The sequence below is a fragment of the Burkholderia sp. 28_3 genome (genome assembly GCF_003253915.1).
Taxonomy (GTDB): Bacteria; Pseudomonadota; Gammaproteobacteria; order Burkholderiales; family Burkholderiaceae; genus Burkholderia; species Burkholderia cenocepacia.
Map to the genome: position 1 here is coordinate 57,133 of NZ_QKZF01000014.1, position 57,671 is coordinate 114,803.

A 57,671-nucleotide genomic window follows, 5' to 3' on the forward strand; every position below is an offset into this window, starting at 1 on the left:
ACGCGCTGCTTCGACTTCAGGTCGTACACCCACACCTGCGTGCCGGGATCCTTGTGCGACCCGTCGGTGCCCTTGTGCATCAGCACGTAGTAACGGTTCTGCTTCGCCTGCACGGCCGTCTGCTGCATGCCGCCCGGCCGCCAGCCTTCGGCGCGCTCGGCGTCCGTCAGCAGCGACCACGGCTTGCCGAATGCCGGCTTGTCGCCGCTGAAATCGGCGCTGCGCACGTTGCCGCCGTAGGTGGTGAACAGGTAGTCGCCCTTGTACCGCGACGCGTTCACGAACGCCGGATCCTTGTCGACGTCGATGAACGCGTCCGACATCGTGCGCTTCGCCTCCTTGCCGTTCGCGTCGAGCGTGACGGTCAGCGCCTTGCCGCTTTCGCACAGCGCGGTGAAGCGGTCGTTATCGCCCGGATACGCGAGCACGCATGCGGCCGTGTCGATCTCCGACAGCACCTTCTTCGATACGGCGTCGATCACGGTCACCGAGGCGGCCGGCGTGATGTTCGCGACGTACAACCGCTTGCCGTCGGCGCTGAACGCGGTGTTGTACGGCGACGGCACGTGCTGCGCATGCTTCGCCGGAATCACGATCTCGCCCGCATGATCGAGCGTCGTGTTGTCGATGATTTCGACGACGTCGGTGCGCGTGCTGTGCGAGCCGCGCGAGAAGTAGGTCGTCGCGACGACACTCGCTTTGCGGTCGGGCGCGATCGCGAAGCCGGGACCGAAGCCGCCGTCGATCTGGCCGAGCAGCTTCTTCGCGTCGGCGTCGTAGACGTAGATGCGCCCGTCCGTCATCGACGGCATCGAGATGTCGACGATATAGATCTCGTGCGGATGCCACGGCGGCATCTTCTGCACGACCAGTTCCTCGGGTTTTTCCGTCGCGTTCGCGCTGCCGGCCCATGCCGCCGCCAACGCCAGCGTCGCCGCGAGCGCCGCGGTTCGTCGCCTTGTCCTCATGCCGCCTCCAGTGGGAATTCACGTTATGTGGGGCGACTGTAGTTCGACAATAAATGCCGTCAGCACCCGGACCGGCAACGTGTGCGTGCCGATTCGGGATATTGGAAATGCGTGTGAAAGCCGCGCGGCCGCGTGCCTTCCGACCCTCTGAAACACCCGCGCGGAATAGCGCTCGCCCTGATTGCGCCGACCGCTCGGTCGGTTTAATCTTGCGCGGTCCGAACGATCGCCGGAGGCACCGTGCTCGTGTTACATCAGAGGTTCGACGACGCAGACCGGCATGCCGAGGCGCTGCGCGGCTGGAACCAGCGTTACGACCAGATCGGTTCCGGCGCGTATCGCAGCGCGGTCAAACACGCGGTGCTCGACGGCGTGCAGCTGTTCCAGGAAACGGCAAACGTGCGCATCATCCAGCGCGGATGTCTGCCACACGGCCATACGGTGTTCGGGATGCCGCTCACCGGCTCGGGCGCCTTCGCGTTCGGCGGCGCGCGCGTCGAGCGCGGCACGATCGTGATGGCGCGTGGCGGCACACCGTTCGAACTCCATTCACCGGACGAGATGTCGCTGATCGGGGTGGTCGTCCACCCCGAACTGATGCAGCAGATCGAAGATGCCGCCGACGTCCGGCTGGACGCACGCACGCTGCGGCACGGCGTCGTGGAGGTGCCGGTCGCCGCGCGCGAACGTGCGAGCATGCAACTCGCGACGCTGCTCGAGCGCGTGCTGTCGGCGCCCGATACGTTCGACGCGGCACGCGCGCAGTGCGCGATCCGCGCCGAGGTCGGCAATGTGCTGGTCGATCTCCTCACGTACCGGATGCCCGAGCCGCCGAACCGGCTCACGCACGCATGCCACGCCGACATCGTGCGCCGCGTGCATGACTACGTGATCGAGCACCCGGAAGCGCCCGTCGACATCCTGAGCCTGTGCACGCAACTGCGCGTCAGCCGGCGCACGATGCAGAACAGCTTCCAGTCGGTCGTGCAGACGGGCCCGCTCAACTACACACGCTCGCTGCGCCTCGCGCAAGTCCGACGCCTGCTGCTCGACACGCGGCAATCCGACCTGCCGATCAGCGAGGCGGCCGCACGCTGGGGCTTCATTCATCTCGGGCATTTCGCGAAAGCGTACAAGGCCCAGTTCGGCGAACTGCCGTCGGCAACGGCGCGCCGCACGATGCGCGACGCAAAAACGCGCTGAGCACCGGCAAAACCCGCGATAATCCCGGCTTGACCGTTCTGCGCCTGCGAACCGGGCGCGGCCCGCGCCGGCTCGCTCGGCGCGTCGCGCGATACGCGACGACCACCGGATTCGATCCCCTGCCCCGATGCCCGAGGATTTCCATTTCCTGCTGCTGCCCGGCTTTTCCGCGCTCGGCTTCATGTCCGCGGTCGAGCCGCTGCGCGTCGCGAACCGCTTTCGCACCGAACTGTATCGCTGGCACGTGATCAGCGCGGACGGCGCGCCCGTCACCGCGAGCAACGGCATTCCGGTCGCCGCCGAGGCCGCGTGCGCGGACGTCCCGCAGGTCGATACGGTGTTCGTCGTCGCGGGCTTCGATCCGCTCGTGTGCTACACGCGCACGCTCGGCGACTGGCTGCGCCGCCAGCACCGGCATGGTGCAACGCTCGGCGGCATCGATACGGGCAGCTTCGTGCTCGCGGAAGCCGGGCTGTTCGACGCGTCGCAGCCGCTCACGCTGCACTGGGAAGCGCTGGCCGCATTCCGCGAGCGCTATCCCGGCCTGAATGCGACGCAGGAGCTGTTCGAGATCGACGACCGGCGCATCACCTGTGCGGGCGGCACCGCGTCGATCGACATGATGCTCGACCTGATCGGTCGCCGGCACGGCGCCGACCTCGCGGCGGCGATCTCCGAGCAGTTCGTCGTGAGCCGCATCCGGCAACGCTCGGACAGCCAGCGGCTCGAGATCGCCGCGCGCTACGGCGTGCACAACCGCAAGCTGATCCAGGTGATCGGCACGATGCAGCGGCACATGGACAACCCGCTCGGCTCCGACGCGCTCGCGCGGGAAGTCTCGATCACGCGGCGCCAGCTCGAGCGGCTGTTCAGCGCGACGCTGAACGACACGCCGACGCACTTCTACCTGAACCTGCGTCTCGATCGCGCCCGCGAACTGCTGCAGCAGACCGACATGAGCATCACGTCGGTGTGCGTCGCGTGCGGCTTCGAATCGCCGTCGCATTTTTCGCGTACCTATCGCGCGCGATTCGGGATGAGCCCGCGCAGCGACCGGCGGGCGACACGCTGATCGTCGCAGCTTTTAATCACAATCCGGCGCGGTATTGCGCGTTCCGGCAGCGTTTCCCGCCGCCCGCTGAACAATACCGGCGATTGATCGACCGACCGAAGCGATCGTCGAAAATAATTTGGAATGTCGCTGAAAATATTCTGTAACATACCAAAAAAAGTTAGATAGGCAGCCTAACGGACCGGCACGCCGCGTCTCGACGCGCATCGCGCCACGCAGGCTGCCAACCGATATCGATCCGATCCGAGGGGTATGACATGACGATGCTCGCTTCGCCGTCGCCGCACCTGCCTGCCGTTCGCATCCCTTCACGCGCGTCCCCCGCTTCGCCTGCCCGCTTCTTTTCGACCTGACATTTAGGTTTCCTTAGTCAGTCGAGACTCTCCACACCGCTTCGCCGCACCGGTTCCATCGAACCGGCGCGCGGGCCGTGTCGTGCCTGTTCGCCACGAGCGTGCGGGCGTGTCCAACCGTTGAGATGAGGATCACGTATGCAGACATCACGCAAAGCATTGCCGTTCGCCCTGGGTCTCGCGCTCGGTTTCGGCATCGTCGGCGGCACCGTGGCCGATACGAAAGTATCGAACCCGCAGGCCGCGAGCCTGCGCGAAAGCCTGACGCGCGGCGTCGCGCCGCCGGCCGCGAAGGCCGACACGGCCGCCGGGCAATTCCGCGCGGACGGCGTCGCCGTCACGCTGTACAACCCGGCCTACCGCGCCAGGAAGGCCGCCGCGACGCCTGCCGCCACCGCACGCGACTTCGTCGCGTCGCAGGCGGCGCAACTCGGGCTCGACGCGGCCGCGCTCGCGAGCCTCGTCGTCACGTCGGAACGCAACGACGCCGACTTCACCGTCGTGCGCCTGCAGCAGCAAGCCGCCGGATTGCCCGTGTACGGCAGCGAGATCGCGGTGACCGTCGCGAAGGACGGCCGCATCCTGTACGTCGCGAGCAACACGATCAACGGCGTGGTCGCGACGACGCGCAAGTCGCAGGCCGTCGACCAGCAGCAGGCGCTCGACCGCGCCCGTGCGTATCTCGGCGTGAGCGGCTTCACGCATCTCGATGCGCAACTCGTCGCGTTCGTCGACAAGGCCGGCACGCATACCGCGTGGAAGGTGCGCGGCCGCCCGCAGGACGGCCCGAAGGGCGATTGGGAACTGCTGATCGATTCGGGCAGCGGCGAAGTGCTGCGCGCCGAGGACAAGGCGTTCTACGCGACCGACGGCACCGGCTTCGTGTTCCGCCCCGATCCGCTGTCGCCGACGAAAAGCAGCTACGGCAGCACGGGCTACAAGGACGGCAACGACGCCGACTCGACGCAACTCACGGCCGCCCGCGTGCGCGTGACGCTGAAGGATCTCGCGCAGTCGGGCACCCGCTACACGCTGACGGGCCCGTACGCGGCGTGCGTCGATTTCGATGCGCCGCTCGACAAGGCGTGCCCGTCGCAGTCGACGCCCGCGTTCGAATTCACGCGCGGCAACCTGTATTTCGAGGCCGTGAACGTGTACTACCACATCGACACGTTCCTGCGCTACGTGAACCAGACCCTCGGCATCAAGGCGTTGCCGTACCAGTACACGGGCGGCGTGCAGTACGACCCGCACGGCGAATCGGGCGACGACAACTCGTCGTATTCGTCGAGCAGCGGCCGGCTGACCTTCGGGCAAGGCGGCGTCGACGACGCGGAAGACGCGGACGTCGTGATCCACGAGCTCGGCCACGGTATCCACGACTGGATCACCAACGGCGGCCTGTCGCAACAGGAAGGCTTGTCGGAAGGCACCGGCGACTATCTCGCCGCCGCGTACAGCCGCGACTTCAACCAGTGGAGCCCGTCGGATGCGCAGTATCACTGGGTCTACAACTGGGACGGCCACAACGAGTTCTGGGGCGGCCGCGTGACCAACTGGAACGTCGGGCGCACCTATGCGCAGGCGCGCGGCGCGGAGATCCACACGGCCGGCCAGTACTGGGCGTCGTGCAACCTCGTCGCGCGCGACGCGATCGGCGCGCAGGCGATGGACAAGGCGTTCCTGAAGGGGCTGTCGATGACCAACGGCTCGACCAACCAGAAGGCCGCCGCGCAGGCCGTGCTGACGGCCGCGTCCGCGCTCGGCTACAGCAGCGCGCAGCTCACCGCGATCGGCAACGCGTACAACAAGAGCTGCACGTACGGCGTGACCGTCCCGCAGAAGTCGTAATACCGCAGCAGGCGGGAGCGCCTCGCACGATCTGCGGCGCGTTCCCTTCATCGACATCGCCATCCTCACGAGATCGACCATGCCCACTCTTAAACCGACCCGCCTGAGCGCCGCGCTGGGCGGCATGCTGCTGACCGCCGCCGCGCACGCGACACCCGTCTGGATCACGCTCGGCGACACCGCGTTCCGCCAGCTTCAACGCATCGATGCAAGCGCAACCACGCAATACAGCACGACAGTCGACGTCGGCAAGGCGGCCGACGGCGCCGCGCGTCGCGAGACCGTTCACGTCGTCGAGATCGACGATTCCCGCCTCGGCGAACTGGCCCGCGCCGTCCAGCGCACGCGCGGCCACGGGCCCGGCTACGTCGTGCACGATTCGTTCGACGACGCACGCCAGGCGCTGCAACCATTGCCGGCGACGCTCGCGAAACAGGCCACCGCCGCGTACACGGTGTCGAACGTGCCGCAGATCGGTACGTGGGTCCAGCAACTGCAGGCCAGCAACCTCGTCGGCACGATCACGTCGCTGTCCGGCTTCACGAACCGCTACTACACGACGTCGCACGGCGTCGCCGCGTCCGACTGGCTCGCGCTGCAGTGGAAGCAGCTGGCGGGGGCGCGCGCCGACATCACCGTCGAACAGGTCGCGCACACGGGCTTTCCGCAGAAATCCGTGATCCTGACGATCCGCGGCAGCGACCCGGCCGCGGGCACCGTCGTGCTCGGCGGCCACCTCGATTCGACCGTGGGCCGCACGACGGAGAACACGCGCTCGCCCGGCGCGGACGACGATGCGTCGGGCATCGCCAGCCTGACCGAGGCGCTGCGCGTGCTGCTCGCGAACAACTACCGGCCGAAACGGACGATCAAGTTCGTCGGGTATGCGGCCGAGGAAGCCGGGTTGCTCGGTTCGAAGGCGATCGCGAAGCAGTTCCGCACGCAGAATGCGAACGTGGTCGGCGTGCTGCAGCTCGACATGACGAACTACAAGGGCGATCCGAAGGATATCTACCTGATCACCGACTACACGAACGCGGCGCAGAACACCTACGTGAAGAACCTCGCGGCGACCTACCTGCCGGAGCTCGCGGTCGGCACGTCGCAATGCGGCTATGCGTGCTCGGATCACGCGTCGTGGAATGCGCAGGGGTATCCGGCGTCATTCCCGTTCGAGGCCGACCAGAACGACAGCCCGTACATTCACACGGTGAACGACACGCTGGAGAACTCGGATCGCCAGGCCAACCATGCGCTGAAGTTCGGCAAGCTGGCGCTCGCGTACGCGGTCGATCTCGGCGGCCTTGCCGGCGCGACGGTCAAGCGCTGAGCGCTCTTCATCGAGCGGTTGTCGCGTTCGGCGACGAAACGGGCGTTCACCCGCACGGGTGCGCCCGTTCGAATACGTTGTCTCCGGCCGGCTAGAATCGTCGTTCGACCACTCGCTACACGCTTTCGCACCATGACCGAATCCAACCGCTCCCTCGACGACCTGTCGCCCGCCCGCGTCACGACCGCATTCGACTTGCCCGGCCATACGACCGTCCGCTCGCTCGGCGTCGCCCAGGGCATCGTCGTGCGCTCGCGCTCGATCGTCGGTTCGTTCGGCGCGTCGCTGCAAACGATCTTCGGCGGCAACATCACGCTCTATACGTCGCTGTGCGAAAAGGCGCGCGAGCAGGCGTTCGACAAGATGCTCGCCGAGGCGCGCAAGCTCGGCGCGAATGCGATCGTCGCGATGCGCTACGACTCGACCGAGATCGGCTCGGGCGTAACCGAAGTCATCTGCTACGGCACGGCCGTGCAGGTCGCACGCGCCGCCGGCGCCTGACCGTCCGCCGCGACGCGCTGGCCGCACACACTGCCATTCGACCGAACCGGGTGCCAAAAAACCGTTTTGTCGGATGATTGTCCGGCACGGCCGTCGTTTGGCATGTGACTGAAACGAGAAAGCAATTTGAAATGAACTGCAGTGAACGAGAAGCCGGCTTCCCCTGAAAGCATCGGCCTCTCGCGTCGGCTCAATGATCGCGCTCCAGCGACGCCATGTTCCGCAAGCTCGGGAACAGCCGCATCCACGTCAGCGCGACGGCGATCGTCGCCGCGCCGCCGACGACGATCGCCGCGGGCGCGCCCCACCACGCAGCCGTCACGCCCGATTCGAATTCGCCGAGTTGATTCGACGTGCCGATGAACAGCGAATTGACCGCGCTCACGCGACCGAGCATGTCGTCGGGCGTACGCAGTTGCACGAGCGACAGTCGCACGACGACGCTCACGACATCCGACGCGCCGAGCGCCGCCAGCGCGACGAGCGACAGCGCGAAATGCGTCGACAGCCCGAACACGATCGTCGCGACGCCGAACGCGATCACGCCGCCGAACATCGCGCGGCCCGGCCGCCCCTTCAATGGAAAACGCGTGAGCCACAGCGTGCCCGCGAGCGCGCCGACTGCCGGCGCCGCGCGCAACGCGCCGAGCCCCCACGGGCCGACCTGCAGGATGTCGCGCGCATAGATCGGCAACAACGCGGTCGCGCCGCCGAACAGCACGGCGAACAGGTCGAGCGACAGCGCGCCGAGAATCGCGGGTTCGCGCCGGATGAACGCGATGCCGGAAAACACCGAGCGCAGCGTGACCGGCTCGCGGGCGGGCGGCGCGCCGCGCAGCGGAATCGTGCCGCTCAGCATCGCCGCGATCGCGAATGCCGCGACGCTCGTGCCGAACGCGACGGGCGCGCCGACACCGTAGAGCAGCCCGCCGAACGCGGGCCCGAGAATCTGCGCGGCCTGGTTCGCGGACGTCGACAACGCGGTCGCGCGCGGCAGGTCGCTGCGCGGCACGACGGCCGGCAACAGCGACGACACCGACGGCGACTCGAACGCGCGGGCCGTGCCGACGATCGCCGCGAGCGCGTACACGGCCGGCGCGGCGAGCCATCCTTGCATCGCGCCGAGCAGGAACACGCCGGCGGCCAGCGCCTCGACGCTCTGGCAGATCGTCGCGATGCGCCGACGGTCGTAGCGGTCGGCCACCTGCCCGACGACGAGCGTCAGCGCGAACATCGGCACGAACTGTGCGAGGCCGACGAGACCGAGCGCGAATGCGCTGTGCGTGAGTGCATACACGTACCAGCCGATGGCCACCGACAGGATCTGGAAGGCCAGCGACGACATCACGCGCGTGCCCCAGAAACGCTGGAACGGCGCGTGGCGGAACAGGTTGGCGGGTAACGGGGACAACGGACTGGAATCGGGCACGGGGGTAGTCATCGGGGTCTCGGCGGTTGGCGGTGCGCACTGCAACCGTTCGGGAACAGCGACGCCGCACGCGAGTGGGCGTGCGGTAACGGTGCGGACGCGGCCAAATCGCGATGATATGCCAACGGCTGAAAACCGGCCGGCCGCCGGCACGCGCGCCGTCGAGCCGGCACACCGCACAAAAAAAAAAGCGCGAACCGCGGTTCGCGCCAAAGAGAGACCTCGCTGAAGACGTCACACCACCCCACCACCCCGCTTAGAACGAATGCCGCATCCCGATCCGCACGTCGGCCTGCGTTTGCGTCGTCGACGGCGTGAAGCTGTAGCCGATCACCGCATCGACACCCTGCGACGCGCGCAGATAGTCGCCGGAGATGTACACGTCGGTGCGCTTCGACAGCAGGTAATGCAGGCCGGCCGTGCCCTGGTTCCAGTGATGGCCTTCGAAGCGCGTGTGCTGGTAGCCCGCGATGAAGCTCAGCGCCGGCGTGAACTGGTACAGGCCGCCGCCTTCGTACACCTGCATGTGCGACGACTGGCCGAAGCCCTTGATCGTCGTATACGAGTAGTTGGCGTCGAGCGTCAGCTTGCCGATCGTGTAGCTCGTGCCGATGCCGAACGTGCCCTGGCTGTCGACGTCCATCGGCGTGTTCGCGAACAGGTCGGTGCGCGCGCCGGTCGCGGGATCGACGGTGACGGTCTGCTGGCCGAGGAACGTGTGCGTGCCGATCATCGCGTACGGATCGAACGCGTAGATGCCGTTCGGGTTGTTCAGGCGCGTGTACGCGGCGCCGATCGAGAAGTCGCCCTTCGTGAAGCTCGCGCCCGCGCTCCATGCGCTGTTGCGATGGAAGTTGCCCGCGACGTTGCCGAACGAGTACATCGCGCCGACCTTGAAGCCGCTCATGTCGTTCGACAGGAACTTCACCGAATTCGGCAGGCGGTCGCCGTTGAAGCGGTCGAAGTCGCCCTGGTGGATCGCATAGCCGCTGCCCCACGCCGAGATGTTGTAGATCGACACCAGTTCGTTCGTGATGTCGAGCTGGTTACCGAACGACAGCGTGCCCCAGTCGTTCTGCAGGCCGACATACGCCTGCCGTCCGAATTCGGCGCCGCCGAAGCCGAGTTGCCCGTTGCCGAGACGGAAGCCGCTCTCGAGCGCGAACACGGCCTTCAGGCCGCCGCCCAGGTCTTCGGTGCCCTTGAGGCCGAAGCGGTTTCCGTATGCGACGCCGTCGTCGAACTTGACCACGTGCGAACCGCCCGTGTTGTTCACGTAGGTGATCCCGGCGTCGAGAATCCCGTACAGCGTCACGCTGCTTTGCGCATGCCCGATGGCGGGAATACAGGCCGCGCATGCAAGCGCGGCGGCTACGGCAACTTTCGTGTGCTTCATTGTCGACCACCCTCCCTGAACCGTTCGATGGATAGAATCGCTTCCCGACGCGTGCCGCGATGCGCCGGTGGATTCGAATTCAGACCGCCCCGCTGGCTTCGGCATTTCGTTTTCCGCAATAACGCAGCCATTGGCGAAAAATACAAACCCATATTTCGCGTCACCCGTCTGAAGGCGACACTAAATGGTCACGATGCGACGGATCGGGAAAACACGTAGACAGGCGGCACGGTGAAAACCGGCCGCCCGAAGAGAGGGAATCAGCGCGCGTCGAGGGCCGCGCGCACGGCCGGCAGGCCCGGTGCGCCGGCCGCCGTCGTCACGCCGTCGAGCCAGGCGGCAACCAACGCGGGCTCGGCCTTCAGCGCATGCTGCGCCGCGAGCGCGGGCGACGTCTTGTTGTCGAGCATGTCGGCGATCATCCGGTTCTCGACGTCGACCGAGAACGTCATCTGCCGGAACAGCCGCGCGAGATTCGCGCACTGGCCGGCGAACCCGGAACGCGTGACCGTGTTGACCGTCGCGCCGCCGTAGTTCGGGCCGAAATACGCATCGCCGCCCGACAGATACGTCAGATGGAACTTCGTGTTCATCAGATGCGGCTCCCACGCGAGAAACACGATCCAGCGCTTGTCGCGCACCGCGCGCTCGACCTGCGTGAGCATGCCGGTCTCGCTCGATTCGACGAGCGACCAGTTCGCGGACCCGAGCGCGTGGTCGGACAGCATCCGCTTGATGTTCTGGTTCGCGGGCGCGCCGGGCTCGATCCCGTAGATCTTGCCGCCGAAGCGGTCCGCGTAGCGCGCGAGATCGGCGAACGTATGCACGCCGGCGGCGGCCACATAGTCGGGCACCGCGAGCGTGAACTTCGCGCCGCTCAAGTTCGCATGCAGCACGTCGATCGATTTCTCGTCGACGAACGGCTTCACGAGCGGCGCCTGGGCGGGCATCCAGTTGCCGAGGAACACGTCCACCTGCCCCTTCTTCAACCCCTGGTACGTGATCGGCACCGACAGGTTCGCCACGTCCTGCCGATAGCCGAGCGCCTTCAGCACGACGCCCGCCATCGCGTTCGTCGCGTCGATGTCGGTCCAGCCGGGCGCCGCCATCTTCACGTCGCTGCACGTCTGCGGATCGGCGGCAGACGCAGGCTGCATCGCCACCACGCACGCGGCGGCGGCGAACGCCGCGCCGATCCTTCGGATTGCTGCATTGCCTTGCCGTTTCATGGTTCGCTTCCTCCGTCGTTTTTCAATGACCGCGATGCCGGACGCTCAGCGCCCGACGCGCGGAAAACGCGCCATCGCCTCGAGCGTGTCGAGTTCGATGTGATTGCGCATGTAGCGCTGGCTCGCGTCGGTGAACGGCTGCCAGTCCCACGCCTGGATGCGGCCCTGCGTCGTCGCCGCGTAATGGAAACGCCGGCGCCGCTGGCTCGCGCGCACCTGCCTGTCCAGCTCGGGCAGGTTCCAGCGCTGCGCGGCGTGCGCGCGGAACGCGGCGAGCACGTCGGCGGCTTCCGGCCGGCCGGCCAGGTTCGTCAGTTCGCGCGGGTCGTCGGACAGGTTGTAGAGCTGATCGGGATCGGCCGGGCAATGCACGTATTTCCAGTCGCCGCGGCGGATCATCACGACCGGCGCGAGCGCGCCTTCCGCGAGGTATTCGCCGAGCGCGACATCGTGCGCGGGCGTGCCGTGCAGATGCGGCACGAGGCTCGCGCCGTCGACCGGGTCCGGCCAGCCGCCGGCGGGCGCGGCGCCGGCCAGCTCGACGAGCGTCGGCAGCAGGTCGACGTGCGACACGGGCCCGCGCACGCGCGCGGCGTCGAAGCGGCCCGGCGCATGCACGATCAGCGGCACGCGGCAGCCGCCTTCGAAGAACGTCATCTTGTACCAGAGGCCGCGCTCGCCGAGCATGTCGCCGTGGTCGGACGTGACGATCACGATCGTGTCGTCGGCGAACCCGCATTGCTCGAGCGCGGCCAGCACGCTGCCGAACTGCGTATCGACGTAGGACGTCGCGCCGTAATACGCGCGGCGTGCGGCGCGGATCTGCGCGTCGGTCGGCGGCGTGCGGTCGTTCTCGCAGACGAAGCGCAGCCGCTGCGAATGCGGATCGCTGTCGGCCGCATCGAGCCGCACGGCCGGCATGTCGATCTCGTCATCGTCGTAGCGATCCCAGTATTCGCGCGTGATCGCGTACGGGTCGTGCGGATGGGTCAGCGACACGACCATGCAGAACGGCCGCGCATCGTGCCCGGCCGCGCGCTCGCGCGCGACGTCGTACAGCTTCTGCTTCGCGGCGAACGTGACCTCGTCGTCGAAGTCGAGCTGGTTCGTGCGCACGCACGGGCCGGCGTCGAGCACCGAACTCATGTTGTGATACCAGCTCGGCCGCTCGGTCGGGCTGTCCCAGTCGGGCACCCAGCCGAAATCGGCCGGATAGATGTCGGTCGTGAGGCGTTCCTCGAAGCCGTGCAACTGGTCGGGCCCGCAGAAATGCATCTTGCCGGACAGCATCGTCCGGTAGCCGCCCGCGCGCAGGTAGTGCGCGAACGTCAGCGTTTGCGCCGGCAATTCGGCGGCGTTATCGTAGGCGCCGATCCCCGACGGCAGCTTGCCGGTCAGCAGCGAGAAGCGCGACGGCGCGCACAGCGGGCTCGCGCAGTAAGCGGCGTCGAACACCACGCCTTCGGCGGCGAGCCGGTCGAGCGTCGGCGTGCGGGCGACGCGGTTACCGTAGGCCGGCAGCGCGAACGGCGTGAGCTGGTCGGCCATCAGGATCAGGATGTTGGGTGTCGGGTTCGTCATCGGCGGTCGTGGGGAAAGCGGTGTTCGAATGGAACGGCTCGCCGTTCGGGCAGCGAGACGTCCGGCATGACGGAGGCGGCCTGAAGAAACTGCCGCGCGGGCGGGCCGCGCTGGCTAGAATCGCGGGAGGCCTGTCGGCCGCCACGGAGCGCGTGTGCCGCACCGTCCGCCGCACTATCGCCCGCCCGAATTCGCGCGGGTAGGCGTCCGGCCCTTATGGGGCCATTAGAGGGACTTATGTCGAAACCCGAACCGTTACCGTCGATGCAGGCGCTGCGCGCGTTCGAATCGGCCGCCCGGCTCGCGAGCTTCACGGCCGCCGCGCGCGAGCTCGGCTCGACGCAACCGGCCGTGAGCCAGCAGGTGTATCAACTCGAAGCCGAACTCGGCGTGCCGCTGTTCGAACGCAGCCCGCGCGGCGTCACGCTGACCGCCGATGGCGAGTGCCTGTACGAAGCCGTGCGCCTGAGCCTCGACACGCTGCGCGGCGCGACCGCGACGCTGCGCGCGCGCCGCGAGCACGGCGCGCTCACGATCGTCACCGACTTCGGTTTCGCGACCTACTGGCTGATGCCGCGTCTGGCCGGGTTGAAGCGCGTGATGCCGGACGTCGACGTACGCGTCGTCACGTCACAGGATTACGACGCGCAGCGTGACCACGGCGACATCGCGATCCTGTTCGGCGACGGCCACTGGCCGTCGTGCACGGCCGCGCGGCTGTTTCCGGAATCCGTGACGCCCGTCTGCGCGCCCGCGTTCCGCGACGCGCACCCGGGCGTCACGCGGCCCGACCATCTGCTCGCGCTACCGCTGCTGCACGTGCAGCCGACGCGCCCCGAGCGCTGGCTGTCGTGGTCGGGCTGGTTCGACGCGCACGGCCTGGAACCGCCACCCGCCGCCCGCGGCGTGACCTTCAACAGCTATGCGCTCGTGATCCATGCGGCGCTGCTCGGCGAAGGCGTGGCGCTCGGCTGGTCGCCGCTCGTCGACGAACTCGTCGCGTGCGGCCAGCTCGTGAAACTGGTCGATGCGCCCGTCGTCACGTCGCGCGGCTACTTCCTGGTGCGGCCGCCGCAGCGGCCCGAGCCGGACGCGACGCACGTGTTCCGGCGCTGGCTGCTCGACGCGTGCGCGGGGGCCTGACGCAGCGCCCGTCCCGCCGGCCCCGCTGGCGCACCGATACCAGCCACACGGCGGGTTGGTTCTATCCCGCCCGAAATCGTCCTGATTTACTTGAGTCTCCCGCTACCCGCGCGGCGCGGCGCTGTCGTGCGCCGCCGCGCGGCCGTGCGCCCCTGCCATCCGAGGAGTCTCATGACCGCCGAGCACCGCCCCGATCAATTCGTCCTGACACTGTCGTGCCCGAGCGCGGCCGGCCAGGTCGCCGCCGTCGTCGGCTTTCTCGATCGCCATCGCTGCTATGTCGATGCGCTGAACGTGTTCGACGACGATCTCAGCAACCGCTTCTTCGTGCGCTGCGTGTTTCATCCGACGGATGAAACGCTGCAGATCGACGCGCTGCGCCAGGAATTCGCCCCGATCGCGGCCGGACTCGGCGGCCACGCGGGCGACATGCAATGGGCGATCCACGACGTCAATGCGCGGCCGAAGGTGCTGATCATGGTGTCGAAGCTCGAGCACTGCCTCGCGGACCTGCTGTTCCGCTGGCGGATGGGCGAGCTGAAGATGGACATCGTCGGCATCGTGTCGAACCACCCCGACTTCGAGCCGCTCGCCGCGCAGCACGGACTGCCGTTCCGGCACTTCCCGATCACGGCCGAGACCAAGGCGCAGCAGGAAGCGCAATGGCTCGACTTCTTCGAATCGAGCGGCGCCGAGCTCGTGATCCTCGCACGCTACATGCAGGTGCTGTCGCAGGAGACGAGCGCGAAGCTCGCGAATCGCGCGATCAACATCCACCACTCGTTCCTGCCCGGCTTCAAGGGCGCGAAGCCGTATCACCAGGCGCATGCGCGCGGCGTGAAGCTGATCGGCGCGACCGCGCACTTCGTCACCGACGATCTCGACGAAGGCCCGATCATCGAGCAGGTCGTCGAGCGTGTCGATCATGCATTGCGTCCCGAGCAACTGCTCGCGGTGGGACGCGACGTCGAAAGTCTCACGCTCGCGCGTGCGGTGAAGGCGTTCATCGAGCGGCGGGTGTTTTTGAACGGCGACCGGACGGTGGTGTTTCCGTAAGCAGACCGCCGTCGCGTTCGAAGGCGGCAGAAACGAACAAGGCCCGACCGGCGTGTTCCGTTCGGGCCTTTTTTTGCCGTCGTGTTGCGCCGGCGCTTCTCGCGATGGCCCCGTGTGCGGTTTGCGGAGCCATCGCGTGCTGCCACACGCACGCATCGGCATGCATTACCGCATCACTTCACCCACGCGAAGTAATACGACAGCCAGATCGTCAGCCCCGCACCGATCAGCGCCGCATACGGCATCAGGCTCAGCCACATCGCGCGCTGCGGCACTTCGAGCTCCATGTCGCGCTGCATCTGCGCGGGGAAACGGCCGCGATCCTGCCAGTAGTGGCGGAACAGGAACACCGGCACGATCAGCAGCATCGCGATCAGCCCGTTGCGCAGCGTGCCTTCACCCTGCAGGTTCGCGCCCGCGCCGACGTAGACGAGGTTCGCATAGCCGCAGATCGAGCCCGCGACGAGCAGCCAGGTCGGGCAGCGGAACGGCCGGTCCCAGTTGCCGCGATCCATCCGGTGGATCCAGCCGGACTGGAGATTCAGGAATACGAACAGCATGTAGCAGACGTTCGAGATCGACAGCACCGTCATGTAGTCCGACATCATCAGCAACACGAGGTTGAAGCCGAGATCGGTCCACATCGCGCGCGTGGGCGAGCCGTGCTCGTTCACGTGCGACAGGTACTTCGGCAGCCAGCCGTCGACCGATGCCTGGTACAGCGTGCGCGACGAGCCCATCATCGACGTCATCACGATCAGCAGGATCGACAGCATCAGCATCACGACGACCGCGTTCGCGACCCACGCGCCGCCGCCGACGATCTTCGCCATCGCGGCCGCGACGCCGGTGCCGTCGCCAATCGCCGGATCGAGCATCGCCTGCGTGCCGAGCGCGCCCTGGAACGCCATCGGTACGAGCGTCATCACGACGAGACACAACGCACCCGACCAGAAAATCGCCTTGGCGGTATCGCGCCGCGGATCGCGGAATTCGCGCGTATAGCAGACGGCCGTCTCGAAGCCGTACGAGGCCCAGCCGGCCATGAACATCGCGCCGAGCGCCATCGTCACGCCCTGCCCGTTCCACGAGCCGAAGGTCGCGGCCGTGAGGTTGCCCTGCGCGTCGTGACCGAGCGGCAGCAACGGGAGCAGGTTCGACATCGGCACGTCGCCGGTGACGAACGGCACGATGCCGACGATCAGGAGCGGCGTGAGCGATGCAATCCCGAGAATGCGCTGCGTACGCGCAGCCTTCGATGCGCCGCTATGCTGAAGCTTGAACGTGATGAGAAGCAGAATCGTCGCGATGATGAACGTCGCGTTGATTCGCAGAGACAGACCCGGCTTGATGAAACCGAGATCCGCAACCTTGAGTTGCCAGTGCAGCACCGCCGCATCGGCGGGAAAGAGGCTCGTGAGCGCATAGCTCGCCGCGAGGCCACAGCCGAGCGCAAGCATCGGCGACCACGCGAGCCAGTTGCACCACACGGACACCGGGGCAATCAGCTTGCTGTAACGGACCCAGCCAATCGCGCCGTACACCGACGCGCCGCCCGATTTATGGGGAAATAGCCCCGATATTTCCGCATAAGTCGCGCTTTGAATCAGCCCCATCGTGATCGCGGCGATCCAGATCGCCCACGCGGGCTGGCCGATCGTCGCGCATACGCCGCCGATCGTGAACAGCACGCCTGCCGGCACGCCGCTCGTCACCCAAAAAGCGTCTTTCCAGGTCAGGCCACGATGCAGCGTGTGGCCCGTCGAATCATGTGAGATGGGTGTTCCAACATCACTGGTGCGGTTCGCACGCAGTCCTGCCTGACTCATCCAGTTCCTCCTGTGATGATTCTGCACAAGCGCCGTAGTGTAACAACTTACGGGCTTTTTTGCAGAATCTGAAAAAGAATTCCGGGATATGGCCGCATTACATCCTGATTGTTTCGGATTCCTGCATGCCATTCCCGGCGTGTTTTTATGATGATTCGTACGACGTATGTCGAGGTGCTTACTGCGCGCCTTCCGTCCACGAATTCACGCGGTCCGCATGGGCTGCGATCCACGCGTCGGCGGCTGCTTCCGGCTTCGAGCCGTTCTGGATCGCCAGCATCACGCTGTCGATTTCACCCGGCTTCCACTGGAATTTCTTCAGGAATGCGACGACCGGCTTCGCCTTGGTTTCGAGGCCCGGATTCACGACGCTGTCGACGTGCTCGGCGCCGCCGAACACCTTCTTCGGATCCTCGAGGAAGCGCAGCTTCCATTTCGCGAACATCCAGTGCGGCGCCCAGCCCGTCACGATCACCGGCTTGTTCGCGCCCACCGAACGCGACAACTCGGCCGTCATCGCGCTGCCCGAGCTCGGCATCAGCGTGTAGTTCAGCCCGTAGCTCTTGATCGCGTCGTCGGTCTTGCGCATCACGCCGGCGCCCGCATCGATGCCGACGATCCGGCCGCCGAAGCTGCCCTTCTCGGCGTTCAGGTCGTCGATGCTCTTCGCCTTCACGTACGCGGGCACGATCAGGCCGATCTTCGCATCGGGGAAATTCGCGCCGAGGTCGACGACCTTGGCCTTGTACTCGTCCCAGTACGAGCCGTGCGTGACCGGCAGCCACGCGGACAGCGTCGCATCGAGATCGCCGCGCGCAACGCCCTGCCACATGATGCCGGCCGCGACCGGCACGAGCTTCACTTCGTAGCCGAGCTTCTTCTCGATCACGCGGGCCGCGACGTTCGACGTCGCGACGCTGTCGTCCCAGCCTTCGACGTAGCCGATTTTCAGCGTCGGCTTCGTATCGGCGAGCGCCGATGCGCTCAATGCCACCATCGCCGACAGAGCGCCGGTCCACAACAGCTTTCCGAACAGTTTCATGGTCGATCTCCTTGGTCTGCGCACCGTGCGCGTTGTCTCTCTAGGTTCTTCAACCACAAATCCGCGGTATCGTTGTTTTCCGACGGAAGCTTGTCCGGACGCGACGCGCCCGGACAGCCGATGGCCTGTTTCGACTACTTGTCGATCACGAGATCCGACAGCGGCTTGCTGCAGCACAGCAGCACCATCCCCTGATCGATCTCGCGCTGGCGGATGCCGCCGTTGTGCTTCATCTCGACCTGCCCCGACACCAGCTTCACCTTGCAGGTGCCGCACATGCCCTGCGTGCACGAGGCCGGCAGCCGCACGCCCGACTGGCGCGCCGCGTCGAGCACGTGCTGCTCCGAGCCGCACGCGATCTCGCGGTTGCTCTTCGCGAAGCTGACCGTGTACTGCTTCGTCGCGGCGTCGACACCGTCGGCGGCCGGCACGAGTTCGGCGAGCACTTCGTCGCTCGCGGTCTGCGCGAGCGTCTCGAACGAGAAGCTTTCCTCGTGATACTGCTTGCGATCGAAGCCGGCTTCGTCGAGCAGGTCGCGCACCGCCTTCATGTACGGCGCGGGGCCGCACGTGAAGATCTCGCGTTCCATGAAATCCGGCGCGATCAGCTTCAGCAGCGGCAGCGTCAGGAAGCCCGTGACGCCCGGCCAGTTGGTACGTGCGCCGACGCGCTCGACGACGAACGACGTGCGGAAATTCGTGTGGTTCGACGCGATCAGGTCGAGCTCGCGCGCGAAGATGATGTCGTCCGGCGTACGCGCGCTGTGCACGAACAGGATGTCGCGATCCTCGGCGAGATCATGGTGCGCGCGGCTCATCGACATCAGCGGCGTGACGCCCGAGCCGGCCGACAGGAACAGGTACTTGCGCGCCGGATGCCGTGCGCACGTGAATTCGCCGGCCGGGCCGAGCACGCGTACCGCCGCGCCCGGCTGCAGGTTGTCGTGCAGCCAGTTCGACACCTTGCCGCCCGGCACGCGCTTGACCGTGATCGAGATCGTGTGCGGCCGCGCCGGCGACGACGAGATCGTGTAGCAGCGATTGATCGTCTCGCCGTCGATGTCGAGCTCGAGCGTGATGAACTGCCCGGGCTCGAACGAAAACGTGCGGCCCTGCGGCGAACGGAAGAAGAAGCTCTTCACGTCGTGGGTTTCCTGCCGCACGTGGCAGCACACCAGCGTTTCCTCGACGTCGCTCGTCCAGCGCTCGGGCAGCGCGTTCCAGAACGCCGGGTGCGTCACCCGGCTGTCCGCCGGCTCGAAATTGGCCGCATCTCGCATCATGTCTTGCTCCGCATATACGCTGCTAAGTACTACGCGCCGGTTTTTTCGGCGAGCCGGCCGATGTACCAGGCCGAGAATTTTTCGACGAGACCTTCCGTGTACGGCGAATACGGGCCCGGCTCGTACGCGCTGCTGGTCGCGCCGCGCTGCGAGAATTCGACGAGCGCGCGATCCTGGTCGTTGGTCGCGTTCCACACGGCCGTGAGGTTCTTCACGTCGTAGTCGATGCCTTCCTTCGCGTCCTTGTGCACGAGCCACTTCGTGCGCACGAGCGTCTTGCCGGCCGACAGCGGGATCACCGAGAACGTCACGATGTGATCGCTCATGAAGTGGTGCCACGAGTTCGGCTGCGTCCAGAACGACAGCCCGCCGAGATCGGCCTTGTCGAAGCCGCCGAGCAGCTTCTTCGACGCGACCTTCGCGTCGAGCGTCTGCGATTCGCCGTGGCGATCGAGCGGCAGGCGCTGCGTGCGGAAACCCGTCACGTCGAGCAGCTTCTCGATTTCGGCGGACGGCAGGCCCATCTCGGCCCACTCCTTGCCGCGCCGCACGCACGTTTCGGCGAATGCGTCCATGCCTTCGGCGTTCGCGTCGGAACGCTGGTAGCCGAAGCCGTATTCGTACAGCGAGATCGTCAGCTCCGGATGGTTCGCGACGCAGTGATAGCACTCGCGGTTGTTCTCCATCGTGAGCTTCCAGTTGCCTTCCTCGATGATGTCGATCTGCGCGGCGATCTTCGTGTTCGGCAGGTCGTGCGGCAGCAGGTACGGCTCCATCTCGGCGCGCATCTGCGCGAAATCGACCGGCGGCTCGTCCGCGAGGCAGATGAAGATCAGGCCCGCGAGATTCTCGACGTGCACCGACTTCAGGCTGTGCTTGCAGCGATCGAACTTCTCGCCCATGTGCTCGGCGAACATCAGCTGGCCCGTCAGGTTGTAGGTCCAGCTGTGGTACGGGCACACGATGTTGCCGACCGAGCCTTTATCTTCGTTGCACAGGCGCGCGCCGCGGTGACGGCACACGTTGTGGAACGCGCGGATCGCCATGTCGTCGTCGCGCACGATCAGGATCGAATCGCTGCCCAGCTCCACTGTCACGTAGTCGCCCGGCTCGGGAATGTCCGGTTCGATCGCCACCTGGATCCAGTGCTGGCGGAAAATCGCCTCCATGTCGAGCGCGAAGATGTCCTCGCTCGTGTAGAACGGTGCGTCGAGGCTGTGCCCTTCCTTGCGCCGCTCGATCAATGCACGAATGTCTGCCGATACTTTCATCGTTTGCTCCGGATTCCTTGCATCCCTGGGTTCTTGCCGACAGGCATCAAAATCAGTAGTCGATGAGCTGATGCTCGCGCAAATACGCGAGGATCACTTGTGCTTTTTCGACCGAACTCCCTTCATTTACGACGTTGCCGCCACGGCTTTCGGTCGTCGTCGCGGACAGCATCCGCGCATGCCCGGAGCGCTTCTCGGCGGCAACCAGCTTTACGGGTTTACGCTCGACCGGGCCGACCGTCCACGCGGCCGCATCGGCGTCCGCGCCGGGCGCCGCGAGCGCGGGCCGGATCGCGCCGGCGCGCAGCCGCGCATACGCATAGCGCGGCTCCACGCTCGCAAGCGGATGCACGGCGACGACGGCCGGCAGCGCCGCGTCGACACGCCGCCGCAGCCCTTTCGGCAAAAATTGCCGAACCGCCGCGCGACCGCCGTCGACCGTCACGTCGACGGCCGAGCCCACGAGCGGATAGCCGAGCGCCGCGGCGATGCGATACGGCAGCATCCCGGTGTCGTACGCGCCCTCGGCGCGCGTGCCGGTCAGCACAAGGTCGTAGCCGTCGAGGCGCGCGGCGAGTGCGTGCACGGCATCGTCGCCGTCGCGGCAGGCCAGCACTTCGACCTCTCGCGCACCGAGCGCCAGATACTCGGCGAGCGCCGCATTCGCGGGGTCGCCGGCATGAATCACATCGAGCGTCGCGCGATGCTTGTCGGCGAGCTGCCGGCCGGTTTCGAGCGCGGCCGCATCGTTGCGGCTGTAGCGCGCGACGCCGCTGACCGGATGCCGGCCGACGGACACGAGCACCGCGATGCGTTGCAAGGGACGAGGGGCGTTCATGCGGCGACTCCTTCGGGTTCACGGGTACCGACCGCGGCCGGCGATTCGCCGCGCGCGGCCCGCGCGGCCTGGACCTGTTCGATCAGCGCGGCGATCGTCGCCTGCGCGTCGCCGACCACCGTCAGGTTCGCGCGCTTCGCGATCGGCGCGCTGCCGTCGAGGTTGACCGCGATCACGTGGCGGCAATCCTTGATCCCCTGCAGGTGCTGCACCGCGCCCGAGATGCCGAACGCGATGTACACGCTCGCCTCGACCGTCTTGCCGGTCGCGCCGACCTGCTTGTCGCGCGTGAAGTGGCCGTTGTCGACCGCGACGCGGCTCGCGCCGATCGCCGCGCCGAACACGCCGGCCAGCCGCTCGAACGCGCCGATGTCCGACACGCCGTTGCCGGCCGACACGATGAAATCGGCTTCCTCGAGCGCGACCTGGGCTGCGTCGATTTCGTCGAGGCCGAGATCGCGGTACGGCTGCGCGGCATCCCGCGCCGGGCGGATGAAGTCGGCGGCGACGCGCTCGCCCGCACCGACGAACGGCAGCTTCGCGTCCACCGCGTTCTGCGCGAGCAGGATCACGTCGGGCAGCGCCCGGGTGGCAAACGCACGCCCGGCCTGCGCATACGCGCCCACATGCTTCGCGTCGATTTCGACGACGTGGGTCGCGACGCTCGCGCCGGCGGCCGCCGCGTAACGCCGGCCGAGATCGCCGTCGCCCGTCGCGTTGTCGGGCACGAACACGTGCTTCGGTGCGAGCGCGGCCACGCAGGCCTGCAATGCTTGCAGTTCGCTTTCGGGATCGAACGCACGGCGCTCGAAGCCGGCCAGCTCGATCAGCTTGTCGACGCCGAGTTCCGCGACGTCATCCTTCAGTTCGCCGAACGCGAGCAGCGCGACTTCCGTCTGCGCATCGGCGAGCACGGCGGCAGCGGCAATCGCCTGCCGCGAATGGTCGTCGAGCGCGCCGCGTTCGCTGTGCGCGACCACCAGCATCACGTGCTTCGGGTCCTGCAGCGCGCGGCGCGGCTTCGCGGCCGCGCCGCCATGACCGTGCGCGGACCACTGCGCGGCGTTCGCATCGGCGCTGCCTTCCTCGCCGAGCGTGATGCGCTTCAGGCCGGCGGCCGTGATGATGAACGGCCGGCGCGGATCGATTCGTTTGATCGTATTCATCGATTCACTCCAGCGAGGCAGCGACGAGTTCGGCGACGTCGAGCACGTCGGGGCGCGGGCCCACGACACCTTCGAGCATGGCCGTGCAGTTCGGGCACGCAACCGCGACCACGTCCGCGCCGATCGTGCGCGCGTCGGCGATGCGGATGTCCGGAATGCGCTGCTTGCCGGGGATGTCGGTCAGCGGCGCACCGCCGCCACCGCCGCAGCAGCGGCCGCGCATGCCGTTGCGCTCCATCTCGACGACCTGGATGCCGATCGTCTTCAACAGCTTGCGCGGTGCTTCGATCTCGCCGTTGTAGCGGCCGAGGTAGCACGGATCGTGATACGTGGTGCGCTTCTCCTGCAGCGCCTCGACCGCCTTCGGCGCGATCTTGCCGCTGTCGGCGAGTTCGGCCAGATAGGTCGTGTGATGCTTGACCGTCACGCGCAGTCCGAGCGCACGGTATTCGTTGCGCAGGCTGTGCATCACGTGCGGGTCGGCCGTCACGATCTGCTGGTACGACAGCGTGCCGAGCGTGCCGATCAGGCGCTTCGCCATCTGCTGGAACGTCGCTTCGTCGCCGAGCCGGCGGGCGACGTCGCCCGTATCGGTCTCGGTCGGGCCAAGCACCGCGTAATCGACGCCCGCCTTGTTCAGCACCTTGACGAACGCGCGCAGCGTACGCTGGTAGCGCATGTCGAACGCGCCTTCGCCCGCGACGAACAGCACGTCGACCGGCTTGCCCGGCTGCGCGACCGGCGCGCTCAGGTCGACCGACCAGTCGTAGCGCGCGGCCGTGTCGTAGCCGCCCATCGTGCCCGTCTCGCGCAGGTTCGCGAGCACTTCCTGGCCCTTGCCCGGCACCGTGCCGTGCACGAGCGTGCGGTTGCGGCGCATGTCGACGATCGCGTCGACGTGCTCGATCAGCATCGGGCATTCCTGCACGCATGCGCGACAGGTCGTGCACGACCACAGCGTCTGTTCCTCGATCAGGCCCGACACGATCGGGCCGTTCGGCTCGCCGCGATGCTGGCCGACCGGGAGGCCCGGCGACGGGCTGCCCGCGTACGCCGCATCGGTGCCGCCGGCCATCCCGACCACGAGATCCTGGATCAGCTTCTTCGGATTCAGCGGCTGGCCCGACGCGAACGCGGGGCACGCGGCTTCGCACTTGCCGCACTGCACGCATGCGTCGAAGCTCAGCAACTGGTTCCAGCGGAATTCGACCGGCTTCGCGACGCCGTACTCCTGATGCTCGATGTCCGGCAGCTTCAGTGCGGTCGGCGGCGTGGCCGTGCCGTTGCCGGTGAACGATTCACGGGTGGCCGCGAAACGCTCCTGGCGCGGGTGGAACGCGAGATGCAGCAGGCCGGCGATCGCGTGCTTCATCGGGCCGCCCTTCGCGGCGCCGACCGTCATCGTGAACGCGCCGATGCCGATCAGCAGCGCGCAGAGCACCGCGAACGCGCCCGACATCGCGCCGGTCGGCACCAGCATGAACAGCACGAGGCCGAGCGCGAACGAACCGAGCAGCCAGGGCAGCGTGTTCCACGGGCCGCGCGACAGGCGCGCCGGCACGTCCTTCGCCGCGCGGCGGCGCCACACGAACACCGCGCCGACCAGCATCGCGAGCGCCGCGACGAAGATCAGCTTGTCGAGCCACGGCGAGTAGATCGCGAGGCCGTAGTTGACGAACACCAGTGCGAGCGCGCCGATCGCGCCGCCGGCGGTCGCGACGTGAGTCTTCGCGATGTACGGATCGCGGGCGACCACGTGGTGCAGGTCGACGAAATAACGCTTCGGAATCGCGAACAGGTTCGCGACGCCGAACGAGCCGGGCGCCGTCGCGCGGCCCAGACGCCAGTAGGACGAGCGCTTCGCGACCGCGAACGCGAGCCCCGCCACCGACAGCCACAACAGGGCGGTAATGAGGAAGGACGGGTTCATCTTTTAGAAATCCTTCACGAGACGCAGCGAGTCGTAGATCGCACCGTGGACGTTGTGCATCGAGATGCAGTCGCCGACACGGAACAGCAGGAAACGGCCGTTGCCGAGCTCTTCCGACAGGCACGGTTGCGGCTCGGCCGCGAACAGCGTGTGCGGATCGATCTGGCCGCGGTTCACCGATTCCGGCTTGAGCTTCCAGTACAGCTCGTCGTTCGGCGACGAACCGTTCTCGATCACCACCTGGTCAACGGCGCGCTCTTCCAGTTCTTCCGTGTATTCGTTGCGCAGCACGGCGATCATCTTGCCGTTCTCTTCATAGACGCGATCGAGCATCGTGTTCGGCGTCGGAATCACGCCGAACGCGTACAGGCGACGGTAGAAAATCGGGAACGTCGTGCCGCCGCAGTCGTCGGCCACCTTCACGTCGGGCGTCACCACCTCGACCTTCGAGCCACGGCTCGCCATGAAGTCGGCCACGCCCGCGCCGGCATGCGTGCTCACGCCGTCGAACAGCAGCACGTTCTGCTTCGGCTCGACCTTGCCGGTCAGGATGTCCCACGAGCTGACCGCGAGGCCTTCGGCCACGCCCCACGCCGGCACCTGCCACGTGAAGCTCGACCCGCCCGTCGCGAGCACGACGATGTCCGGCTTCTCGGCCATGATCATCTTCTCGTCGGCGGCCACGCCGAGGCGCCGGTCGACGCCCAGACGCTTCGTTTCCATGTCGAACCAGCGGATGATCCCCGACATCTGTTCGCGCTGCGGCGCCTTCGCGGCGATCATCACCTGGCCGCCCACTTCCGCGTTCTTCTCGAACAGCACGACGTCGTGGCCGCGCAGCTTCGCGACACGCGCCGCCTCCAGGCCCGCGGGACCCGCGCCGACCACCACGACCTTGCGCTTCGGGCCACGCGACTTCTCGATGATGTGCGGCATCGTCGCTTCGCGCGACGTCGCCGCGTTCTGGATGCACAGCACGTCGAGGCCGTTGTACTGACGGTCGATACAGTAGTTCGCGCCGACGCACTGCTTGATTTCGTCCTCGCGGCCGTCGCGGATCTTGATCACCATGTGCGGATCGGCGATCTGCGCGCGCGTCATGCCGACCAGGTCGATCATCCCGTTTGCGAGCAGGCGCTCGGCCTGGCCCGCATCGCGGATGCTCTGCGCGTGCATCACCGGAATCTTCACGACCGACTTGATGCCGGCCGCGAGGTGCACGAACGGCTCCGGCGGCAACGCCATCGGCGGCATGCAGTTGGCGATCGTGTTGTGCGTGTCGCCGCCCGAGCCGACCACGCTCAGGTAGTCGATCAGGCCCGTCTCCGACATCGCCTGCGCGATTTCCTTCAGCGCCTCGTGATCGAGGCCGTCCTCGTGGAATTCGTCGCCGCACATGCGCAGGCCGACGCAGAAATCCTTGCCGACCGCCTCGCGCACGGCCGTCAGCACTTCGATGCCGAAGCGCAGGCGGTTTTCGAGGCTGCCGCCCCATTCGTCGGTGCGATGGTTCGAACGCTTGCTCCAGAACTGGTCGATCAGGTGCTGGTGCGCGGCGGAGATTTCGATGCCGTCCATGCCGGCCGCCTTCACGCGCTTCGCGGCCGCCGCGAAATCACCGATGATGCGGCGGATTTCCTCGATCTCGATGATCTTCGCATTGCCGCGGTGCACGGGTTCGCGCACGCCCGACGGCGACATCAGGTGCGGCCAGTGCTCGCCGTGGAACGACGAGCGGCGGCCCATGTGCGTCGCCTGGATCATGATTTTCGCGCCGTGCTTGTGCATCGTGTCGGCCAGGCGCGTGAGCGGGTCGATGATCTTGTCGGTCGACAGGTTCACCGATTTCCACCAGCCCTGCGGGCTGTCGATCGACACCGGGCTCGAACCGCCGCAGATGGCCAGGCCGACGCCGCCCTTCGCCTTTTCTTCGTAGTAGCGGATATAGCGGTCGCCCGGCAGGCCGCCCGGCTCGGCGTACACCTCCGCGTGCGCGGTGCTGACGATCCGGTTGCGCAGCGTCAGCTGGTTCAGCTGCATGGGTTTGAACAGGTGGGGATAACGCATCGCTGGCGACCTCTGGCGTTCGAATGTCTCGTGTTGCGGGTGTTGTTCTGTTTCAGTGAATCAATGCGTCAGTGCGCGATCGGCGACACTTCGAAGACGCAGTGGTCGTGATGCTCGGCCGCACACTGCACTTCCTTCGATTGCGCGCGCGGCGCGCCCTTGCCTTCCGGCGTCGTGTCGTTGACCCAGTCCATCGCACCGGCGAACCAGCCCGCGAACATGTAGCAGAGCTTGCCTTCCTTGCCCGGCTGCTGGAGCACGAACGACGAGTGGCGCAGTTCGATCTTCGCGCGGGCGCTCGCCGGATCGGCCTCGATGATCGAGAACAGGCCCCAGCCGCGTTGCGACAGGCGCTTCAGGTAGTGCTCGAACACGGCCATGCCGGTCAGGCCGTGCAGCTTCGCTTCCTTGTCGCACCAGTGGTACGCGGACTTGTAGCCGGCCTTGTAGAGGATTTCGGCATACGCTTCGACGCCGAGCGCTTCCTCGACGGCGACGTGGTTGTTCGTGAAGAAGTGGCGCGGCACGTACAGCATCGGCAGCGCGTCGGTGGTCCAGACGCCGGTATCGGGATCGACGTTGATCGGCAGTTGCGGTTGCATCGTGGTGACTCCGTGAGGAAAGTGGCCGCGCGGTTCAGTGCGCAGGCGCGACATCGTCCGCGCGCCAACGCGGCAAGCGTTGGCACGTCCCGATTTTTTTATGTTGAAACGCGAGTAGCGGGTTCGGCGGGAGTGGCGCTTACGCGCCCCACACGTCCTTGAACACGCGCACCCAGTTCTCGCCCATGATCTTGCGGATACGCGACTCCTTCCAGCCGTGGCGTTCCATCGCCGCGGTCAGGTTCGGGAATTCGCCGATCGTGCGGATGCCGTCCGGGTTGATCACCTTGCCGAAGTTCGTCAGCTGGCGATAGCGGCCCTTGTCATGCGTCAGCATGTCGAAGAATTCCTTCGCGAAATCCTGCGTGAAGTCCGTGCCGATGCCGACCGCGTCCTCGCCGATCAGGTTCACGACGTAGTCGATCGCCTCGATGTAGTCGTCGATGTTCGCTTCGATCCCGCGCTTCAGGAACGGCGCGAACATCGTCACGCCGACGAAGCCGCCCGCATCGGCGATCTCCTTCAGCTGCGCGTCGCTCTTGTTGCGCGGATGCTCCTTCAGGCCCGACGGCAGGCAGTGCGAATAGCACACCGGCTTCTTCGAGAACGCGATCGCTTCCGACGACGTGTTGCCGCCCACGTGCGACAGGTCGACCATGATGCCGACGCGGTTCATCTCGGTGATCACTTCGCGCCCGAAGTCCGACAGGCCGCCGTCGCGCTCGTAGCAACCGGTGCCGACCAGGTTCTGCGTGTTGTAGCAAAGCTGCACGACGCGCACGCCCATGTCGGCGAACGCTTCGATGTAGCCGAGGTTGTCCTCGAACGCATGCGCGTTCTGGAAGCCCAGGATGATCCCGGTCTTGCCTTCCTTCTTCGCGCGGAAGATGTCGTCCGTCGTGCGCACGAGCGTCAGCAGCTCGCCGTTGTCGCGGATCTTCTTCTTCATCACGCCGATGTTGTCGACGGTCTTGGTGAAGTTCTCCCACACCGACACCGTGCAGTTCGCGGCCGTGATGCCGCCACGGCGCATGTCCTCGAACACCGGCTTCTCGAACTTCGAGATGTTCAGTCCGTCGATGATGATGCTGTCCTGATGCAGCGTGCTCATATCTGCTCTCGCTCGTGTGACTGTTCTTGTGGGGGTCGATCAGTAGATCGGGAAGCGCTCGCACAGCGCGAAGATCTCGCGGCGCACGCGCTGTTCGGTTGCGTGGTCCCCTTCCGGGTTCGCGCGCAGCGCGTCGAACACTTCGAGGATCAGGCGGCCGATCTCGCGGAACTCCGCGACGCCGAAACCGCGCGTCGTCCCCGCCGGCGTGCCGAGGCGAATGCCCGACGTGACGGTCGGCTTCTCGGTGTCGAACGGGATGCCGTTCTTGTTGCAGGTGATGCCCGCGCGTTCCAGCGCCTGCTCGACCGGCGCACCTTTCAGGCCCTTCGGGCGCAGGTCGACCAGCAGCAGATGGTTGTCGGTGCCGCCCGTGACGAGATCGACGCCGCCGGCCTTCAGCACTTCGCCGAGCGCCTGCGCGTTCGCGAGCACGTTGTCGATGTAGGTCTTGAAGTCCGCGTGCAGCACCTCGCCGAACGCCACCGCCTTGCCGGCGATCACGTGCATCAGCGGGCCGCCTTGCAGGCCGGGGAACACGGCCGAGTTGATCTTCTTCGCGATCTCCTCGTCGTTGGTCAGCACGAAGCCGCCGCGCGGGCCGCGCAGCGTCTTGTGCGTGGTCGACGTGACGACGTGCGCGTGCTCGACCGGGTTCGCGTGGCGGCCCGCGGCGATCACGCCCGCGATGTGCGCCATGTCGACCATCAACTTCGCGCCGACGCTGTCGGCGATCGCACGAAAGCGTGCGAAGTCGAGCGCGCGCGGGTACGCCGAAAAGCCGGCGATGATGAGGTTCGGCTTGTGCTCGTGCGCGAGCGCCTCGACCTGGTCGTAATCGATCCGCATCGTGTCGCGGTTCACGCCGTACTGGACCGCGTTGAACCACTTGCCCGACAGCGCCGGCTTCGCGCCGTGCGTCAGGTGACCACCCGCGTCGAGCGACATGCCGAGCACCGTGTCGCCCGGCTTCGCCAGCGCGAGCATCACCGAGCCGTTCGCCTGCGCGCCCGAGTGCGGCTGTACGTTCGCATAGCCGGCGTTGAAGATCTGCTTCACGCGGTCGATCGCGAGCGCCTCGACTTCATCGGCGAATTCGCAGCCGCCGTAGTAGCGCTTGCCGGGATAGCCTTCCGCGTACTTGTTGGTCAGTACCGAGCCCTGCGCCTCGAGCACGGCGCGCGACACGATGTTTTCCGACGCGATCAGCTCGACCTGCGACTGCTGACGCTCGAGTTCCTTCAGGATGGCGCTGCGCACCGGCGCGTCGCGCTCGGCAAGGGGCTGCGAGAAGAAAGGCTGGGTGTTCGACATAGTGCGTCCGTGACGAAGAATAAAGGGCTGTAACCGAAGCTCAAGGCCCGCCGTGCCTGGGTTTCCCGCTCGTCCAGTGCAAGGCTGCCGACGGCTCTATTCTTGTCGTTCGGATTTTCGGCGGATTGATGAATTTAGACGCGTTCTTTGCCTTTTCCGCCATGCACGTCCGTTTTATACAAGTGACCGGTCGTGCTTTTCGGGATGACCTGCCGAAACGGTATCGATGATTCACCTATGGACACGCACACCGGCAGTGCGTTTGCCGCTCATTCGGGGTGCGGCTTGTCCCGGATACGGTGCAGTGCAGCATCGGCCTTACGCCCAGACAACGTATGGAGCTAGGGTTTAGCCGTATGGCACGCTTGTTGCGCTCGCTCACACAATACCGCAGCCCGATCCGTGCCCCGGGCGAAAAGCTATTAGAGATTCAAGGAACGCTCCCCATGTCGCCCGACCGCACAGCGTCGCTGTCCCACTTCGCGTTCATGCCTTTACCGAACTTCACGATGATCGCGTTCACCAATGCGATCGAGGTGCTTCGGATGGCGAACTACCTGAGCGGCCAGCCGCTCTACCGCTGGTCGGTGATCAGTCCGGACGGCGGCCCGGTCACGGCGAGCAACGGCCTCACGGTCGATACGGGCCCGGCCGAATGCGCGGGGCAACCCGACATCGTGTTCGTCTGCGGCGGCGTCGACGTGCAGCGTGCGACCACGCCTGCCCATCTTTCGACCCTGCGCCGCTTCGCGCGCGCGGGCATCCCGCTCGGCAGCCTGTGCACGGGCACCTATGCGCTCGCGAAGTCGGGGCTGCTCGCGGGCTACGCATGCGCGATCCACTGGGAGAACATGTCGGCGCTGAAGGAGGAGTTTCCGGACACGCGCTTCCTGAAGGAACTGTTCGTGATCGACCGCGACCGCATCACGTGCACGGGCGGCGTCGCGCCGCTCGACATGATGCTGAACCTGATCGCCGCGCGCGTCGGCACCGCACGCGTCACGCAGATCGCCGAGCAGTTCATCGTCGAACACGTGCGCGACACGAGCGCGCAGCAGCGCATGCCGCTCGTCGCGCGCCTCGGCTCGGCGAACAAGTCGTTGTTCGAAGTGATCGCGCTGATGGAGAACAACATCGAGGAGCCGCTGTCGCGCGAGGAACTCGCGCGGCTCGCGAACATGTCGCAGCGGCAGTTGCAGCGCCTCTTCCGCGAGCATCTCGGGATGACGCCGACGCACTACTACCTGACGTTGCGGCTGCGCCGCGCGCGCGAGCTGCTGCTGCAGACCGACATGTCGATCATGCACATCACGATGGCGTGCGGGTTCCAGTCGGCATGCCACTTCAGCAAGAGCTATCGCGACGCGTTCGGCGTCGCGCCGACGCGCGAGCGCCGCAAGCAGGTCGCGCCGCTCGCGCAGGGGGCGGCGAGCGCAGCGCCGGCGTTTCCGGCGCATGTGCTGCATGCGTGAAGCGGGCAGCATTTGAAGCAAAAAAAGCGGCCTTCAATCAAGGCCGCTTTTTGCTGGTACTTACGATCCCCACACCTGCATTTCATCGAGCGAGTACCCCCACTGCGTCGCCCGCTTCGTGCCGAGCATCCGCACGTAACGGCCCTGCCCGTTGAGGTTCGGCAGCGTCACATGGCCGTACGACACGCCGTTGCTCGTCGAGTAGATCGTCGTCCAGTTCGCATTGTCGTTCGACGTCTGGATCTGGTAGACGAGCGCGCCCGCGTCCCAGTACAGATCGATGCTGCTGATCGTCTTCGTCGCGCCGAGATCGACGGAGATCCACTGCGGATCGACGCCCGCGCCTTCCGGCGAATCCCAGCGCGTGCTCGTCGTGTTGCCGTCGAATGCCTTGTCCGGCGTGAGCGACGCGTTGTAGCTCGCCGACGCCGCGGCCGGCCGCCCCTGCGACAGCAGCGTGCGCGCCGCGGCCGGGCCGCCGTAGTAGTTCGCCCCGAGCTTCGCCTTCGTCGCATCCGCATTCACGCCGAACTGCGACAGGCTCCAGCGCTGGCCGGTCGACACGTCGCCGACGTAGAGCTGATAGCCGCCCGCCGTCGTCGACGAGAAGAACAGGTAGTTCGTACCACTGACAGGCGCCGGGTCCGAGTTGTTGCTCATGCAGTCGTTGAGCGCCAGCGCGCTCGGCGTCGACGCCGGGTCGGCCGTCTTCGCGTAGATCTGGTCGGCCCCGCCGCTGTCCTTCCAGCGCGCGTAGTACACCATGCCGTCCGCACGCACGGTCGGGTAGTACGTCTGCAGCCCGGCCGGACGATCGAACACGGCGGTGACGCCGGTCGCGATCGTGCGCTTCATCAGCCCCATGTTCGAGCCGGTGCCGGTCGCGTAGTACACGGCGCTCGCGTCCGGCGCGAGGAACGGCATCGAGTATTCGGCGCCGGCCGGCGCGTTCGTCAGGCTCACGATCGACGTGAACACCGGGCCCGCGCTCGTGTACGACAGCGTCGCCTGCTTGACGTCGCCGTTCTGCTTGAACACGAGCGTCTTGCCGTCCGCGCTGAACTTCGGGTCTTCGTTGCGCGTGGCGCCCGTGCTGTGCGTCATGTTGACGGGCGGCGTGCCGGCGCCGAGCTGCAGCATGAACACGTTCCATGCGCCGTTGCTGATCCCCATGAACGCGAGCCACTTGCCGTCGGGACTGAACACGCCGTTCATCGGATCGGTGATGCCCCACGCGCTCTTGCTGAGTTGCGTCAGCGTGCGGGCCGAGAAATCGTAGAGGAACAGCTGGCTCGTGCCGTCGCCGTACTTGACGTAGCTGTGATAGACGAGCTTGCCGGTCAGCGCGGCGGGGAACGTCGCATTCGGCTGGGCGGCGGGATTGTTGACGCAGGCTGCGGCTGCCACGCCGCTGAACAGGTTGAGGGCGAGGCCGGCCACGAGGCCCGCGACGAGGGTCTTCAATTTCACGCTGGATACTTCCGGGTAAGGTAAGGACTAGGACGGCCGCAGAAAAGGACCCGCGCGGAAAGCGCGGGCGCCACGGATCCGCCGTCGGGCAGCGTGAATTCCGTATCGGTCGGACATCGGGAACAAAACTTGCGGGAGTGTGCCTTCTGGTCAGACGAAAGAAAAGGATCAGAGGACGCCTGAAACATACGGATCAGCGATTTGGGGCGCGCTTGCACGTGACGGCTGCCGTACTACTCTTTGTCATCGAGGCCCGATCGGCCCGGGGGACAGGCATGAAGCGCTATGCGGTGCTGGCACAGACGATCGCCGACGCCATCCGGCGCGGCGACCTCGCGGCCGGCGCGCGCATCCCGACCGTGCGAGCGGCATGCCGCGCGTATCGCGTGAGTCCGTCCACCGTGTTTCGCGCGTACTACGCGCTCGAAAGCGAGGGCCTGATCGTCGCGCGGGCGCGCTCCGGCTATTTCGTGGCGAACCTGGCCGACAAGCACGTGCGGTTCGGCCACGATCCGCCGCGCAAGCCAGGTGCGGCACAAACCGGCGACGACGACGCGTTGTTCCGCCTGCTCGACTCGCTCAAATGCGACGACGTCGTGCCGCTCGGCTCGGCATTCGCGAGCTATTCGCTGTTCCCGATGAGCAGCCTGTGGCGTCACGTCGCGTCGGCCGCCCGCAACATGGACCGCGGCAAGCTATTGGCGGGCTTGCCGCCCGGCTACGACGCGCTGCGCCGCCAGATCGCGTTGCGTTACCTGAATGCGGGCGCGTCGCTGCCGCTGGAGGAGATCGTCATCACGACGGGAGCGATCGAGGCACTGACGCTCAGCCTGCAGGCGCTGACGCGCCCGGGCGACATCGTCGCGATCGAACGGCCGGCATTCCACGCGGTGCTGCAGGTCGTCCAGTGCCTGCACCTGAAGGCCGTCGAGATTCCGGTCGACCCGCGCACGGGCCTCGATCTCGACGCGCTCGCCGAAGCGCTCGACACGCATCCGGTGCGCGCGTGCTGGTTCATGACGTCGTTCCACAACCCGACCGGCGCGACGCTGACCGACGAGCGCAAGCGCGCGCTGATCGAGCTGCTCGCGTCGCGCGGCGTGCCGCTGATCGAGGACGACGTGTATGGCGAACTGCAGTTCGGCACGGCCCCCACGCGCCCCGCGAAACTGTATGACGACAGCGGGCTCGTCCTGCATTGCGGGTCGTTCTCGAAATGTCTCGCGCCCGGGTTCCGGATCGGCTGGGTCGCGGCCGGCCGCTTCGTGCGGCAGATCCGTCAGGCCAAAGGCGCGAGCGGGCCGGCCGCCGACGTACCCGCGCAGATGGCGATTTCGAGTTACCTGCGCGACGGCGCATACGACCGGTTCCTGCGCAAGCTGCGACGCAATCTCGCCGCGCACCAGGCTCAGATGCTGTCGGCCGTGCGCGCGTATTTTCCGGCTGACACCGAAGTGTTCGCGCCGCGCGGCGGATATTTTCTGTGGATCGAACTGCCGCCGCACATGGATGCGATGCACCTGTTCGACGACGCGATGGAGAGCGGTGTCAGCATCGCGCCCGGGCCGATCTTCTCCGCGACCGGCGGCTTTCGCCGCTATCTGCGGCTCAACTACGGGCGGCCGTGGACACCGGCCGTCGAGCGCGCGCTGGAGACGCTCGGCACGCTCGCGTCCCGGCAACGGCACGGCGGCTAGCACGAGACGGGCGGCACGAAATGTGCGGCACGCGACGCGCGACATGCGCCTTGCGTTTCACGCGCGAACGACCAAGAATGAAGCGGCAGGCAGCCGCGGACGAACGGGTTCCACGCGTCCGATGTTATGGAGAATGACATGAACACCGCATGCGAACGACCGCCGATGTGTAACCCGACGATGGCGCGCGCCGGTCGCTGACGATGCGCGTCCTGCCCAACCGGCGTGTCCGCGCGCGCGATGCCTGGCGGGCCGTGCTGAACACGCGCGCCGAATCGCGGCACGCCGCTTGCTGCCGCTGCCGCGAATGCGGTTTCGTGGCGTTCCGCGCGCTCGAGCATTGCCCCGTCTGCGGTCAGTGGAACTGGCCGTTCGAGTCGATTGGCCACACACCGGCCGACGCGCGTGCCGCGCATGCGCCGCGGTCGTTCCATACATGGTCGTCGCGCGTCGCCCGAGCGCTGCGCAACGCGGCTTTCCAGCGGCCGCGCGCATCGAGCGCGCCAATCCTGAGCATACTGACGCTCGTGCTGCTGGTCGGCGGCTACGTGATGGTCGACCAGACCTGCAAGGCCGATCCCGTCTGTCGGGGCTCCGGTGTGCCGGGCGCCGTCGCGACCGGAGCCGTACTTCAAGCGTCGAACGAGCCATTGATACCGGTCGTGCCGGCACCCGTCTACCCGTTTCATTCGACCGATGAAACGGCGGTGGCAGCCCGTCCGCCACTGGCCAATCCGCCACAGGACGCCCCGCTCGCCGGCAAACCCGCGCGCCGGATGGCGGTTGCACAGGCCGCGCCGTCGTTGCGCGCGCCTGACCGGACGCGCACCGGCGCGGTCCGCGTCGCCGACTGGAAAGACAACCGCGACACCGCCCATCGCACGCGTGCGATCCGCCGCGTCAGCCTGCACACCGGGCGGACACGTCGCGCCGCGGCCAGCAACGCCGAACTCGCGAAGCTCTATCGCGGCCACTGAGCGCGCGATCCGGGCCCGCGTGCCCGTCGATTCAATTTTCTAAACCGCCCCTCACGAAACCTCGTTTGTGCCGCGACGGACGCATGACGTTCAATGGGTCATTCGCCCGCGCCGGCGCGTATCGCACGCCGGCGCAGTCCGATCCACCGAACGGAGTCTGTCGATGAATGCACTGCAGCTCGTGACCCTGGCTGCCATCTGGGGCGCGTCCTTCCTGTTCATGCGCATGGGCGCGCCGGAATTCGGCGTCGTCCCGCTGATCGCATTGCGCGTCGCGATCGCGGCCGTGCTGTTGTCCCCGGTGCTGCGCGATGCGCAAGCGCGGCACGAATTCCGCGCGCACGTCGTGCCGCTGTTCGTCGTCGGCATCGCGAACTCGGCGCTGCCATTCTGCCTGCTGACCTATGCGGCCCTGTTCGTGACGGCCGGCACCGATTCGATCCTGAATGCAACGACCCCGCTGTGGACCGCGATCGTCGCGTACGTGTGGCTGCGCGCGCCGCTGACGAAACCGCAGGCGATCGGCCTCGCGCTCGGCTTCGCCGGGGTCGTCGTGCTCGCCGGTTCGGCGCTCGGCACCGGCACGCCCGGCGCGCCGAGCGCGATCGCCGCCGCGATGCTCGCGACGCTGTCGTACGGGTTCGCGGCGCATTACTCGAAGCGCAAGCTCGCGAACGTGCGGCCGTTCGTGTCCGCGTTCGGCAGCCAGTTGTTCGCGGCCGTCGCACTCGTGCCGCTCGCGCTGCCGATGTGGCCGCACGGTCCCGTGCATGCGTCCGCATGGATCGCGGTGGTGTTGCTCGGCGCGATCTGCACGGCGGTGGCCTACCTGCTGTATTTCGGGCTGCTTCGCAGTGCGGGCGCGCAATACGCGGCGTCGGTCACGTTCCTGATTCCGGTCTTCGGCGTGGTGTGGGGCGCGATCTTCCTGCACGAGACGATCACCGTGCAGACGGTCGCCGGGTGCGCGATCATCCTGCTCGGCACGGCGCTCGCGACCGGCAAGCTCAAGGGCTTCGCCTCGGCTGCCGTGCGCGGGTCAAGCCAGTAGATCGGAGGCGTCGCGCTCGTCGCGGCCGATCTCCCGCGCCAGCCAGTCGCTGAACGCGGCGATCTTCCACTCGTGCTGGCGCACTTCGCTGCATACGACGTAATAAGAAAACTCGGTCGGCCAGGGCCGCGCCAGCACGCGAACCAGCCGCCCGGCCGCGACTTCGTCGCGCGCATAGATGTCGCGCACCAGCGCGATGCCCTGCCCGGCGACCGCGGCCCTGATCAGCAACGCATCCTCGCTGAAGCTCGCGCCGCGCGGCGCGCGTGCGTCCTCGATGCCCTGCGTGCGCAGCCACAGCACCCAGTCGGCGCGGTCGGCGTCCTGCAGCAGCGGGTACGACAGGCAATCGGCGGGGGCGTCGATCGGGCGCGCGGGATCCAGCAGTTGCGGGCTGCACACGGGCCACAGCTCCGGCGTCCAGATGCGGAACGATGCATGCCCGGGATAGCGGCCCAGCCCGTGCCGGATCGCGACGTCGACGTAGTCGCGGCGCAAGTCGACCAGTTGCGCGCGCGTCTCGACGGTGATTTCGATTTCGGGGTACGCGGCATGGAACGAACCGAGCCGCTGCACGAGCCACGTGTTCGCGAACGACGCGGTGGTCGTCACCGCGAGCCGGACGATGCGCCGGTTCGCGCCGTGCACGCTCGCCCACGCGGCCTCGATCTCGTTGAAGCCGCCGGCGAGCTGGTCGAACAGCGCGCGGCCGGTGCCGGTCAGCTCGAGTTCGCGGCCGGTGCGCTCGAACAGGCGCACGGCGAGGCGATCCTCGAGATTGCGGACATGCTGGCTGACGGCGCCCGGCGAAATGCAGAGCAGGTCGGCCGCCTGTTTCATGCTGCCGCAACGCGCCACTTCGACGAACGTGTGCAACGCGGCGAGGGGAAGTGACTTGGCCATCCGTGGAGCGCCGCCGCGCGGCGGTGGAGGGTTCGGGAACGGGCGATGATTATCGCAGCAATTGCGCGGCCCCGCCTTTGCTCCGGCAACGAAAACGGGCGGCCCGTTTCCGGAACCACCCGCTTCGTGTGGCGCGTGTCGAACGCTAGTGCATTACGCCGCCAGCAACCCGTGCGGGTCGATGACGAATTTGCGCGGCGCGCCGCCGTCGAACTTCTTGTACCCTTCCGGCGCCTGATCGAGCGAGATCACTTCGACGTTGACGATCTTCGCGATCGGCAGCCGGTCGAACAGGATCGCCTGCATCAGGTTGCGGTTGTACTTGAGCACCGGCGTCTGGCCCGTGAAGAACGAATGCGACTTCGCCCAGCCGAGGCCGAAGCGGATGCTCAGGCTGCCGTGCTGCGCGGCCTTGTCCTTCGCGCCCGGATCGTCCGTCACGTACAGGCCCGGGATGCCGATCGCGCCGGCCGGGCGCGTGATTTCCATCAGCGAGTTCAGCACCGTCGCGGGTGCTTCCTCCGCATGGCCCGACGAGCCGTGGCCGTGCGCCTCGAAGCCGACGCAATCGACCGCGCAGTCGATCTCGGGCACGCCGAGGATCTGCTCGATCTGCTCGCCGAGCGACGCGTCCTTGGACAGATCGACCGTCTCGAACCCCATCGCCCGTGCATGCGCGAGACGTTCCGCGTTCATGTCGCCGACGATCGTCACGGCCGCGCCGAGCAGGCGCGCCGATGCGGCCGCCGCCATCCCGACCGGGCCCGCGCCCGCGATATAGACCGTCGAACCGGGTTTCACGCCGGCGCTCACCGCACCGTGATAACCGGTCGGCAGAATGTCGGACAGGCAGGTCAGGTCGCGGATCTTCGCCATCGCCTGGTCGCGATCCGGGAATTTCAGCAGGTTGAAATCGGCATACGGCACGAGCACGTACTCGGCCTGGCCGCCGATCCAGCCGCCCATGTCGACGTAGCCGTACGCGCCGCCGGCACGCGACGGGTTCACGTTCAGGCACACGCCCGTATGCGTGTCCTTGCACATCGCGCAGCGGCCGCACGCGACGTTGAACGGCACCGACACGAGATCGCCGAGCTTCAGCGTCTCGACGTCGCGGCCCACTTCGACCACTTCGCCGGTGATCTCGTGACCGAGCACGAGGCCGACCGGCGCGGTCGTCCGGCCGCGCACCATGTGCTGGTCGGAGCCGCAGATGTTCGTGCTGACCACTTTCAGGATCACGCCGTGGCCGATCGCGCGGCCGCTCGGGTCGACCATCTTCGGATAATCGATTTTCTGGACTTCGACCTGGCCCGGTCCAAGATAGACGACACCTCGATTGCTGCTCATCGTATTGTCTCCATGTCTCGTTGGATGGCGCCGCGGCGCGCCGGCCCTTGCGGCGCACGCGCAACGTGCTGTTCGAGAGTAGTCCGGGAGGCAGGGGCGCCGATGTCTCAAACGCGACATGCGTTTGATCGGCGCCGACATCGATGGCGGAAATACGAAAGTCGGGCGGGAATCTACCGGGGGCCGGACCGGCCCTTGCGGCCGGCCCAACCTCGACGGGCCGGCGCTACCCGCCCTGATTCTCGCGGATGATCGCGGCGGCGGCCGCTTCCGCGTCGCTCGCGACGCCGTCGTGCACGCGCGTGCTGACGGCGGGCGTCGGCGGCTCGCTGTCGAGCGCGTGGCCGTTGCGGTCGTGCGTGTCGACCGTCGCGCGCATCGACAGCCCGACGCGCAGCGGATGCGCGGCGAGATCGCGCGGATCGAGCGCGATCACGACCGGCACGCGCTGCACGACCTTGATCCAGTTGCCGGCCGCGTTCTGCGACGGCAGCATCGAGAACGCGCTGCCCGTGCCCGCCGAGAAGCCCTGCACGCGGCCGCGATAGGCGATGCGCGAGCCGTAGAGATCCGACACGACCTCGACTGGCTGCCCGACGCGCATGTGGCGAATCTGCCCTTCCTTGAAATTCGCCTCGATCCACAGCCGGTCGAGCTGCACGATCGACATCAGCGGCACGCCGGGCCCGACCTGCTGGCCGACCTGCACCGAGCGCTGCCCGATCGTGCCGTCGACGGGCGCGACGATCGTCGTGCGCTTCAGGTTCCGGTACGCGAGCTTGAACTGCGCGGCCGCCTGCACGACGGCCGGGCTTTCGTCGACGGGCAGCTTGCCGCCGAGCGCGCGCGCCGCGTCGAGCTGCGCCTGCGCGGCCGCAAGGTTCGCCTGCGCACCGGCCACGGCCGCGCGGGCCCGTGCCAGTTCTTCGGGCGCGACGATCTCGACCGATGCACCCGAACGCGCGGCGAGCGCGCGCTGCGCCAGCGACAGGTCGGCGCGCCGCGCATTCACGGCCTCGACGTACATCGTGTTCGAGATCTTCGCGTTCGCGACCTGGCGCACGGCCTGCGCGAGCTGCGCCTTCGCCTGCGCGAATGCGACGGACGCCTCGGTGTCGTCGAGCCGCACGAGCGCCTGCCCGGCGCGCACGGCCTGCGTATCGGCGACCACCACGTCGGTCACGGCGCCCGGGATCTGCGCGGCGACCTGCACGATGCTGCCCGCGACGTACGCGTCGTCGGTGTCTTCGTAATAGCGGTCGCTCAACAGCCAGTACGCGGTCCATGCGATCGCGGCCAGCAGCACGATCGCGAAGAACACGGTGAAGCGCTTGCGGCGCGTCGCGCGGCGCGCATCGAGGGCCGGGTCGTTCAGCGCGGCAGGCGGCGCGGCGGAATGAAGGTTGTCGTGGTGCATCAGTCGCTTTGCGTAACGATCAGACGATCGTGCTGGAAGACGGGAATCGCGGGCATCGGCGACGCGCTCCGCGCCGGACTCGCCGCGGCCGTGCGCGCGAGCACGGGCGTGCCGCGAGGCGCTGCGTCGGGACGGGTCGCGCCGATCGTCGACGGGCGCGCCGTGTCGTCGCCTCGCGCGGATTCAGGGGCGGGCGCGGCCCGCGTCGTGGCGAAGGCCGGCGACATCGCCGTGCGCGCCGTACTGGCCGCCGGCGAGTCGTTCGAAGGCCCCGCCACCGTCGCCCGGTTCGCGGCCACGGCAGTCGCGGCCCCGCGCCGGGCCGCCCCGCCGCGCGCCTGATGCACGGCCGGCGTCTGCGCCTGCGAGACCGTTGCGCCCGCATCGAACCCGCCGCCCAGCGCGCCGATCAACCCCACGCGGAGCGTGCGCTGCTTGCCGAGCAACGCGATCATCTGCGTGCGCTCGTCAATCAGCGTGAGATCCGCGACATCGACGTCCTTCTGCATCAGCACGCCGCGCCGATGCCGATCCGCCGCGATCTGCACGATCTTCTGCGCGGCCGCGACCGCCTCCTGCTGCTGCGCGACGAGCGTCTGCGACGTCTGCAGCGACGTGACGAGTTGCGCGACCTGTCCGAGCGCGTCGTCGACGGTCTTGTTGTACAACCCGATCGCGACGTCGGCTTGCGCGACGTCCGCGCCGAGCTTCGCCTTCAGCCGGCCGCGATCGAAGATCGGCAGCGAAATCGCCGGGCCGACGGAGCCCGCGAGCGAATCGCGCGAGAACAGCGACGCCGGCGTCAGTGCGAACACACCGCCGAGCGCGACGAGGTTCACGTCCGGATAGAACTGCGCGCGTGTCGAGTCGGCATTCGCGAACGCGGCCTCGACCCGCAGCCGCGCGGCGACGATGTCGGGCCGGCGGCCGAGCAGATCGGCCGGCAGCCGCGCCGGCACCGCGCCGCCCGCGAACACGCCGACGCGCGGCCGCTGCAGCGCGAGCCCGCGCTCCGGGCCACGGCCGGACAGCACGCCGAGTTGCAGTTGCGCGAGCTTGATCTGCTCGTCGTTCAGCGCGATCTGTTCGAGCAGGCGGCTGCGCTTGATCGACGCATCGCTCGCGTCGTACGCGTTGTCGAGGCCGCGCGCGGTGCGCTCGCGCAGCACGGCCGTCACGCGCTGGCTGATCTTCAGCTTCTGCTGCAACAGGTCGCGCACCGCGTACGCCTGGTCGAGCTGGCAATACACGGTGACGATCGCGACGGCGAGCGTGAGCCGCACCTGCTCGGCCTCGACGCCGGCCGCGTCGCGCAACGACATCAGGCTCTTCGTCGCCGCGCGGTTCTTGCCCCACAGATCGAGCTGGTAGTTCAGCCCGACGAAGATCGAAGACGGCGACACGTTCGGATCGCCGAAAATCTGCACCGGCACGCGATAGCCGCCGGCCGTCACGTCGGCGATGTCGCCGGGCTTCGGCATCCGTGCCCGGCTGATCGTCGCGCCGGCCGTGCCCGTCAAACCGGTCAGAGAATCGAATTGCTGAAGCTGTGCCTGCGCGATCCTCAGCCGCGCCTGCGCGACCTGCAGGTCGGGGTTGTGCTGCGACGCCTCGGCGACCAGATCGTCGAGTTGCGGATCCTGCAACTGCTTCACCCAGTCGGGCGCCGGCCACGCGCCGTTCGCGCCCGGGCCGGCGGTATGCGCGAGCGCATCGTCGGCCGGCGCGCGCAGCGACAGCGACGGCAGGAAGCCCGACGGCACGCATCCGCCCAGTGCGAGCATTGCCGCGGCGGCCGCCGCGATCAACGAACCGCCCTTCACGCCCCGCGGCACACCCGCCGCTTGCTTCGTCGGCTGCATCGTCACCCCTGTCGAACGCGCTGCGCCCGCGCGGCCAGACGCGGCCGCGTGCGCTCGAGCGGGCCGAGCCGGCCGAACAGGCCGTCCGCGACGCCGAACAGGATGCCGGCCAGCTTCGCGCGCTTGTCGCGCTCGACGAGCGCGATCTGCACGACCTGCCACACGGTCAGCAGGTTCGGCACGAGCGCCACCGGAAAGCGCAGCCCGTACTGCATCCCGAGCTGCACCGCATTGCGCGCGCTGTAGTAGCGCCGTTGCCACGAGTGATTCATCGACGTCATTTCAAAAGGGCCGATCGCGTGCCGCTGCTTCGCGCCGATCCGGTGCGGCAGCACCAGCGACGGCACGACGTAGAGCGGCACGTTGCGCGCCAGCGCGCGGAAGCTGTATTCGGTATCGACGTGATCGATGAACAGCGTCTCGTCGAACCGGCCGAGCACGTCGAACGCGTCGCGCGACACGACGCAGCCGGACGAGATCAGGAATGCGCAGCGCTGCATCGGCGTGCCCGGCTCGATGCGCAGGCGGCGCAGGCCGATGCCGTTGGTCGCGAGTTCGGGCAGGAAGCTGCGCGCGTTCTCGTCGAAGATGCGCGGGCCGGCCAGGAACGCGCGCCCCGCGAGCCCCGCGCAGACGTCGCGCATCGTCGGAAAATACGCGGCCGGCACCGACGAATCCTGGTCGAACAGCGCGACTGCGTCGACGCGGTCGCGAAACAGCGCCGCGAGCCCCGCGTTGTACGCCCCCGCGATGCCGCCGCGATTGCCGTGATGCAGCAGCGCGATGCCTTCGCGTGCGCACAGTTCACGAGCCCGCGCATCGGGCTGCGGCGTGTTGTCGACGACGAGCAGCGCGTCGCACGCGTGCCGCCATCCGCGCAGCGCGTCGAGCTGCGCGTCGCTCGGGTGATACAGGATCACGAGTGCGCCGAGTGTCGTCATGGTCCGCTCCTCAATGCCCGAACGACGCGGCCGCGCCGCGCTTGGGGCGCGTCAGCCACATCATCGCCGCGAGCGCGAGACACGTCATGCTCGCCATCCGGAACATGTCGTTGGTCGCCATCATGTAGGCCTGCTGCATCACGACGTGGTGCAGCGTCGTCAGCTCGCGCACGCCGTCCACGCCCATCGCGTTCAGCGCATGCACGAAGCGTTGCGTGTTCGCCGATGCATGCGTGACCGATTGCGACACGACGTCGTAGTGATAGGTCGCGCGGTTGTCCCACAGCGTCACGCTCATCGCGGTGCCGAACGCGGCCGACAGCGTGCGCAGGAAATTCGACAGGCTCGACGCGGCGGCGAGCCGGTCGTCCGGAATGCGCGACAGCGTCGCGGCGGTCAGCGGGATGAAGAAGCACGGCAGCCCGATGCCCTGGATCAACCCGGGTGCCGCGATCTGCGCGAACGTCATCTTCAGCGTGAACTGCGCGTCCCATGCGAGCACGGCGGCGAACACGAGAAAGCCGAACGTCGCGAGCACCCGCGCGTCGAAGCGGTGCGCATGCAGCCCGACGAGGATCGAGAACACGAGCGCGAGCACGCCGAGCGACGCGGTCGCGAGCCCCGCATGAAACGCGTTGTAGCCCATCACGGCCTGCATCCACAGCGGAAACACCACGCCGACCACGGAGAAGCTCATCATCCCGAGCGAGATGATCAGCACGCAGAACGAGAACGTGCGGTCGCGAAACAGGCTCAGGTCGACCACGGGGTGCGCCTCGCCCGCTTCCCAGATCAGCAGCGACACGATCGCGAGCGCCGCGACCACCGCGAGCGTGACGATCAGCGGCGAATCGAACCAGCCGCGGTCGTGGCCGAGATCGAGCATCGCCTGCAGCGAGCCGACGCCGATCACGAGCAGCACGATGCCCGGCACGTCGATCGGGCCGGCCGCGCCGCGCTGCGCGTCGGGGCGCAGCATCGCGGTGCAGACCGCGAACGAGAACAGCCCGATCGGCAAATTGATCAGGAAGATCCACGGCCACGAGAAGTTGTCGACGATCCAGCCGCCGACCACCGGCCCGAAGATCGGCGCGAGCAGCACCGTCATCGCCCACAGCGCGAGCGCGATCGTGCGTTTGGTCGGCGCAAAGGTGCGCAGCAGGATCGTCTGCGACAGCGGCACCATCGGCCCCGAACACAATCCCTGCAGCGCGCGGCAGATCACGAGCACGTGCAGGTCGCGCGCAAGCCCGCACAGCAGCGACGTCAGCGTGAACAGCAGCACCGCGCCGACGAACAGCCGCAGTTCGCCGACGCGGCGGGCCAGCCAGCCGGTGAGCGGCACCGCGATCGCGGCCGCGACCGAATACGAACTGATCACCCACGTGCCCTGGCTGTTCGATACGCCGAGACTGCCCGAGATCGCCGGCACCGCGACGTTCGTCACGGTCGAGTCGAGCACCTCGATGAAGGTCGCGAGCGACAGCGCGAACGTCAGCAGCGCGAGCCGGATGCCGCGCACCGGCTGCGCCGCGGGCGCGGGCGCGGGCGCCGGCGCGTCGAACGCGGACGGCGCGACGGGCCCGTCGTGAAGCGGCGACGCGGCGCTCATGCGCCGGCCACCGCGACATCGGCCCGCGCGGCCAGGCGCCCGCGCCTGGGCACGAACCGTTCGATGAAACCGGCGGCCGCGTCGCAGCCGTCCGGCGCGGCCGCGAGCAGCGCGCGCGTACGTTCCGCATGCACCGCGAACGCGGGTTCGTCGAGTACGCGCGCGAGCGCCGCGCCGAGCCGCGCGCCGTCGAGCGGGCCGTCGACCCGCACGCCGCAGCCGTTTGCGACGACGCGCTGCGCGTTGTCGAACTGATCGTGCGCGAACGGCGTGACGACCTGCACGATGCCGGCTTCGCACGCGAGCGCCGCCGTGCCGATCCCGCCGTGATGCACGAGCGCGCGGCAACGCGGCAGCAACGTGCGCATCGGCACGAAGCGGCGCACGAGCAGCCGGTCGCCGCCGGGCGCCGCATCGTGCGGCGTCAGCAGGATGCCGCGCGCGCCGGTCGCGCGCAGCGCGTCCGCCACCGCACGCGCATACGCCGCATGATCGACGAGCGTCGACCCGGCCGTGAACACGACCGGGGCTTCGCCGGCCGCGAGAAACGCATCGAGTGCCACATCATCGTCGGGTGTCGCGATATCGTTGAACAACGGAAAACCGCTTTGCAGATGATTCGACGGCCAGTCGGGCTGCGGCGGCGCGAACCAGCCGGGGAACAGGCACAGCACGCCGTCGGTCGAATGCAGCCAGCGGCCGAGCACGCGCCGCGCGGGTGGCAGCCCGAGCTCGCGGCGTACCGCGTCGAGCGCGGGGCCGCACACGCGGTCGAGCACCTGCCGCTCGATCAGCGTCATCAGCGCCGATTTCACCGGCAGCGGCCAGCGCGCGGGAATCGTCAGGCGCGGGTGAGTGGGCGGCGCATGCGCGGACAGCAGTGTCGACGGCGACACCTGCACCGACACGTACGGCGTGCCGTGCAGTTCCTGCATGAAGCGCGCGGAGAACGCCCACAGCGTGCCGACCAGCACCGTGTCGGCATCGGTCAGCGCGCGCAGCGCATCGTAATGCGGGCGCAACGTCGGCGCGATCACCTGCCACAGCGTGCGGAACGACGTGCGCGGATCCCACAGCGCGGGGTTCGCCATCGCCGCGTCGTATTCCGCCGCGGTGCCGACCGGCACGAACGCGAACCCGCAGCGGCGCACGGCCGCCTCGAACGGCGCATGCGTGCAGAACACGACGTCGTGACCGCGCGCGGCGAGCGTGCGCGCGACGCCGAGCAGCGGATGCACGTCGCCCGCCGAACCGATCGCGGTCACGATCATCTTCGCCATCGCGCGCCTCGCGGGTGTCAGTAGAAGCCGGGGATCAGCGCCGCGACCTCGCGGCGATACTGCGTATACGCCGGCCCGAAATATCCGGTCAGCCAGCTCTCCTCGACGCGCACCTTGTACGCGAGCGACGCGAACACGAGCAGCACGCCGATCGCACCGCGCCATTCGCCGCCGATCAGCGCGGCGCCGACCAGCGCGATCAGGCAGCCGGTGTAGATCGGATGACGCACGAGCGCATACGGCCCCGTGCGCACGAGTTCGTGGTTTTCCTTCAGCGTGACCGACACGCTCCAGTTCGTGCCGAGATGCAGCCGCGCCCACACCGAGAACAGCAGGCCGGCCACCAGCACCGCCAGCCCGCACTGCGCCTGCAGCCCGAAGCGCTGCCAGTCGGGCACGAGCGCCTGCCACGACGGATCGGGCAGGATGATCAGCGCGCCGCCGACGATCAGCGGAATCGACTGCAGCGTGCGCGAGCGCGACGCCTCCTTGCGCACGGTCGTCTTGACGCCCTGCGACGTGGCGATCCAGTACGCGAGCCACGCGGCCCACGGAACGACGATGGCGATGGTCTGAACGATATTCACGGCTGGCCTGCCTCGTTGGGATGGGAATTCGGATACGCGGGACGAACGCGATGCGCGGCGGATGGCGTCACGACGACAGCGCGTGCATCGGTGCGGGTATGCACGCCGGCGCGGTCGCACGTGCGATGCCGGCCGCGACGGACGCTTCGCCACAGAAGAAATCGAGCAACGCGGCACGGGTGTATTCGCGCTGCGCACGGCCTTCGATGTCGAGGAAGTGGCCGGCGTCCGGCACCGTCGCGAACCGCGCGCGCGCCACGTGCGCGCCGAGTTGCCGCACGTCGGCCGGCGTCGTGTATTCGTCGCGCTCGCCGTTCAGGAACAGCAGCTCGCAGCCGATGTTCGCGAATTCGCTGAAATAGCGCTCGGGCTGCAGCGACAGGATCTGGTCGACGTGGAACGCGACCTGGTCCTGCTCGTCGCGCGGCAGGCGCGTCAGATACCGGTAGTTGTACAGCTTCATGATGCGCGGCAGATAACGGCCGACGGTGTCGTTCAGCAACTGCGCGGCCTTCAGGTTCTCGCCGGCCGCGATGTGGTCGCGGGCACGCGTCACGTAGTCGACCATCGCGTCGTTCAGGAACGGCGAGAACGAACAGATCGCCGCGCGCCGCACGCTCGGGCAGCCGCGCGCGAGCGCGAACAGCGACGCGACGCCGCCCCACGACACCGACACGAGGAACGACGGCGCGAAGTGCTCGACCAGGTACTGGAGGATCGCGGCTTCGTCGTCCTTGGTCAGGATGAAGCAGCCGGGATTGTGCTGGCGCGACTGCCCCGCATACGGCAGGTCGAAGCAGATCGTGTTCATCCGCTCGCCGAGATACTGGACGGTCTGGCCGAACGACGCAGTCGTCGCGAGCGCGCCGTTGACGAGCATCGCCGTGTCGAACGCCGGGTCGAACACGTTCCGTTCGACGTAGACCTTCAGACCATTCGGCAGCGGGACCACGTGTTTTTCGGTCGGCATCGTCGTTCTCCGGTGGATGCGGCGTCTCGACGTCGCGGCATGCTGCAGGTGCGCAATGGCTGGCGCCGGCCGGGCGCGCGATCCGTCCGCGCGGCCATTGCCGACGCACCGCGGCAATGACCGGCGGCGCCATTCATTCCTCGTAGTGCGGCGCCATACTAATACGGTCGATATTACTGACTCAAGTCATTCCAAAAATCCCTCTACTCGGCCCGGAAATACGCCGGATTCAAATTTTTTCATCAATTTCTATGGTATGCGGAATCTCAAAAAGAACGAACGCAATCGTTTGCGAGCAGTCCACGCCGGCATTCAAAAATCCATAAATACTCATTGTTTTCAATCAATTACGTCATTTCAATCGACCGATTGAAACGGTTTTTAGAAAACCGCTCATCTTCACAATCCGATTTGACAATTTCACATCGTGAATAATGTTGCAGATTTCGACACTCTTTCGATTTGTAATAGAAACAGGCGTGGAAACGGTCCATCGCATTGCGTCATTTTTTCATGAACCGTTTTAAACAGATTCAAACTTAATTAACGTTCTTTCAACGCGTTTTTCCGCACCTGCACATGACGCTCGCGACGAACGACCGTGCCCCGTTTAGAACACCGCACCTCGTTCGGCCCCGATTTTTTGTTGATTGAACGATCAATAAAAAACCGATAAGCTCTCGACTTCCATGGACGGCCCGCCCGGGCGAAGGGAGTCGCGATGCCGAAAGTCGGAATGCGGGAGATACGCCGCGCACAGTTGATCGACGCCACGCTGCGCTCGATCGACGAAGCGGGCCTGCCCGGCACGACGCTCGCATCGGTCGCGCAACGCGCGAACATCTCGACGGGCATCGTCAGCCATTACTTCGGCGACAAGGACGGCCTGCTCGAAGCGACGATGCGGCATGTGCTGCGCGACCTGTGGTCGGCCACCACGCGTCGCCGCGTCGCCGCACGCAAGGACCCGCGTTCGCGGTTGCGCGCGGTCGTCGCCGCGAACTTCGACGACACGCAGGTCAGCGCGCCGGTGATGAAGACGTGGCTCGCATTCTGGTCGCAGAGCATGCACGACCCGATGCTCAAGCGCCTGCAGCACGTGAACACGCGGCGCCTTCATTCGAACCTGTGCGCCGAGTTCGCGAAAGCATTGCCGCGGACGAAAGCGCGCGAAGCCGCCAGCGGCCTCGCCGCGCTGATCGACGGCCTGTGGCTGCGCGGCGCACTCGCCGGCGGCCCGATCGACACCCGAGCCGCGTTGAAGCTCGCCCACGATTACATCGACCTGCTGCTCGCGTCCGACTGACGCGTCACGCAGTCGCCCTCAAGGAGATCCTCATGTCCGTATACGGTTTGCAGCGCCTCTACATCGGCGGCGGTTACGTCGACGCCACCAGCGGCAAGACTTTCGACACCTTCGATCCCGCCACCGGCGAACTGCTCGCGCAGGTGCAGCAGGCGAGCGCGGCCGACGTCGACCGCGCCGTGGCGTCCGCTCGGGAAGGCCAGCGCGAATGGGCCGCGATGACCGCGATGCAGCGCTCGCGCATCCTGCGCCGCGCGGTCGACCTGCTGCGCGAACGCAACGACGAACTCGCGGCCATCGAAACGCGCGACACCGGCAAGCCGATCGGCGAGACGCTCGCGGTCGACATCGTCACCGGCGCGGACGTGATCGAGTACTACGCGGGCCTCGCGACCGCGATCGAAGGGCTGCAGGTGCCGCTGCGCGCCGAGTCGTTCGTCTATACGCGCCGCGAGCCGCTCGGCGTGTGCGCGGGCATCGGCGCGTGGAACTACCCGATCCAGATCGCCTGCTGGAAGACGGCGCCCGCGCTCGCGGCCGGCAACGCAATGGTGTTCAAGCCGAGCGAAGTCACGCCGCTGACCGCGCTGAAGCTCGCGGAAATCTATACGGAAGCCGGCGTGCCGGCCGGCGTGTTCAACGTCGTGCAGGGCGACGGCTCGGTCGGCGCGCTGCTCACCGGCCATCCGGACATCGCGAAGGTGTCGTTCACCGGCGGCGTCGAAACCGGCAAGAAGGTGATGTCGCTGGCCGGCGCCTCGTCGCTGAAGGAAGTGACGATGGAGCTTGGCGGCAAGTCGCCGCTGATCGTGTTCGACGATGCGGACCTCGACCGCGCGGCCGACATCGCGGTCACCGCCAACTTCTTCAGCTCCGGCCAGGTCTGCACGAACGGCACGCGCGTGTTCGTGCACCGCTCGGTCAAGGACGCATTCACGCAGAAGGTGCTCGAACGCGTGAAACGCATCCGCGTCGGCAAGCCGACCGATGCCGACACCAACTTCGGCCCGCTCGTGTCGGCCGCGCAACTCGACAAGGTGCTCGGCTTCATCGAAAGCGGCAAGGCCGAAGGCGCGAAGCTGCTCGCGGGCGGCACGCGCCTGACCGACGGCCATTTCGGCAGCGGCCAGTACGTCGCGCCGACCGTGTTCGGCGATTGCCGCGACGACATGAAGATCGTGCGCGAGGAAATCTTCGGGCCCGTGATGAGCATCCTCGATTTCGAATCGGAGGACGAAGTGATCGCGCGTGCGAACGACACGCACTACGGGCTCGCGGCCGGGGTCGTGACCGAGAACCTGTCGCGCGCGCACCGCACGATCCATCGCCTCGAAGCCGGCATCTGCTGGATCAACACGTGGGGCGAGTCGCCGGCCGAAATGCCGGTTGGCGGATACAAGCAATCCGGTGTCGGGCGCGAGAACGGCATCACGACGCTCCAGCACTACACTCGCATCAAGTCGGTGCAGGTCGAGCTCGGCCGCTACAACCCGGTGTTTTAAGACAAGGAGATCCGTCATGACGACACGCGAATACGACTACATCATCTGCGGCGCGGGTTCCGCGGGCAACGTGCTCGCAACGCGCCTGACGGAAGATCCGGACGTCACGGTGCTGCTGCTCGAAGCGGGCGGCCCCGACTACCGCTTCGACTTCCGCACGCAGATGCCGGCCGCCCTCGCCTATCCGCTGCAGGGCCGCCGCTACAACTGGGCGTACGAGACCGATCCCGAGCCGCACATGGACAACCGCCGGATGGAATGCGGCCGCGGCAAGGGGCTCGGCGGCTCGTCGCTGATCAACGGGATGTGCTACATCCGCGGCAATGCGCTCGACTACGACAACTGGTCGACGCACAAGGGCCTCGAGAACTGGACGTATCTCGACTGCCTGCCGTACTTCAAGAAAGCCGAGACGCGCGACGTCGGCCCGAACGACTATCACGGCGGCAGCGGCCCCGTGTCGGTCACGACCAGCAAGCCGGGCGTGAATCCGCTGTTCGAAGCGATGGTCGACGCAGGCGTGCAGGCCGGCTATCCGCGCACCGACGACCTGAACGGTTACCAGCAGGAAGGCTTCGGACCGATGGACCGCACCGTCACGCCGAAGGGCCGCCGCGCGAGCACCGCGCGCGGCTACCTCGACCAGGCGAAGGCGCGGCCGAACCTCGAGATCGTCACGCACGCGCTCGCCGACCGCATCCTGTTCGACGGCAAGCGCGCGTCGGGCGTCACCTACCTGCGCGGCAGCGAGCGCGCGACCGCGCATGCGCGTCGCGAAGTGCTCGTGTGCAGCGGCGCGATCGCATCGCCGCAACTGCTGCAGCGCTCGGGCGTCGGCCCCGGCGCATGGCTGAAGGCACTCGACATTCCCGTCGTGCTCGACCTGCCCGGCGTCGGCCAGAACCTGCAGGACCACCTGGAGATGTACATCCAGTACGAGTGCAAGGAGCCCGTCTCGCTGTACCCGGCGCTCAAGTGGTGGAACCAGCCGAAGATCGGCCTCGAATGGATGCTGAACGGCACGGGCCTCGGCGCGAGCAACCACTTCGAGGCGGGCGGCTTCATCCGCACGCGCGACGACGATCCGTGGCCCAACATCCAGTATCACTTCCTGCCGGTGGCGATCAACTACAACGGCTCGAACGCGATCGAGATGCACGGTTTCCAGGCGCACGTCGGCTCGATGCGTTCGCCGAGCCGCGGCCGCGTGAAGCTGCGCTCGCGCGATCCGAACGACCATCCGAGCATCCTGTTCAACTACATGGCCGAAGCGCTCGACTGGCGCGAGTTCCGCGATGCGATCCGCGCGACGCGCGAGATCATGCGACAGCCCGCGCTCGACCGCTATCGCGGCCGCGAGTTGAATCCGGGCGCCGACTGCAAGACCGACAAGGAACTCGACGCATTCGTGCGCGCCCGCGCCGAAACCGCATTCCATCCGTCGTGCTCGTGCAAGATGGGTTACGACGACATGGCGGTGGTCGATGAAGAAGGCCGCGTGCACGGGCTCGACGGGCTGCGCGTCGTCGACGCGTCGATCATGCCGATCATCACGACCGGCAACCTAAACGCGCCGACGATCATGATCGCCGAGAAGATCGCCGACAAGATCCGCGGCCGCACGCCGCTCGCGCGGGTCGACGTGCCGTACTTCGTCGCGAACGGCGCACCGGCGAGGAATGTCGCGAAGGCCGTGCGGCAACCCGAGACGGTCTGATGCAGGCAGGCGCCTGCCCGGGCGCCGCGATACCACCCGCGCGGCTCGCGGCGTTCTCGCCGCGAGCCGCATTTCATTGCGCCTTCTCGTTTGCGCTGCGTGGCCGGGCTGCCGAAACACCGCGCATCCGCTTGGCGCGGACGATCGGGTTCCTGCGCGACGTCAGGCTCATCGCGTCACGCAGGCGGTCGAATGCGACATCTTCCTTCACCCCGAAGCGGCTGACCGCCGGCCATGCGAGCACGTGGTCGAGCCACGTTTGCCATGTGTCGCCCCAAAACCGGTGGCCGATTTCCCGAACCGTGCCCGGCGCGGCGATCACGATGCCCGCCAGCAGGTAGCAGGCCCAGAAGCTGCCGGCGCCAACGAGTCGATCGAGCCGGCACACGGCAAGTGCAGCAAGCAGCCCGTCCTTCGACGCGAGATCGGTGCGATGCGTTCTGATCGCTTGCGCGACGAAGTTGTGCCGACCGCCGTACGCCTGAATGGAAACGCCGTTGCCCGCGGCGAGTTCGGCCGCGAACATCGCGAGTGCGGCCATCTCGTCGACGCGCGCCGCGTCGTCGCGCGGGCCGCATACGCGCAACACGGTCGCATCGATGACCGCGCCGGGACGAGTCGGTGTTGCCGCGATAGCGGCCAGCCTGTCTCTCAGGTTCTTTGCAGGCGGCGTCTCGCACCGCCCGTCATGTCGAGCCGCGATGCGCGCGCCCGAGTCGCGGCCTGCGCATTCGACGCCATCGGCAATTCGTTCAAGCGCGGCCCAGCCGACGTCGGGATCGTCGAACGTGCATGCACCGATCACGCCGTGCGCTGTGTCGAATACGGCACGCGAGCCGGGGCAGCAACGCTCGGCCTCGGCGAGTTGCTGGACCGACGGCACATGCGAGCACGCGCCGGGCGGATCGGTCGGGTCGCATGCGCAACCGCCGCCGTCCGTCGCGATCCACGGAACGAGCCGATGAAGAACCGCAGTCGCTTCGCGGGAAAGGTTCGCGCCTGCGCCCGCACGGATCGCGTGCGAAGCGGCGACGGTCGCGTCGCCCACGCCGGTTGCCGCCATCGCGCAAACCGCCGTGTCGAGATGGTCGATCAGGTACTGCAACCACGCGGCCGTGCGCAGCCGGTCGGGCGTCGCGCCGCGGGCATCGCCATACTTTGCTGGATCGGTCAGCATGGGTCGTCCGGGATGGTTCTGGTCAATTGGCCTGGTTTTGTTTCAATCGGATCGGGTGGCGCAGTACATGCCACGCCGGCCCTGCAAGTCCGTCCGTGTCGGATCGCGACACGGGCGGTCAACCGGCCGTCGCGCCGGTAAGCATGACGGCTCGCATGAATCGGAGATGCGGAAACTCGCGTATGCGCCGCACGGCTCGCATGCGCGGCGGGCGCCCCGCTTCGCGGCGCCCACTGCACGCGGCGCTTCGGCAATACATGAATGGCGGCATACACGACCGCGCTGTCGGACGAATCCGGCCGCCGCGCCGATACGCGCGACGGCGCGAACCCATCGAAGCCGCGAAAACCCGCCGCGCATACCGCATGCACGGCCCTCGCGCGCGGCGGGTTCCCGCTTCGCTCGCGCGACGCTTACTGCACGTGGAACTTCGGCGACGTCAGGACCGTACCGGTCACCGTGCAGTCCGGCGTCAGCACGGAGTTGTTGAACGCCAGCGACGAGTTCGCGTCGCTCCACGCGGTCACGACCTTGCTCGGCCCGCAGGTGCCGAGCAGCGTGACGTTGACCTTCACGTTGTTGATCGACAGCTGCGTCGTGCTGTCGGCCTGCCCCGTCCACGGCGACGTGCTGCTCGCGCTGCCGCTGATCAGGCCGCAGGTCGCGCCGCCCGCGAACGTCGTCGACGTGATGTTGACGATGCCGGTCGACGTGATCGTGCCGTTGAAGGTCGCGGTACAGCTGGCGTTGATCGATCCCTTGCTGAGATTCGTGAGCCCCGTCGCCGAGAACGGCTCGCCGTTCGGATTCATCGGCTGGCCGTCGGCACGCGAAACGGTGACGGCGAAAGCAGGCGCGGCCGAAACCGCGGTGAAAGCCACTGCAGCAACAAGCGATACGATTTTGCGAATGCTCATTTGAACTGCCCCCTCTCTTCACAAATGGCGGCACGCCGCCAGGAACGCGACCGTCCGGCCGGAACGATCCGGCCAGCCGGTCGCAGGAAGCCGCCGGCACGCGTCATGCGCGCCGGTCGGCTCAGAACTTGTAGGAAATCCCGACGAACGTGATCAGCGGATCGGCCTTCAACTTCGTGCGCGTGGTCGCGAGCGTCGACCCGTCGGCCGCCTTGATCACGAGCGACGAGTAGGTCTTCAGCGGCATGTACGTCAGCGTCGCCGTGAGCCCCCAGTGCTTGTCGATCGCGTAGCTCGCGCCGATGTTGTAGACCGGCGTGAACGACGACGACGCCTTGCCCTCCACCGAGGTTGCCCCCGGCTTGCCGGCGCCGGCGGCGAGCACGCTGCCGAGGTTCTCGTTGATGTCCCTCGCGAAGTTGCCGTTCAGTTCGATGTTGCTGAACCAGCTGTAGGCCACGCCGATCCCGACGAACGGACGAAACTTCGCCGTCGACGAATTGAAGTAGTACTGCAGAATGATCGTCGGGCTCCACTGCCGCGCGTTCTTCACGGCCGGCTGGTTCGCCGGATTGTCCATGTTGACCGAACCGAGCGCGCCGGCCGGGCCAGGCGGCTTGATCACCCCGTGTCCGGTCAGCGTGAATTCCGGCGGCACGCCGAGCACCGACGTCACCGCGATGTGATCGGTGAAGAAGTGCGTGAGCGTGAGGCCGACCGTATCGGCGTTGTTGACCGTCAGGCTCGTGCCCGGCGACGTGAACGAACCGGGCAGGCGCAACGGTCCGTTGATCGGCATGTTCGCGAGATTCGTCGTCAGCCCGTTGGTCGAATCCTGCGGCATGATGTGCAGCCAGCCCAGCGTCGCGACGTTGTCGCCCGCCTGCTGGGCCGATGCGAGCGTCGATACGCCTGCGACGACACCCGCGACAATCAGCTTCTTCATGAAGTCTCCCCCTCATTCTGTCCGGGCGCCGCGCCTTCGCGCGCGGCGCCGCCGTGTCTCCATCCACACGCGGTCACTGCACGAACGCGCCGACCGTGAAGTACGGGTTGCTCGTATCGGCCATGTCGAGGAATCCGAACACGCCGCCGGTGAACACGAACTTGCCGGTCGCCGGCCCCGACGCCGCATCCGCATGCACGGTCGTCACGACGCCTGGCACCTTCTGCGTGTAGTCGAGGTTCAGCGCGCGCGTGAGCGCGGCCTGCGATGCGTTGAACGGATCGAGCAGCGTGGCCTGCGCGCCGACGAGCGCGGTCGCGCGGTAGTTGAACGCGCTGTCGACGCCCGTGTACTCGCCGTCCTGCGAGCCCTGCGCGATCGCCGTCCGCGGGCTCAGGAACGAGATCCCCGATTCGTCGTCCGCGCTCGGCGGGCCTTGCGTGAGGTCCGCGTTCGCGGCGCCGGTGCGGATGAAGATCGGCACGAGCTGGTTGCGCAGCTTGCCGACGATCAGGATCCCCTTGCCGGCCTTCGCCGGATCGAGCGCGGCGAGCGTCGGTGGAATCTGCGGCTGGTAGTTCAGCGACTGGAATGCCGGCGCATCGGGGCGCAGCGTGAACGGCTGGTTCACCGTCGCGTTCGACGCAAGCGGCTGCCCGCCGTTCTTCTTGCCGAAGTTGTCGGTTTCCGTGTAGCTGCCATCCGCGTTGATCGTCACCTGCTGGTCGAGCGCCACCGGCTGGAAGTTCTGCGACGGCACCTGGTGATAGCCGAGCTGGTTGTACGTGCCGGCGATCTTCGTCAGGTCGGTTTCCAGCGACGAGAAGCTGATGAACGGGTAGTACGGGAACGTCGTCTTCGTGATCTTGCCGACGCCGATCACGCCGTCGAACTGGATCGTCGCGCCGGGGATCGCGCCGCCCAGCACGCCTTCGCCGAGGAACAGCCGCGCGGGCCGGCTCGGGTCGAGGCTCGCGTTCTGCATCCGGAACGTGCACTGGTTCAGCTTCACCGTCGGCAGCCCCGTCTCGTCGGCCAGCGTGCCGTCGACCACGTTCGCGGGCGCGGTGTCGCGCGTCGGCTGCACGGTACCGGTGGTGGCGGGCACCGGCGACGCGAGGTAGGTCATCCGGTACGTCATCTTCGTCGTGTCGAGCTGCACCTTCACGAGCTCGCCCGACCCGGAGCCGCCGATGAACACCGTGTTGTAGTCGATCGTCTGCGGGCACAGCCGGACCACCGGCGCGGGCGGCGGGTCGCCGTCACCGCCGCAGGCGGCCAGCACGGGCGCGAGCGACGCCGCGACCATCCAATGTTTCACATTCATAGGAATCCTCTTGAAATTCGATTCACCGGCGGCGACGCATGCGCCGCCGGTGTGACGTGTTCAATGCGGGGTTACTGGACGAACGCGCCGATCGTGAAGAACGGGTTGACCTTGTTGTTGTTGACGACCATCGCGTAGACGTTGCCGGCCGTCACGAGCCAGCCCGTGTCGCCCTTGCCGAAGATCGCCGCGTTGCCGTTCGCGCCCTTCGCGGTGAAGTCCTGCGCGGCCGTCACCTTGATCTTGCCGGGCGTGGCCTGCGTATAGTCCAGCGCGAACTGCGAGGTGACCGACGACGTCTGCGGATCGATGAACGCCGCGGTACTGCCCTGGAACAGCGTGGACGTATAGTTCGCGGCCAGCGTCGACACCGCGGTGCCGTCGTTGCAACTGCCGGCTACCGAATAGAAGGCGTTGTTGGCGAAGATGCCGGGCAGGTCCGGGTGCGGCACGTTGGGGTTGAAGCTCGGCCCCGCCGACGCCAACTTGTTCCCCTGGCCGCTGGATGTCACGATGCCGCATGCAGAGGCGCTGGTCGCGCCGATGTACCCGCCCTTCAGGGAGTTCGCGGCAATCGCTTTCGTCGACGACAGCATCGAGATGCCGACTTCGGCATCGGCGACCGATGCGAGCAGATTGACCGTATCGACGTGCGTGTAGCCGACACGAATCACGATCGGCACCAGTACGCCGTTCAGCCTGCCGACGATCATGATGCCTTTCGCCTGGCTCGGTGCAATGATCAGCGTCGAGCCCTGTCCCGCGATCGGATACCCTGCCCCGCTGGCCGGATTGCTCACGAACACATTGTCCGCCGATCCGTCCGCGTTCTTGCGCAGCGCCCACGGCGTCCCGGTCGTCTGACACGAGTAGTCGCTGCCCTGCGTGATCGAACACGAACCGTCCGCGTTCAACGTCTGATTCCAGTTGACGACGTCGGATTCCCAGCCGACCGCCCCGGTCGGGCTCTGACCGTCACCGCCGATGGGCGACAGATGGATGCCTACCTCGTTGTAGTTGCCCGCCACTTTCCTGAAGTCCGTCTCCGTGTCGGTGAAGCCGATGAACGGATAGAAATCGAAGGTGCGCGACGGTACGACGCCGAGCGTGATGCCCGGAAGCAGCGGGATACCGGCGAACGCAATCGTCGCCCCCGGAATCCCGCCGCCCACCACGCCATTGCCGACGAACAGCATCGGCGGGTCGGCGCGGTTGATCGTCACCGAATACGCGCCGTCGCTCGTCGCGCCGCTGTCGAGCACGAACGCGCAACGGTTCTGCTCGGCCGTCGGGAGATTAGTCGGATGATGGAATGCACCGCTGATCGTCAGGCCCGCGCGCGTGTTGTTGACTTGCCCCGCCGAGGTCGGCACCGACGATTCGATGAACTGCAGCTGGTAGGTGAGCTTCGTCGTGTCGAACTTCACCTTCACGTATTCGCCGCTGCCGGCGCCGCCCGTGTACGTCGTCGTGTAATCGAGCGCGTCGGGACACAGCTTCGTCACGACGGGCGGCGTCGTGTCGGCGCCGCTCGGCCCGCAGGCGCTACCCGAGCACTGCGGCACGGTGATCGGCCCCGGATCGTCGCCGCCGCCGCAACCGGCGACGAACGGCAGCGCCAGTAC

The 57,671-nt window shown here is 67.3% G+C and carries 46 protein-coding genes (2 of these 46 only partly in view); 14 read left to right on the forward strand and 32 right to left on the reverse strand.

Annotated elements, in window-relative coordinates; genetic code table 11:
* Positions 1 to 968, reverse strand: the 5' portion of a protein-coding gene (locus tag DFS13_RS25620; RefSeq protein ID WP_111442255.1) for an amine dehydrogenase large subunit. 190 nt of this gene lie to the left of the window's left edge; 968 of the gene's 1,158 nt are visible here — the first part of the coding sequence; it begins with the start codon at positions 966 to 968; the stop codon falls past the left edge of the window.
* Positions 969 to 1,208: 240 nt separating this feature from the next.
* Here DFS13_RS25620 and DFS13_RS25625 point away from each other — a divergent pair, with 240 nt between their 5' ends.
* The 5 genes from DFS13_RS25625 (at position 1,209) to DFS13_RS25645 (ending at position 7,278) form a co-directional block, all read left to right on the forward strand.
* Positions 1,209 to 2,171: a helix-turn-helix domain-containing protein gene (locus tag DFS13_RS25625; RefSeq protein ID WP_006483804.1), complete on the forward strand. Its 963-nt coding sequence runs from the start codon at positions 1,209 to 1,211 to the stop codon at positions 2,169 to 2,171.
* 127 nt (positions 2,172 to 2,298) lie between these two features.
* Entirely contained in the window at positions 2,299 to 3,243 is a 945-nt protein-coding gene (locus DFS13_RS25630) for a GlxA family transcriptional regulator (protein WP_006483802.1), read from the forward strand.
* Between the two features lie 491 nt (positions 3,244 to 3,734).
* Entirely contained in the window at positions 3,735 to 5,447 is a 1,713-nt protein-coding gene (locus tag DFS13_RS25635) for a M36 family metallopeptidase (RefSeq protein ID WP_048985100.1), read from the forward strand.
* A 79-nt stretch (positions 5,448 to 5,526) separates the two neighbouring features.
* The gene (locus DFS13_RS25640; RefSeq protein ID WP_111442256.1) at positions 5,527 to 6,777 is read left to right on the forward strand and encodes a M20/M25/M40 family metallo-hydrolase; all 1,251 of its coding nucleotides are present in this window, start codon (positions 5,527 to 5,529) and stop codon (positions 6,775 to 6,777) included.
* A 132-nt stretch (positions 6,778 to 6,909) separates the two neighbouring features.
* Positions 6,910 to 7,278 (forward strand): YbjQ family protein, encoded by a 369-nt coding sequence (locus DFS13_RS25645; protein WP_048985103.1) that lies wholly within the window; start codon positions 6,910 to 6,912, stop codon positions 7,276 to 7,278.
* A 190-nt stretch (positions 7,279 to 7,468) separates the two neighbouring features.
* On the opposite strand, the gene DFS13_RS25655 is transcribed toward DFS13_RS25645, so the two are convergent.
* The 4 genes from DFS13_RS25655 to betC form a co-directional block, all read right to left on the reverse strand.
* On the reverse strand, positions 7,469 to 8,719 hold the full coding sequence (locus DFS13_RS25655; protein ID WP_034178327.1) for an MFS transporter: 1,251 nt from the start codon (positions 8,717 to 8,719) through the stop codon (positions 7,469 to 7,471).
* A gap of 244 nt (positions 8,720 to 8,963) precedes the next feature.
* Positions 8,964 to 10,103: a porin gene (locus DFS13_RS25660; protein ID WP_006483801.1), complete on the reverse strand. Its 1,140-nt coding sequence runs from the start codon at positions 10,101 to 10,103 to the stop codon at positions 8,964 to 8,966.
* 260 nt (positions 10,104 to 10,363) lie between these two features.
* Entirely contained in the window at positions 10,364 to 11,332 is a 969-nt protein-coding gene (gene choX, locus DFS13_RS25665) for a choline ABC transporter substrate-binding protein (protein WP_006483794.1), read from the reverse strand.
* A gap of 45 nt (positions 11,333 to 11,377) precedes the next feature.
* The gene (gene betC / locus DFS13_RS25670; RefSeq protein ID WP_006491381.1) at positions 11,378 to 12,913 is read right to left on the reverse strand and encodes a choline-sulfatase; all 1,536 of its coding nucleotides are present in this window, start codon (positions 12,911 to 12,913) and stop codon (positions 11,378 to 11,380) included.
* Positions 12,914 to 13,150: 237 nt separating this feature from the next.
* Here betC and DFS13_RS25680 point away from each other — a divergent pair, with 237 nt between their 5' ends.
* Positions 13,151 to 14,056 (forward strand): choline sulfate utilization transcriptional regulator, encoded by a 906-nt coding sequence (locus DFS13_RS25680; RefSeq protein ID WP_006486273.1) that lies wholly within the window; start codon positions 13,151 to 13,153, stop codon positions 14,054 to 14,056.
* Positions 14,057 to 14,227: 171 nt separating this feature from the next.
* Positions 14,228 to 15,112: a formyltetrahydrofolate deformylase gene (gene purU / locus DFS13_RS25685; RefSeq protein WP_006486276.1), complete on the forward strand. Its 885-nt coding sequence runs from the start codon at positions 14,228 to 14,230 to the stop codon at positions 15,110 to 15,112.
* Between the two features lie 173 nt (positions 15,113 to 15,285).
* Here the strand turns inward: purU and DFS13_RS25690 are convergent, their stop codons facing one another.
* From DFS13_RS25690 to DFS13_RS25740, 11 genes are all read right to left on the reverse strand, one after another.
* Positions 15,286 to 16,941 (reverse strand): APC family permease, encoded by a 1,656-nt coding sequence (locus DFS13_RS25690; RefSeq protein WP_006486278.1) that lies wholly within the window; start codon positions 16,939 to 16,941, stop codon positions 15,286 to 15,288.
* A gap of 178 nt (positions 16,942 to 17,119) precedes the next feature.
* Positions 17,120 to 17,983 carry a glycine betaine ABC transporter substrate-binding protein gene (locus tag DFS13_RS25695; protein WP_006486270.1) on the reverse strand — a complete coding sequence of 288 codons (864 nt, stop codon included), beginning with the start codon at positions 17,981 to 17,983 and terminating at the stop codon, positions 17,120 to 17,122.
* 134 nt (positions 17,984 to 18,117) lie between these two features.
* On the reverse strand, positions 18,118 to 19,266 hold the full coding sequence (locus tag DFS13_RS25700) for a hybrid-cluster NAD(P)-dependent oxidoreductase (protein WP_006498749.1): 1,149 nt from the start codon (positions 19,264 to 19,266) through the stop codon (positions 18,118 to 18,120).
* Between the two features lie 29 nt (positions 19,267 to 19,295).
* Positions 19,296 to 20,537, reverse strand: coding sequence for an SRPBCC family protein (locus DFS13_RS25705; protein ID WP_006486272.1), 1,242 nt, complete (start codon positions 20,535 to 20,537; stop codon positions 19,296 to 19,298).
* Between the two features lie 52 nt (positions 20,538 to 20,589).
* Positions 20,590 to 21,375, reverse strand: coding sequence for an electron transfer flavoprotein subunit beta/FixA family protein (locus DFS13_RS25710; RefSeq protein WP_006491387.1), 786 nt, complete (start codon positions 21,373 to 21,375; stop codon positions 20,590 to 20,592).
* A complete protein-coding gene (locus DFS13_RS25715) occupies positions 21,372 to 22,541 on the reverse strand; it encodes an electron transfer flavoprotein subunit alpha/FixB family protein (protein ID WP_006488991.1) in 1,170 nt (389 codons plus the stop codon). The genes DFS13_RS25710 and DFS13_RS25715 overlap by 4 nt, the downstream gene beginning before the upstream one ends.
* A gap of 4 nt (positions 22,542 to 22,545) precedes the next feature.
* Positions 22,546 to 24,471 carry a (Fe-S)-binding protein gene (locus tag DFS13_RS25720; protein ID WP_034201981.1) on the reverse strand — a complete coding sequence of 642 codons (1,926 nt, stop codon included), beginning with the start codon at positions 24,469 to 24,471 and terminating at the stop codon, positions 22,546 to 22,548.
* Between the two features lie 3 nt (positions 24,472 to 24,474).
* Positions 24,475 to 26,538 (reverse strand): NADH:flavin oxidoreductase, encoded by a 2,064-nt coding sequence (locus tag DFS13_RS25725; RefSeq protein ID WP_006488987.1) that lies wholly within the window; start codon positions 26,536 to 26,538, stop codon positions 24,475 to 24,477.
* 68 nt (positions 26,539 to 26,606) lie between these two features.
* Complete coding sequence (locus tag DFS13_RS25730; RefSeq protein WP_006488993.1) at positions 26,607 to 27,140, reverse strand: DUF5943 domain-containing protein; 534 nt, start codon at positions 27,138 to 27,140, stop codon at positions 26,607 to 26,609.
* Between the two features lie 139 nt (positions 27,141 to 27,279).
* Positions 27,280 to 28,251, reverse strand: a complete 972-nt coding sequence (locus DFS13_RS25735; protein WP_006488981.1) for a dipeptidase — start codon at positions 28,249 to 28,251, stop codon at positions 27,280 to 27,282.
* 39 nt (positions 28,252 to 28,290) lie between these two features.
* Entirely contained in the window at positions 28,291 to 29,565 is a 1,275-nt protein-coding gene (locus tag DFS13_RS25740) for a serine hydroxymethyltransferase (protein ID WP_006488995.1), read from the reverse strand.
* Between the two features lie 356 nt (positions 29,566 to 29,921).
* Between DFS13_RS25740 and DFS13_RS25745 the strand changes: the two genes are divergently transcribed.
* Positions 29,922 to 31,037 carry a GlxA family transcriptional regulator gene (locus DFS13_RS25745; protein WP_077175816.1) on the forward strand — a complete coding sequence of 372 codons (1,116 nt, stop codon included), beginning with the start codon at positions 29,922 to 29,924 and terminating at the stop codon, positions 31,035 to 31,037.
* 60 nt (positions 31,038 to 31,097) lie between these two features.
* Here DFS13_RS25745 and DFS13_RS25750 read toward each other — a convergent pair whose 3' ends face one another.
* Positions 31,098 to 32,507, reverse strand: a complete 1,410-nt coding sequence (locus DFS13_RS25750) for a discoidin domain-containing protein (protein ID WP_006498743.1) — start codon at positions 32,505 to 32,507, stop codon at positions 31,098 to 31,100.
* A 275-nt stretch (positions 32,508 to 32,782) separates the two neighbouring features.
* On the opposite strand from DFS13_RS25750, the gene DFS13_RS25755 reads away from it, so the two are divergent.
* Positions 32,783 to 34,204, forward strand: coding sequence for a PLP-dependent aminotransferase family protein (locus tag DFS13_RS25755; protein ID WP_006498742.1), 1,422 nt, complete (start codon positions 32,783 to 32,785; stop codon positions 34,202 to 34,204).
* On the opposite strand, the gene DFS13_RS40900 is transcribed toward DFS13_RS25755, so the two are convergent.
* Positions 34,201 to 34,488 carry a hypothetical protein gene (locus tag DFS13_RS40900; protein WP_227739688.1) on the reverse strand — a complete coding sequence of 96 codons (288 nt, stop codon included), beginning with the start codon at positions 34,486 to 34,488 and terminating at the stop codon, positions 34,201 to 34,203. The genes DFS13_RS25755 and DFS13_RS40900 overlap by 4 nt on opposite strands.
* Between DFS13_RS40900 and DFS13_RS25760 the strand changes: the two genes are divergently transcribed.
* Together DFS13_RS25760 and DFS13_RS25765 are read left to right on the forward strand one after the other, a co-directional pair.
* Entirely contained in the window at positions 34,408 to 35,181 is a 774-nt protein-coding gene (locus DFS13_RS25760; RefSeq protein WP_069352590.1) for a hypothetical protein, read from the forward strand. The two genes, DFS13_RS40900 and DFS13_RS25760, sit on opposite strands and share 81 nt — an antisense overlap.
* A gap of 163 nt (positions 35,182 to 35,344) precedes the next feature.
* Positions 35,345 to 36,232 (forward strand): DMT family transporter, encoded by an 888-nt coding sequence (locus tag DFS13_RS25765; RefSeq protein WP_006498738.1) that lies wholly within the window; start codon positions 35,345 to 35,347, stop codon positions 36,230 to 36,232.
* On the opposite strand, the gene DFS13_RS25770 is transcribed toward DFS13_RS25765, so the two are convergent.
* The 9 genes from DFS13_RS25770 to DFS13_RS25815 all read right to left on the reverse strand — a co-directional run bounded on the left by DFS13_RS25770 (position 36,221) and on the right by DFS13_RS25815 (position 47,154).
* Entirely contained in the window at positions 36,221 to 37,135 is a 915-nt protein-coding gene (locus DFS13_RS25770; RefSeq protein WP_060211967.1) for a LysR substrate-binding domain-containing protein, read from the reverse strand. The genes DFS13_RS25765 and DFS13_RS25770 overlap by 12 nt on opposite strands.
* 153 nt (positions 37,136 to 37,288) lie before the next feature.
* Entirely contained in the window at positions 37,289 to 38,485 is a 1,197-nt protein-coding gene (gene fdhA / locus DFS13_RS25775) for a formaldehyde dehydrogenase, glutathione-independent (protein ID WP_006488979.1), read from the reverse strand.
* 226 nt (positions 38,486 to 38,711) lie between these two features.
* Positions 38,712 to 39,902 carry an efflux RND transporter periplasmic adaptor subunit gene (locus tag DFS13_RS25785; RefSeq protein WP_048985123.1) on the reverse strand — a complete coding sequence of 397 codons (1,191 nt, stop codon included), beginning with the start codon at positions 39,900 to 39,902 and terminating at the stop codon, positions 38,712 to 38,714.
* A complete protein-coding gene (locus DFS13_RS25790) occupies positions 39,902 to 41,686 on the reverse strand; it encodes an efflux transporter outer membrane subunit (RefSeq protein ID WP_340139920.1) in 1,785 nt (594 codons plus the stop codon). Before DFS13_RS25790 ends, DFS13_RS25785 begins: the two co-directional genes overlap by 1 nt.
* 80 nt (positions 41,687 to 41,766) lie before the next feature.
* On the reverse strand, positions 41,767 to 42,705 hold the full coding sequence (locus DFS13_RS25795) for a glycosyltransferase family 2 protein (RefSeq protein WP_006482184.1): 939 nt from the start codon (positions 42,703 to 42,705) through the stop codon (positions 41,767 to 41,769).
* Between the two features lie 10 nt (positions 42,706 to 42,715).
* On the reverse strand, positions 42,716 to 44,317 hold the full coding sequence (locus DFS13_RS25800; RefSeq protein ID WP_111442259.1) for a DHA2 family efflux MFS transporter permease subunit: 1,602 nt from the start codon (positions 44,315 to 44,317) through the stop codon (positions 42,716 to 42,718).
* The gene (locus DFS13_RS25805) at positions 44,314 to 45,597 is read right to left on the reverse strand and encodes a glycosyltransferase (RefSeq protein WP_006498733.1); all 1,284 of its coding nucleotides are present in this window, start codon (positions 45,595 to 45,597) and stop codon (positions 44,314 to 44,316) included. The genes DFS13_RS25800 and DFS13_RS25805 overlap by 4 nt, the downstream gene beginning before the upstream one ends.
* Positions 45,598 to 45,614: 17 nt before the next feature.
* A complete protein-coding gene (locus tag DFS13_RS25810) occupies positions 45,615 to 46,184 on the reverse strand; it encodes an isoprenylcysteine carboxylmethyltransferase family protein (protein ID WP_006482692.1) in 570 nt (189 codons plus the stop codon).
* 67 nt (positions 46,185 to 46,251) lie between these two features.
* Positions 46,252 to 47,154 carry an alpha/beta fold hydrolase gene (locus tag DFS13_RS25815; protein WP_006498732.1) on the reverse strand — a complete coding sequence of 301 codons (903 nt, stop codon included), beginning with the start codon at positions 47,152 to 47,154 and terminating at the stop codon, positions 46,252 to 46,254.
* A gap of 721 nt (positions 47,155 to 47,875) precedes the next feature.
* On the opposite strand from DFS13_RS25815, the gene betI reads away from it, so the two are divergent.
* From betI to betA, 3 genes are read left to right on the forward strand one after another with little or no spacing between them, the layout of a single operon-like run.
* The gene (gene betI, locus DFS13_RS25820) at positions 47,876 to 48,460 is read left to right on the forward strand and encodes a transcriptional regulator BetI (RefSeq protein ID WP_006482690.1); all 585 of its coding nucleotides are present in this window, start codon (positions 47,876 to 47,878) and stop codon (positions 48,458 to 48,460) included.
* A gap of 32 nt (positions 48,461 to 48,492) precedes the next feature.
* Positions 48,493 to 49,962: a betaine-aldehyde dehydrogenase gene (gene betB, locus DFS13_RS25825; RefSeq protein ID WP_111442260.1), complete on the forward strand. Its 1,470-nt coding sequence runs from the start codon at positions 48,493 to 48,495 to the stop codon at positions 49,960 to 49,962.
* 16 nt (positions 49,963 to 49,978) lie between these two features.
* Entirely contained in the window at positions 49,979 to 51,679 is a 1,701-nt protein-coding gene (betA, locus tag DFS13_RS25830; RefSeq protein ID WP_006482695.1) for a choline dehydrogenase, read from the forward strand.
* A gap of 73 nt (positions 51,680 to 51,752) precedes the next feature.
* On the opposite strand, the gene DFS13_RS25835 is transcribed toward betA, so the two are convergent.
* The 5 genes from DFS13_RS25835 to DFS13_RS25855 form a co-directional block, all read right to left on the reverse strand.
* Positions 51,753 to 52,856, reverse strand: coding sequence for a hypothetical protein (locus DFS13_RS25835; protein WP_034201974.1), 1,104 nt, complete (start codon positions 52,854 to 52,856; stop codon positions 51,753 to 51,755).
* Positions 52,857 to 53,269: 413 nt separating this feature from the next.
* Positions 53,270 to 53,773 carry a hypothetical protein gene (locus DFS13_RS25840; protein ID WP_006480638.1) on the reverse strand — a complete coding sequence of 168 codons (504 nt, stop codon included), beginning with the start codon at positions 53,771 to 53,773 and terminating at the stop codon, positions 53,270 to 53,272.
* Positions 53,774 to 53,894: 121 nt separating this feature from the next.
* Entirely contained in the window at positions 53,895 to 54,719 is an 825-nt protein-coding gene (locus DFS13_RS25845; RefSeq protein WP_006482693.1) for an OmpW family protein, read from the reverse strand.
* A 73-nt stretch (positions 54,720 to 54,792) separates the two neighbouring features.
* The gene (locus DFS13_RS25850) at positions 54,793 to 56,046 is read right to left on the reverse strand and encodes a DUF2957 domain-containing protein (protein WP_111442261.1); all 1,254 of its coding nucleotides are present in this window, start codon (positions 56,044 to 56,046) and stop codon (positions 54,793 to 54,795) included.
* A gap of 71 nt (positions 56,047 to 56,117) precedes the next feature.
* Positions 56,118 to 57,671 carry the 3' portion of a DUF2957 domain-containing protein gene (locus DFS13_RS25855; protein ID WP_111442262.1) on the reverse strand. The gene runs 45 nt beyond the window's last position, so only the last 1,554 of its 1,599 coding nucleotides appear in the window; the start codon falls outside the window, past its right edge — the gene reads right to left on this strand; its stop codon occupies positions 56,118 to 56,120.

Excerpts from the sequence above, each read along its gene's own strand:
- DFS13_RS25630 (WP_006483802.1), top strand. The coding sequence starts at position 2,299 with ATGCCCGAGGATTTCCATTTCCTGCTGCTGCCCGGCTTTTCCGCGCTC.
- DFS13_RS25635 (WP_048985100.1), top strand. The coding sequence starts at position 3,735 with ATGCAGACATCACGCAAAGCATTGCCGTTCGCCCTGGGTCTCGCGCTC.
- DFS13_RS25640 (WP_111442256.1), top strand. The coding sequence starts at position 5,527 with ATGCCCACTCTTAAACCGACCCGCCTGAGCGCCGCGCTGGGCGGCATG.
- DFS13_RS25645 (WP_048985103.1), top strand. The coding sequence starts at position 6,910 with ATGACCGAATCCAACCGCTCCCTCGACGACCTGTCGCCCGCCCGCGTC.
- DFS13_RS25655 (WP_034178327.1), bottom strand. The coding sequence starts at position 8,719 with ATGACTACCCCCGTGCCCGATTCCAGTCCGTTGTCCCCGTTACCCGCC.
- DFS13_RS25660 (WP_006483801.1), bottom strand. The coding sequence starts at position 10,103 with ATGAAGCACACGAAAGTTGCCGTAGCCGCCGCGCTTGCATGCGCGGCC.
- choX (WP_006483794.1), bottom strand. The coding sequence starts at position 11,332 with ATGAAACGGCAAGGCAATGCAGCAATCCGAAGGATCGGCGCGGCGTTC.
- betC (WP_006491381.1), bottom strand. The coding sequence starts at position 12,913 with ATGACGAACCCGACACCCAACATCCTGATCCTGATGGCCGACCAGCTC.
- DFS13_RS25680 (WP_006486273.1), top strand. The coding sequence starts at position 13,151 with ATGTCGAAACCCGAACCGTTACCGTCGATGCAGGCGCTGCGCGCGTTC.
- purU (WP_006486276.1), top strand. The coding sequence starts at position 14,228 with ATGACCGCCGAGCACCGCCCCGATCAATTCGTCCTGACACTGTCGTGC.
- DFS13_RS25690 (WP_006486278.1), bottom strand. The coding sequence starts at position 16,941 with ATGAGTCAGGCAGGACTGCGTGCGAACCGCACCAGTGATGTTGGAACA.
- DFS13_RS25695 (WP_006486270.1), bottom strand. The coding sequence starts at position 17,983 with ATGAAACTGTTCGGAAAGCTGTTGTGGACCGGCGCTCTGTCGGCGATG.
- DFS13_RS25700 (WP_006498749.1), bottom strand. The coding sequence starts at position 19,266 with ATGATGCGAGATGCGGCCAATTTCGAGCCGGCGGACAGCCGGGTGACG.
- DFS13_RS25705 (WP_006486272.1), bottom strand. The coding sequence starts at position 20,537 with ATGAAAGTATCGGCAGACATTCGTGCATTGATCGAGCGGCGCAAGGAA.
- DFS13_RS25710 (WP_006491387.1), bottom strand. The coding sequence starts at position 21,375 with ATGAACGCCCCTCGTCCCTTGCAACGCATCGCGGTGCTCGTGTCCGTC.
- DFS13_RS25715 (WP_006488991.1), bottom strand. The coding sequence starts at position 22,541 with ATGAATACGATCAAACGAATCGATCCGCGCCGGCCGTTCATCATCACG.
- DFS13_RS25720 (WP_034201981.1), bottom strand. The coding sequence starts at position 24,471 with ATGAACCCGTCCTTCCTCATTACCGCCCTGTTGTGGCTGTCGGTGGCG.
- DFS13_RS25725 (WP_006488987.1), bottom strand. The coding sequence starts at position 26,538 with ATGCGTTATCCCCACCTGTTCAAACCCATGCAGCTGAACCAGCTGACG.
- DFS13_RS25730 (WP_006488993.1), bottom strand. The coding sequence starts at position 27,140 with ATGCAACCGCAACTGCCGATCAACGTCGATCCCGATACCGGCGTCTGG.
- DFS13_RS25735 (WP_006488981.1), bottom strand. The coding sequence starts at position 28,251 with ATGAGCACGCTGCATCAGGACAGCATCATCATCGACGGACTGAACATC.
- DFS13_RS25740 (WP_006488995.1), bottom strand. The coding sequence starts at position 29,565 with ATGTCGAACACCCAGCCTTTCTTCTCGCAGCCCCTTGCCGAGCGCGAC.
- DFS13_RS25745 (WP_077175816.1), top strand. The coding sequence starts at position 29,922 with ATGGCACGCTTGTTGCGCTCGCTCACACAATACCGCAGCCCGATCCGT.
- DFS13_RS25755 (WP_006498742.1), top strand. The coding sequence starts at position 32,783 with ATGAAGCGCTATGCGGTGCTGGCACAGACGATCGCCGACGCCATCCGG.
- DFS13_RS25760 (WP_069352590.1), top strand. The coding sequence starts at position 34,408 with ATGCGCGTCCTGCCCAACCGGCGTGTCCGCGCGCGCGATGCCTGGCGG.
- DFS13_RS25765 (WP_006498738.1), top strand. The coding sequence starts at position 35,345 with ATGAATGCACTGCAGCTCGTGACCCTGGCTGCCATCTGGGGCGCGTCC.
- DFS13_RS25770 (WP_060211967.1), bottom strand. The coding sequence starts at position 37,135 with ATGGCCAAGTCACTTCCCCTCGCCGCGTTGCACACGTTCGTCGAAGTG.
- fdhA (WP_006488979.1), bottom strand. The coding sequence starts at position 38,485 with ATGAGCAGCAATCGAGGTGTCGTCTATCTTGGACCGGGCCAGGTCGAA.
- DFS13_RS25785 (WP_048985123.1), bottom strand. The coding sequence starts at position 39,902 with ATGCACCACGACAACCTTCATTCCGCCGCGCCGCCTGCCGCGCTGAAC.
- DFS13_RS25790 (WP_340139920.1), bottom strand. The coding sequence starts at position 41,686 with ATGCTCGCACTGGGCGGATGCGTGCCGTCGGGCTTCCTGCCGTCGCTG.
- DFS13_RS25795 (WP_006482184.1), bottom strand. The coding sequence starts at position 42,705 with ATGACGACACTCGGCGCACTCGTGATCCTGTATCACCCGAGCGACGCG.
- DFS13_RS25800 (WP_111442259.1), bottom strand. The coding sequence starts at position 44,317 with ATGAGCGCCGCGTCGCCGCTTCACGACGGGCCCGTCGCGCCGTCCGCG.
- DFS13_RS25805 (WP_006498733.1), bottom strand. The coding sequence starts at position 45,597 with ATGGCGAAGATGATCGTGACCGCGATCGGTTCGGCGGGCGACGTGCAT.
- DFS13_RS25815 (WP_006498732.1), bottom strand. The coding sequence starts at position 47,154 with ATGCCGACCGAAAAACACGTGGTCCCGCTGCCGAATGGTCTGAAGGTC.
- betI (WP_006482690.1), top strand. The coding sequence starts at position 47,876 with ATGCCGAAAGTCGGAATGCGGGAGATACGCCGCGCACAGTTGATCGAC.
- betB (WP_111442260.1), top strand. The coding sequence starts at position 48,493 with ATGTCCGTATACGGTTTGCAGCGCCTCTACATCGGCGGCGGTTACGTC.
- betA (WP_006482695.1), top strand. The coding sequence starts at position 49,979 with ATGACGACACGCGAATACGACTACATCATCTGCGGCGCGGGTTCCGCG.
- DFS13_RS25835 (WP_034201974.1), bottom strand. The coding sequence starts at position 52,856 with ATGCTGACCGATCCAGCAAAGTATGGCGATGCCCGCGGCGCGACGCCC.
- DFS13_RS25840 (WP_006480638.1), bottom strand. The coding sequence starts at position 53,773 with ATGAGCATTCGCAAAATCGTATCGCTTGTTGCTGCAGTGGCTTTCACC.
- DFS13_RS25845 (WP_006482693.1), bottom strand. The coding sequence starts at position 54,719 with ATGAAGAAGCTGATTGTCGCGGGTGTCGTCGCAGGCGTATCGACGCTC.
- DFS13_RS25850 (WP_111442261.1), bottom strand. The coding sequence starts at position 56,046 with ATGAATGTGAAACATTGGATGGTCGCGGCGTCGCTCGCGCCCGTGCTG.